At 64.4% G+C, this 46,226-nt stretch carries 47 protein-coding genes (1 of these 47 only partly in view); 27 read left to right on the top strand and 20 right to left on the bottom strand.

The window, feature by feature from the left end:
• Positions 1 to 618: carboxyl transferase domain-containing protein (locus RFA01S_RS25610; protein ID WP_272945624.1), on the bottom strand; the 618-nt coding region annotated here is incomplete at its 3' end.
• Between the two features lie 43 nt (positions 619 to 661).
• Positions 662 to 1,804, bottom strand: a complete 1,143-nt coding sequence (locus tag RFA01S_RS25605) for an acyl-CoA dehydrogenase family protein (RefSeq protein WP_032383940.1) — start codon at positions 1,802 to 1,804, stop codon at positions 662 to 664.
• A gap of 93 nt (positions 1,805 to 1,897) precedes the next feature.
• Between RFA01S_RS25605 and RFA01S_RS25600 the strand changes: the two genes are divergently transcribed.
• From RFA01S_RS25600 to RFA01S_RS25575, 6 genes are all read left to right on the top strand, one after another.
• A complete protein-coding gene (locus RFA01S_RS25600) occupies positions 1,898 to 2,479 on the top strand; it encodes a TetR/AcrR family transcriptional regulator (protein WP_230074079.1) in 582 nt (193 codons plus the stop codon).
• Positions 2,480 to 2,560: 81 nt separating this feature from the next.
• Positions 2,561 to 3,580: an LLM class flavin-dependent oxidoreductase gene (locus RFA01S_RS25595; RefSeq protein ID WP_027496194.1), complete on the top strand. Its 1,020-nt coding sequence runs from the start codon at positions 2,561 to 2,563 to the stop codon at positions 3,578 to 3,580.
• Positions 3,581 to 3,664: 84 nt separating this feature from the next.
• A complete protein-coding gene (locus tag RFA01S_RS25590; RefSeq protein ID WP_027496193.1) occupies positions 3,665 to 4,471 on the top strand; it encodes a transglutaminase-like domain-containing protein in 807 nt (268 codons plus the stop codon).
• A 114-nt stretch (positions 4,472 to 4,585) separates the two neighbouring features.
• A complete protein-coding gene (locus tag RFA01S_RS25585) occupies positions 4,586 to 4,756 on the top strand; it encodes a CsbD family protein (protein WP_008718579.1) in 171 nt (56 codons plus the stop codon).
• A gap of 88 nt (positions 4,757 to 4,844) precedes the next feature.
• Complete coding sequence (locus RFA01S_RS25580) at positions 4,845 to 5,102, top strand: lipopolysaccharide assembly protein LapA domain-containing protein (RefSeq protein ID WP_174557318.1); 258 nt, start codon at positions 4,845 to 4,847, stop codon at positions 5,100 to 5,102.
• A 28-nt stretch (positions 5,103 to 5,130) separates the two neighbouring features.
• Positions 5,131 to 5,346, top strand: coding sequence for a hypothetical protein (locus tag RFA01S_RS25575; protein ID WP_032364706.1), 216 nt, complete (start codon positions 5,131 to 5,133; stop codon positions 5,344 to 5,346).
• 11 nt (positions 5,347 to 5,357) lie between these two features.
• Here RFA01S_RS25575 and RFA01S_RS25570 read toward each other — a convergent pair whose 3' ends face one another.
• The 3 genes from RFA01S_RS25570 to thiD all read right to left on the bottom strand — a co-directional run bounded on the left by RFA01S_RS25570 (position 5,358) and on the right by thiD (position 8,111).
• On the bottom strand, positions 5,358 to 6,863 hold the full coding sequence (locus tag RFA01S_RS25570) for a Mur ligase family protein (protein WP_139278546.1): 1,506 nt from the start codon (positions 6,861 to 6,863) through the stop codon (positions 5,358 to 5,360).
• Positions 6,860 to 7,165, bottom strand: a complete 306-nt coding sequence (locus tag RFA01S_RS25565) for a membrane protein (RefSeq protein ID WP_032364705.1) — start codon at positions 7,163 to 7,165, stop codon at positions 6,860 to 6,862. Before RFA01S_RS25565 ends, RFA01S_RS25570 begins: the two co-directional genes overlap by 4 nt.
• Before the next feature lie 154 nt (positions 7,166 to 7,319).
• Complete coding sequence (thiD, locus tag RFA01S_RS25560; protein WP_032408118.1) at positions 7,320 to 8,111, bottom strand: bifunctional hydroxymethylpyrimidine kinase/phosphomethylpyrimidine kinase; 792 nt, start codon at positions 8,109 to 8,111, stop codon at positions 7,320 to 7,322.
• A 238-nt stretch (positions 8,112 to 8,349) separates the two neighbouring features.
• On the opposite strand from thiD, the gene RFA01S_RS25555 reads away from it, so the two are divergent.
• From RFA01S_RS25555 to RFA01S_RS25525, 7 genes are all read left to right on the top strand, one after another.
• Positions 8,350 to 8,787, top strand: coding sequence for an SRPBCC family protein (locus RFA01S_RS25555; RefSeq protein WP_027496188.1), 438 nt, complete (start codon positions 8,350 to 8,352; stop codon positions 8,785 to 8,787).
• Positions 8,788 to 8,958: 171 nt separating this feature from the next.
• Positions 8,959 to 10,329 carry an APC family permease gene (locus RFA01S_RS25550; protein ID WP_052060861.1) on the top strand — a complete coding sequence of 457 codons (1,371 nt, stop codon included), beginning with the start codon at positions 8,959 to 8,961 and terminating at the stop codon, positions 10,327 to 10,329.
• Positions 10,326 to 11,918: a phytoene desaturase family protein gene (locus RFA01S_RS25545; RefSeq protein ID WP_032408119.1), complete on the top strand. Its 1,593-nt coding sequence runs from the start codon at positions 10,326 to 10,328 to the stop codon at positions 11,916 to 11,918. Before RFA01S_RS25550 ends, RFA01S_RS25545 begins: the two co-directional genes overlap by 4 nt.
• A gap of 157 nt (positions 11,919 to 12,075) precedes the next feature.
• The gene (locus tag RFA01S_RS25540; protein ID WP_139278545.1) at positions 12,076 to 12,426 is read left to right on the top strand and encodes an STAS domain-containing protein; all 351 of its coding nucleotides are present in this window, start codon (positions 12,076 to 12,078) and stop codon (positions 12,424 to 12,426) included.
• A 31-nt stretch (positions 12,427 to 12,457) separates the two neighbouring features.
• Positions 12,458 to 12,847 (top strand): STAS domain-containing protein, encoded by a 390-nt coding sequence (locus RFA01S_RS25535; protein ID WP_027496186.1) that lies wholly within the window; start codon positions 12,458 to 12,460, stop codon positions 12,845 to 12,847.
• Positions 12,844 to 13,278, top strand: coding sequence for an ATP-binding protein (locus tag RFA01S_RS25530; protein ID WP_032368860.1), 435 nt, complete (start codon positions 12,844 to 12,846; stop codon positions 13,276 to 13,278). The genes RFA01S_RS25535 and RFA01S_RS25530 overlap by 4 nt, the downstream gene beginning before the upstream one ends.
• A 17-nt stretch (positions 13,279 to 13,295) precedes the next feature.
• Positions 13,296 to 14,576 (top strand): PP2C family protein-serine/threonine phosphatase, encoded by a 1,281-nt coding sequence (locus RFA01S_RS25525; RefSeq protein WP_072692246.1) that lies wholly within the window; start codon positions 13,296 to 13,298, stop codon positions 14,574 to 14,576.
• Here the strand turns inward: RFA01S_RS25525 and dctA are convergent.
• From dctA to RFA01S_RS25495, 6 genes are all read right to left on the bottom strand, one after another.
• On the bottom strand, positions 14,498 to 15,928 hold the full coding sequence (dctA, locus tag RFA01S_RS25520; RefSeq protein WP_052053771.1) for a C4-dicarboxylate transporter DctA: 1,431 nt from the start codon (positions 15,926 to 15,928) through the stop codon (positions 14,498 to 14,500). The two genes, RFA01S_RS25525 and dctA, sit on opposite strands and share 79 nt — an antisense overlap.
• A gap of 154 nt (positions 15,929 to 16,082) precedes the next feature.
• Entirely contained in the window at positions 16,083 to 16,862 is a 780-nt protein-coding gene (locus RFA01S_RS25515; RefSeq protein ID WP_027496184.1) for an ABC transporter ATP-binding protein, read from the bottom strand.
• On the bottom strand, positions 16,859 to 17,848 hold the full coding sequence (locus RFA01S_RS25510; protein ID WP_080729059.1) for a FecCD family ABC transporter permease: 990 nt from the start codon (positions 17,846 to 17,848) through the stop codon (positions 16,859 to 16,861). The genes RFA01S_RS25515 and RFA01S_RS25510 overlap by 4 nt, the downstream gene beginning before the upstream one ends.
• Before the next feature lie 59 nt (positions 17,849 to 17,907).
• Positions 17,908 to 18,954, bottom strand: coding sequence for an ABC transporter substrate-binding protein (locus RFA01S_RS25505; RefSeq protein WP_027496182.1), 1,047 nt, complete (start codon positions 18,952 to 18,954; stop codon positions 17,908 to 17,910).
• Positions 18,955 to 19,068: 114 nt separating this feature from the next.
• Complete coding sequence (locus RFA01S_RS25500) at positions 19,069 to 19,998, bottom strand: MBL fold metallo-hydrolase (protein ID WP_052060862.1); 930 nt, start codon at positions 19,996 to 19,998, stop codon at positions 19,069 to 19,071.
• Between the two features lie 2 nt (positions 19,999 to 20,000).
• Positions 20,001 to 21,665 (bottom strand): FAD-binding dehydrogenase, encoded by a 1,665-nt coding sequence (locus RFA01S_RS25495; RefSeq protein ID WP_032408200.1) that lies wholly within the window; start codon positions 21,663 to 21,665, stop codon positions 20,001 to 20,003.
• A gap of 128 nt (positions 21,666 to 21,793) precedes the next feature.
• Here RFA01S_RS25495 and RFA01S_RS25490 point away from each other — a divergent pair, with 128 nt between their 5' ends.
• Positions 21,794 to 22,996, top strand: a complete 1,203-nt coding sequence (locus RFA01S_RS25490; protein WP_032408201.1) for an RsbRD N-terminal domain-containing protein — start codon at positions 21,794 to 21,796, stop codon at positions 22,994 to 22,996.
• 112 nt (positions 22,997 to 23,108) lie between these two features.
• Here the strand turns inward: RFA01S_RS25490 and RFA01S_RS25485 are convergent, their stop codons facing one another.
• Positions 23,109 to 24,008, bottom strand: a complete 900-nt coding sequence (locus tag RFA01S_RS25485; RefSeq protein WP_081371417.1) for a 3-hydroxyacyl-CoA dehydrogenase — start codon at positions 24,006 to 24,008, stop codon at positions 23,109 to 23,111.
• A 159-nt stretch (positions 24,009 to 24,167) separates the two neighbouring features.
• On the opposite strand from RFA01S_RS25485, the gene RFA01S_RS25480 reads away from it, so the two are divergent.
• Positions 24,168 to 24,533: a DUF1330 domain-containing protein gene (locus tag RFA01S_RS25480; protein ID WP_032408121.1), complete on the top strand. Its 366-nt coding sequence runs from the start codon at positions 24,168 to 24,170 to the stop codon at positions 24,531 to 24,533.
• A gap of 40 nt (positions 24,534 to 24,573) precedes the next feature.
• On the opposite strand, the gene RFA01S_RS25475 is transcribed toward RFA01S_RS25480, so the two are convergent.
• From RFA01S_RS25475 to RFA01S_RS25460, 4 genes are all read right to left on the bottom strand, one after another.
• Entirely contained in the window at positions 24,574 to 25,398 is an 825-nt protein-coding gene (locus tag RFA01S_RS25475; protein ID WP_032408122.1) for a dienelactone hydrolase family protein, read from the bottom strand.
• 30 nt (positions 25,399 to 25,428) lie between these two features.
• Complete coding sequence (locus tag RFA01S_RS25470; RefSeq protein WP_135046238.1) at positions 25,429 to 25,764, bottom strand: DUF2834 domain-containing protein; 336 nt, start codon at positions 25,762 to 25,764, stop codon at positions 25,429 to 25,431.
• A gap of 61 nt (positions 25,765 to 25,825) precedes the next feature.
• Positions 25,826 to 27,118, bottom strand: a complete 1,293-nt coding sequence (locus tag RFA01S_RS25465; protein WP_027496175.1) for an MFS transporter — start codon at positions 27,116 to 27,118, stop codon at positions 25,826 to 25,828.
• The gene (locus RFA01S_RS25460) at positions 27,115 to 28,752 is read right to left on the bottom strand and encodes a class I adenylate-forming enzyme family protein (RefSeq protein WP_052060879.1); all 1,638 of its coding nucleotides are present in this window, start codon (positions 28,750 to 28,752) and stop codon (positions 27,115 to 27,117) included. Before RFA01S_RS25460 ends, RFA01S_RS25465 begins: the two co-directional genes overlap by 4 nt.
• Before the next feature lie 153 nt (positions 28,753 to 28,905).
• Here RFA01S_RS25460 and RFA01S_RS25455 point away from each other — a divergent pair, with 153 nt between their 5' ends.
• From RFA01S_RS25455 to RFA01S_RS25445, 3 genes are all read left to right on the top strand, one after another.
• Entirely contained in the window at positions 28,906 to 29,535 is a 630-nt protein-coding gene (locus RFA01S_RS25455) for a TetR/AcrR family transcriptional regulator (RefSeq protein ID WP_032408202.1), read from the top strand.
• An 82-nt stretch (positions 29,536 to 29,617) separates the two neighbouring features.
• A complete protein-coding gene (locus RFA01S_RS25450; RefSeq protein ID WP_032364698.1) occupies positions 29,618 to 30,826 on the top strand; it encodes an acyl-CoA dehydrogenase family protein in 1,209 nt (402 codons plus the stop codon).
• The gene (locus RFA01S_RS25445; RefSeq protein WP_032408123.1) at positions 30,823 to 31,842 is read left to right on the top strand and encodes a phosphotransferase family protein; all 1,020 of its coding nucleotides are present in this window, start codon (positions 30,823 to 30,825) and stop codon (positions 31,840 to 31,842) included. Before RFA01S_RS25450 ends, RFA01S_RS25445 begins: the two co-directional genes overlap by 4 nt.
• Positions 31,843 to 31,857: 15 nt before the next feature.
• Here the strand turns inward: RFA01S_RS25445 and RFA01S_RS25440 are convergent, their stop codons facing one another.
• Positions 31,858 to 32,760 carry a glycoside hydrolase family protein gene (locus tag RFA01S_RS25440; RefSeq protein ID WP_032408203.1) on the bottom strand — a complete coding sequence of 301 codons (903 nt, stop codon included), beginning with the start codon at positions 32,758 to 32,760 and terminating at the stop codon, positions 31,858 to 31,860.
• A 112-nt stretch (positions 32,761 to 32,872) separates the two neighbouring features.
• Entirely contained in the window at positions 32,873 to 34,480 is a 1,608-nt protein-coding gene (locus RFA01S_RS25435) for a diguanylate cyclase domain-containing protein (RefSeq protein ID WP_032408124.1), read from the bottom strand.
• A 191-nt stretch (positions 34,481 to 34,671) separates the two neighbouring features.
• Here RFA01S_RS25435 and RFA01S_RS25430 point away from each other — a divergent pair, with 191 nt between their 5' ends.
• Positions 34,672 to 35,829 carry a beta-ketoacyl synthase N-terminal-like domain-containing protein gene (locus tag RFA01S_RS25430; RefSeq protein ID WP_032401216.1) on the top strand — a complete coding sequence of 386 codons (1,158 nt, stop codon included), beginning with the start codon at positions 34,672 to 34,674 and terminating at the stop codon, positions 35,827 to 35,829.
• Positions 35,830 to 35,885: 56 nt separating this feature from the next.
• On the opposite strand, the gene RFA01S_RS25425 is transcribed toward RFA01S_RS25430, so the two are convergent.
• Together RFA01S_RS25425 and fdhA are read right to left on the bottom strand one after the other, a co-directional pair.
• Entirely contained in the window at positions 35,886 to 36,089 is a 204-nt protein-coding gene (locus RFA01S_RS25425) for a zinc-ribbon domain-containing protein (RefSeq protein WP_027496168.1), read from the bottom strand.
• Between the two features lie 108 nt (positions 36,090 to 36,197).
• Positions 36,198 to 37,415, bottom strand: coding sequence for a formaldehyde dehydrogenase, glutathione-independent (gene fdhA / locus RFA01S_RS25420; RefSeq protein ID WP_027496167.1), 1,218 nt, complete (start codon positions 37,413 to 37,415; stop codon positions 36,198 to 36,200).
• Between the two features lie 207 nt (positions 37,416 to 37,622).
• Between fdhA and RFA01S_RS25415 the strand changes: the two genes are divergently transcribed.
• The 8 genes from RFA01S_RS25415 to RFA01S_RS25380 form a co-directional block, all read left to right on the top strand.
• Positions 37,623 to 38,633 (top strand): aldose epimerase family protein, encoded by a 1,011-nt coding sequence (locus RFA01S_RS25415; RefSeq protein WP_051365070.1) that lies wholly within the window; start codon positions 37,623 to 37,625, stop codon positions 38,631 to 38,633.
• A gap of 116 nt (positions 38,634 to 38,749) precedes the next feature.
• On the top strand, positions 38,750 to 39,751 hold the full coding sequence (locus RFA01S_RS25410) for an ABC transporter substrate-binding protein (RefSeq protein ID WP_032368885.1): 1,002 nt from the start codon (positions 38,750 to 38,752) through the stop codon (positions 39,749 to 39,751).
• Positions 39,752 to 39,761: 10 nt separating this feature from the next.
• A complete protein-coding gene (locus tag RFA01S_RS25405; RefSeq protein ID WP_052060864.1) occupies positions 39,762 to 41,393 on the top strand; it encodes a sugar ABC transporter ATP-binding protein in 1,632 nt (543 codons plus the stop codon).
• A complete protein-coding gene (locus RFA01S_RS25400) occupies positions 41,390 to 42,454 on the top strand; it encodes an ABC transporter permease (RefSeq protein ID WP_080729054.1) in 1,065 nt (354 codons plus the stop codon). Before RFA01S_RS25405 ends, RFA01S_RS25400 begins: the two co-directional genes overlap by 4 nt.
• An 8-nt stretch (positions 42,455 to 42,462) precedes the next feature.
• The gene (gene yjfF / locus RFA01S_RS25395; protein ID WP_081371420.1) at positions 42,463 to 43,488 is read left to right on the top strand and encodes a galactofuranose ABC transporter, permease protein YjfF; all 1,026 of its coding nucleotides are present in this window, start codon (positions 42,463 to 42,465) and stop codon (positions 43,486 to 43,488) included.
• Entirely contained in the window at positions 43,485 to 44,546 is a 1,062-nt protein-coding gene (locus RFA01S_RS25390; RefSeq protein ID WP_238325166.1) for a LacI family DNA-binding transcriptional regulator, read from the top strand. Before yjfF ends, RFA01S_RS25390 begins: the two co-directional genes overlap by 4 nt.
• A complete protein-coding gene (araB, locus tag RFA01S_RS25385) occupies positions 44,536 to 46,209 on the top strand; it encodes a ribulokinase (protein WP_032408127.1) in 1,674 nt (557 codons plus the stop codon). The genes RFA01S_RS25390 and araB overlap by 11 nt, the downstream gene beginning before the upstream one ends.
• Positions 46,206 to 46,226 carry the 5' end (the start) of an L-ribulose-5-phosphate 4-epimerase gene (locus RFA01S_RS25380; RefSeq protein WP_032408128.1) on the top strand. It continues 657 nt past the right edge of the window, so the window shows 21 of its 678 coding nt (coding positions 1–21); the start codon lies at positions 46,206 to 46,208; its stop codon lies beyond the right edge, outside the window. The genes araB and RFA01S_RS25380 overlap by 4 nt, the downstream gene beginning before the upstream one ends.

The raw sequence follows: 46,226 nt of genomic DNA, 5'->3' as shown, positions 1-46,226 counted from the left end.
ATCGGGGCCGGTGACGAACATCTGACTGGTGCCATCGACCATGACCACGAAGTCGGTCAGGGCCGGGGAGTAGACGTGTCCGCCGGCGGCGGGGCCCATGATCACCGAGATCTGCGGGATCACCCCGGATGCGCGGACGTTGCGGTGGAAGATCTCCCCGTACAACCCGAGGGAGACCACACCTTCCTGGATGCGTGCCCCGGCGCCTTCGTTGATGCCCACCAACGGTCGTCCGGTCTTGATCGCCAGGTCCATCACCTTGACGATCTTCTCGCCGTAGATCTCCCCCAAACTGCCGCCGAAGACGGTCGCGTCCTGGGAGAACACGCACACATCGCGGCCGTCGACCGTGCCGTAGCCGGTGACGACACCGTCACCGAAGGGGCGATTGTCCCCCAACCCGAAATTCTGTGATCGGTGCCGCGCCAACGCATCGAGTTCGACGAACGAGCCCTCGTCGAGCAGGGCGGTGATCCGCTCGCGCGCGGTCAACTTGCCCTTCGCGTGGACCCGCTCCACCGCCACCTCACCCGACGGCATCTCCGCAGCCCCCAGACGTTTACGAAGATCGGCCAATTTACCCGCAGTGGTATGGATATCGGGTTCGGTTGTCGTCATGCAGATGTCCCCTACGTGTGTGTATAAAGCAAGGTGCGGATGGTCAGTTGGTCGCGAGTGATCGGGCGATGACGAGACGCTGAATCTGGTTGGTGCCCTCGAAGATCTGCGTGATCTTGGCGTCGCGCATATAGCGCTCGACGCGGAAGTCTCTGGTGTAGCCGTACCCGCCGAACACCTGCACGGCGTCGGTCGTCACCTTCATGGCCGCATCGGTAGCGATCAGCTTGGCCACAGAAGCGTTGCGGGAGTATGGAAGTCCGGCGTCCCGACGACGAGCCGCGTCGAGATAGGTCGCGCGTGCGGAGTCGACTGCGGCGGCCATGTCCGCCAGCACGAACCCCAGACCCTGATGGTCGATGATCTTCTTGCCGAACGCAGTGCGTTCCTGCGCGTACTTCACGGCATCGTCGAGCGCAGCTTGCGCGATTCCGACTGCTACAGCGGCGATTCCGAGCCTTCCGGCGTCCAGCGCACTGAAGGCGATCTGCAGTCCTTGACCTTCCGCTCCGATGCGCCATTCGGTGGGAACGTGCACGTTGTCGTAGTGCGCCGACGTGGTCGGGATCGCATGCAACCCCATCTTCTCCTCGGGCTTGCCGAAACTGAGGCCTTCGGTCCCGTCCGGAACGAGGAAACACGAGATCCCTTTGGAGCCTTCGCCGGTGCGGGCGAACAGGTTGTAGAAATCAGCAACACCGCCGTGGGTGATCCATGCTTTGGACCCGTTGACCGTGTACCCACCGTCGGCCGCGCTCGCCTTGCAACTCAGGGCCGCTGCGTCGGAACCGGCCTGCGCCTCGGACAGCGAATAGGCACCGATCTGCGACCCGCCGAGCATGTCGGGAAGCTTGTCGGCCTTCTGCTGATCGGTACCGAACGCCATCACGGGATAGCAGGCCAAACCGTGCACGCTCACCGCGACTGCGACGGCCGCCCATCGTGATGCCAATTCCTCGAGTACTTGGAGGTACACCTCGTACGGTTGGCCTCCGCCGCCCCATTCCTCCGCGTACGGCAGGCTCAACAGTCCGGCTTCGCCGAGAGTGGCGAACACTCCCGTCGGATAGGTCTCGTTGCGCTCGTGTTCGTCGACGATCGGGTCGAGCACCTTGTCTGCCACATCGCGGGTCAGCGCGAGAAGGTCGCGCGCTTCGGCGGTGGGCAACAGACGAGCGACGGGCACTAGAACCTCCGGGATGTTCGGCATCAGTACTGAAGAATGATCCGCAGTACTGATGCACAGTACTGCACAAGACGATGCAGTACCATCCTGGATGTGAACGCACCCGTGACCTCGCATGCCACGGCTCGCCGTTCGGAATTGTTCGACCAACTCGTCAGCCTGTTCCTGGCCGAGGGGTTCGCTCACCTGACGCTCGACACCATCGCGGCTCGCCTCCGCTGCTCAAAATCCACCTTGTACACGTTGGCGTCGAGCAAGGATCAGTTGGTGGGCGGCGCAACCGTGCACTACTTCAAGTCCATGACCACCCAGGTCGAGAATGCGGTCGCCGAGGTCGACGGAACCCGCAACCGCATCACCACGTATCTCACCGCAGTCGGTGCCGCTCTGGAATCTGCGTCCGAGCAATTCATGACCGATCTCGCGTCGCTCGAATCGGCACGATCGGTGTACGAACGCAACACCGCGATCGCGGCACGACGGGTCCAGGAGCTGATCAGCGAGGGTGTGGCGAGTGGCGAGGTACGCGACGTCCACGCGGCATTCGTCGGTGACGTCGCATCCTCGGTCATGGTGCGCATCCAGACGCGCGAGGTGTTCCGCCTGACCGGTCTGAGTGACGGCGACGCCTACCTCGAACTGGCGAAGTTGTTGACGGCGGGCATTGGGGCGTAGTGCTGGCACCGGGGAATGAATCGACCCGGCTGAGCGCTGAGTCGTACGAACATAGTTGATCCTTCAACGAAAGAGCGCACGATGAAGAAGATCGGATTTCTGTCCTTCGGACACTGGTCACCGTCCCCGCAGTCGCAGACCCGATCGGCATCGGATGTGCTGTTGCAGTCGATCGACCTCGCGGTCGCGGCCGAGGAACTCGGAGCCGATGGCGCGTACTACCGCGTCCATCACTTCGCCAATCAGCTCTCGTCACCGTTTCCGCTGCTCGCCGCCGTCGGAGCCAGGACGAGCACCATCGAAATCGGTACCGGCGTCATCGACATGCGGTACGAGAATCCCTTCTACATGGCCGAGGATTCCGGCTCTGCCGACCTCATCTCGGGCGGGCGGTTGCAACTCGGCGTGAGCCGGGGATCGCCCGAACAGGTCATCGAGGGGTACCGCCACTTCGGATACTCCCCCGCGGAGGGCTCCGACCACGCGGACATGGCTCGCGAGCACACCCGCATCTACCTCGATCTACTGGAAGGCAAGGGCTTCGCTCAGCCGAACCCGCGGCCGATGTTCCCCAACCCGCCTGGCCTGCTGCGCCTCGAACCTCACGCACCGGGTCTGCGCCAACGAATCTGGTGGGGCGCAGGCACCCGCGAGACGGCCGAGTGGACGGCGCGCCAGGGCATGAATCTGATGAGCTCCACACTTCTCAGCGAAGACACCGGGGTGCCTTTCCATCAGTTGCAAGCCGAACAGATCGAACGCTTCCACAAGACGTGGAGCGACGCGGGCCACGACTTCGCTCCTCGAACATCCGTGAGCCGCAGCATCTTTCCGATCGTCAACGATCTCGACCGCGCCTACTTCGGCCGAGAGGGCAGCGGCGACGACCAAGTCGGCTACCTCGACGGCGGCAAGGCTCGTTTCGGCAAGACCTACGCGGGTGAGCCCGATCGGCTGATCGAAGAACTGGCAGCGGACGAGGCGATCGCCGCCGCGGATACTCTGCTGCTCACCGTCCCGAACCAGTTGGGTGTGGAGTACTGCGCACACGTTCTGGAGACGCTGCTGCGCGACGTGGCCCCCGCACTGGGGTGGCGTTGATCACTCGGTGACCAGGGGCGATTGGTTTCGGCGGATACGGGTACTGGCAGCAGGTTCACCCGCCCCCACCTGCCAGGAGTCCTCATGCTCAAACGCGACGTATCCGCGCGCCTCGATGTAGACATCACCGCCGCCACCACTCTCGAATTCCAGATCGCCATCGCACCGCACCCCGGTACGACGGTCACCGAATCGCTCTCCTTCGTTCTCGACGGTAATCCCGTCGAGGCGAAGGAGGTCAGCGGACCGCACGGCAACCGCATTCACGTCATGCCCGCCGACGTCGGCAACTTACAGGTCTCGTACGACGCCACCATCCTGGGCAACACCACCCCGGCCCCCGTCACCGACTACGACATGTCGCTCTACCTTCGGCCCAGTCGCTACGCCGAAGCAGACAAGTTCTACGGTTTCGCCGCAACAGAATTCGGCGACTACGCCGATTCCGAGGAACTGCTGGCCAAGATCTCCGCCTGGGTGGGCGCACGCCTGAATTACGTTCCAGGAAGCAGTGATCCGATCGACGGAGCCGTCGACACGCTGCTCGCAGGCCAGGGAGTGTGCCGCGACTACTCGCATCTGGTCGTCGCGATGCTCCGCGCTGTCAATGTTCCTGCCCGCCTCGTGGCCGTGTACGCGCCCGGATGCGATCCGATGGATTTCCATGCCGTCGCCGAGGCGTTCGTCGGCGGCCAGTGGCGTGTCGTCGACGCCACGTGCCTGGCACCGCGGTCCACTCTGGTTCGCATTTCGGTAGGCCGCGATGCCGCCGATACCGCATTCCTGGACAACCACAAGGGTGCAATCACGCTGAACAGCTCCGTCGTCACAGCCGTGGTCGACGGCGAACTCCCGCACGACGACATCACCGAGCTGGTCTCCCTCACCTGACCGCCGCGGTCGTCCGAGTGATACAGATCACTTTCGCGCGACGTTTGCTTTCGGCCTCGAAAACCGACTATCTATCCGTTACCAACAATCACAGCCACCCGAAAGGTGCACACCATGAGCTTCATCGACAAGGCCAAGAACGCAGCAGAAGACGCCATCGGCAAGGCGAAGGAAGTTGTCGGCGACGCAACCGACAACAAGGACCTCGAAGCCGAGGGCAAGAAGGATCAGGGTTCGGCCGGCGTCAAGAAGGTCGGCGAGAACATCAAGGACACCTTCAAGTAACCAGCAGCCCCGCATCGAGTGCCGCCGGTCACCGCGATCGGCGGCACTCGGTTTCTGCTCACCTTCCACTTCACAGAACGGAACCCTCATGATTGCAACATCGGACACCACAACTACCAAGCGCCGCGGCGGATTCGCCTCGAAGTTGGCCCTCCTCGTCACGGTCGTGCTCGTTGCGGCACTGGTCATCTTCGTGCTGCAGAACACCGTTCACAGCACGATCAACTTCCTCGGCTGGAACTTCGATCTCGGGCAGGGCGTCGCAATGCTCGGTGCAGCCGTCGTCGGAGCGATCATCGCGCTGACGGCAACAGCAGCAGTCAAGGTTCGACGGGCCGTCCGCTGACAACCTCCCCCACGACAGGACTTCTCGCATGATCCCGCTGCTGGCTCGCAAGTATCTCTACCGCTACCTCGTCGTCGCGATCGGCTTGCCCGTCATTGCCCGGCTCCTGGCATTTGCCGGCGTGAGCCTCGAAAAGCGAACGGGCAGAGCCAATGTCGTATCCAAGGCCCTGAAGTCCGCCGGCAGGTTCGCGCAGCGTCGAGCAGACAAATCCGCTCGGAAACGTACGTCCGCGGCGCAGTAGCGGTAGCGCGTTCAACTCCGCGCGACGTGGGCGGCGAGGACGTCGCGCAACACCTCACGGTCGTCGAATCGCAGGATGTGGTCGCCGTACACTTGTTCGGCATCGCAGCCCCGGCCCGCCACGACCACGGCATCCCCGGGCTGAGCAATGGCCACAGCATGCTCCACGGCACGCCGCCGGTCGGCTTCCACTACCACCACCGCCGAGCGTGCAGCCCGAGCTCCCTCTTCCACTGCGGCTCGGATGGTGCCGGGGTCCTCCGACAGCGGACTCTCGTCGCTGACGATCACCACATCGGCCAACGTGGCTGCCGTTCGCCCGAGTGGAAACCGCTTACCCGGGTCACGTTCGCCCGTTGCCCCGACGACGACGATCAGTCGACCCGAGACCACGCTGCGGACGAACGGCAGCAGCGCCCGCTGACCTGCCGTGTTGTGCATGTAGTCCACGACGGCCAGGAAAGGCTGTCCGACGTCGACACGTTCGAGGCGGCCGGGAACGGCGTCGAGGCGTTCGAGTCCTGCCGCGACTGCTGCGATGTCGCGGCTGGCCGCCAACGCCATGGTCAGTGCGGCCAGAGCGTTCTCGGCTTGGTGCGGACCCAGCAGAGGTAGGCGGATCTCGACATCGCCCATCGGGGTTCGCGCTGTCAGGGACGTTCCGACGTCGGTGCACTCGATGTTCTCGCCGCGAACATCGGCACCGCGATCGGCCGTGGACCACGTCCAACAGGGAATATCGAGGCGTCCCGCCAGGATTTTGCCGTGCGGATCGCCGACGTTGACCACAGCGCGTGTCGATCGGTGCGCCGAGAACAGTTCGGCCTTCGCGGCGAAGTAACTGTCCATGTCTCCGTGGTAATCCAGGTGATCCGGCGTGAGATTGAGGAACCCCATCACCGCGAAACGGAGGCCGTCGACGCGGTGCTCGGTGACGGCGTGAGAGGACACCTCGAGGGCAACCGCCGTAGCACCCTCGTCCCGGAAACGGCGCAGAGTCCGATGCACGGTGGCGGCCTCGGGTGTGGTTCTGGCCGATTCTTCCGCGCCGCGCGGGCCCGCCAAACCGATTCCGGTCATAGTCGCCACGGAGTCGCCCGCCGCAGCGAGCCCGGCTCCGAGCAGCAGGGTGGTGCTCGTCTTGCCGTTGGTCCCGGTGACCCCGTACAGATCCAGGTCTCGGTGCGCGAACCGATGAATTCGAGCGCACACCTCCCCGACCCGGCGGCGCGGGTTCGGCACGACGAGTGTCGGCAGAACCGTCGAGGCCCGGTCCGACAACGCCGCCACTGCCCCTCGGGCCTTGGCCTCGAGCTCGAAGTCGAGGCCGTGCGCTCGGCGGCCGGGCAAAGCCACGTACAGGTCACCGGGACGAACCGTTCGCGAGTCGTCGCTTGCCCCGGTCACTCGCACGGAACGAATCGGCGGCGCAGCGCCGATCGAGAGTGCCAGCTCGTTCAGTTCCACGCCGACGCCGATCGACGACGTGCCACCCCTGCCGAGATCGGGCTCGATCAATGCCCCGCAGGGTCGGTCAGATTCTTACCTTCCTGTGCCTTGACCCTGCGACGCTCGAGCAACACCAGAACCGTGCCTGCGACGAGCAGAACGGGCGCGAGGACCGCGCCCGTCCACGCCCACCCCTCGAACCCGTAGCCGGCCGCGGTCAAGGTCAGTCCGAGGCTGACCAGCGCGAGACCGATACAGATGTAGCCGGGCCAGTTGCGCGCGTCGACGATCGCTTCCCCGGCGTGCCCGCGCATCGTGCGGTCGTCGTCGTTCGCTTCGGCACCGGAGTCGGCGGGGTCATGTTGGGCCATGGTGTCTCCTCGACTGCTGTTCGCTTCACCGGCGACGCATTCCGGGCCTGCAGGAACACGTCGATTACGTCAGTGTCCCCGCGGCGAACCCGTCCAAACATGAAGCCTCGCAGCACTCGAGGTAGACCCGTGATCGATATCCGGGCCGGCGGGCTCAGTTCTGCCAGGCGACGGCAGCGAACGGAGCGCGACTCGACAACCGGCCGACGATGCCGGCATGCGCGAAGTCCTTTGCCGTGGCCACTGCGTCGAGCACGCCGGATCCCTTGGCCAGCTCGGCGGTGATCGCAGCTGCGAACACGCATCCTGCGCCGGACACCCTCTCGTCGCCGATCTTCGGGGCGCGCAGGACGGTGAGGTCCTGTCCGTCGAACACGACGTCGACGGCTTCGTCTCCGGGTAGGCCGGCACCACCCTTGACCACGACGTACTGGGGGCCGAGGTCGGCGATCCTCTTGGCTGCCTCACCGAGATCCTCGACGGTGTCGATGGAGTCCATTCCGGACAACGTCGTCGCCTCGAACAGGTTGGGTGTGATGACGGTGGCCAGCGGAAGAATGTCGCGACGGAGCGCATTGTCGGTGTCGAGAGCCGCACCGGGTTCCTGGCCCTTGCAGATCAGCACGGGATCGACCACCACATGACGCCACGGCTGCAGGCGCAGTGATTCCGCGACCGTGGCGACGGTGGCGGGGGTGCCCAGCATGCCGATCTTGACGACATCGAGATCGTGAGCGGCGGTGGCCACTTCGATTTGATCTGCGATCACCGAACTGTCGATCGGCACGAAGCGGTGGCCCCATTCGGCCTTCGGATCGAAGGACACGATGCACGTGATGGTGCCGACCCCGTAGACCCCCAACCGCTCGAACGTCTTGAGATCTGCTTGCAGACCGGCCCCGCCGGTGGCTTCCGAACCTGCGATCACGTAAGCGATTGTCGACATCGGCCCATTATGGCAACCGACGCCCCATACCGCGCCGGGGTGGTCGAGAAGCCGCGTGCGCCGGGCCCGCTGCCGCGTTGTGCCCCGGCTCAGCGGCAGGTAGCGTCACCGATATCCGAGTCGAGTCCAGGCCGGTCCCCCACTGCGCAACCGCCGTACGTGTGCCCCGAGAACGGCGGCATACCAACGCTTTTCGTTCGGCGTAGCGGCGTACCGAGATGACGACGGAGGTCCGAGCGTGACGACGAAACGCGACACCACAGCTCGATGCGAGGACGTGTGGAACGTTCTTGCCGATGGCTGGTCCTACGCAATGTGGGTGGTCGGTGCATCCCGAATCAGAGCGGTCGACGCGGCGTGGCCTGCTCCCGGCAGTGTCATCCACCATTCGGTCGGGGCCTGGCCGCTCGTGCTCAGCGACGTCACGCGCTCGGTCGCCGTTCACGAGAACCGCGAATTACAGCTGGAAGCCCGGGCCATGCCGTTCGGACGCGCCTCCATCACCGTCCGGCTGCACCCGACCGCGACCGGCTGCACGATCGAAATGATCGAGCACGCGAGCACACCGCCGTTCGAGCTCGTGCCCAACCGGGTTCAACATGCGCTGTCTCACCCCCGAAATTCCGAGGCACTCAGGCGTCTCGCACTGTTGGCGGAGCGCGCATCGAACCCGTAGAACCTGCCCGGTCGGGCACGGCCCGCTCACCGAAACCTCTGTGCCGCAACGGAACGGCCGAACACGATTGAAGACCGAATGCAGCGGGCATGCGATTCACATGACTCCCCCACTTCGTCGATCGATTCGATCTGTCTCCAGCACCGGCCCCCGAAGCGGGAACCGGCACTGATGGCGTCCGACCACAGTCCGAGCGTCCACCCGGACGGCTCCGAGTCCGACGGGTCGTCGACGCCACTGCGCCGGGCGATCTCGGGCAAGTTGTTGTTCGTCTTCATTCTCGGTGACGTGCTGGGTGCCGGGATCTACGCTCTCGTCGGGGAAATCGCGGGTGAGGTCGGCGGAGCGATCTGGCTGCCGATGCTGCTCGCTCTCCTGATGGCCTTGCTCACTGCGGCGTCATACGCCGAATTGGTGACCAAGTACCCGCGAGCAGGCGGGGCGGCGGTGTTCGCGCAGCGAGCCTTCGGGCGACCGATAGTGTCGTTCCTCGTCGGATTCTCGATGCTCGCGGCTGGCGTGACGAGCGCGGGAGGTCTGGCGCTGGCCTTCTCGGGCGACTATCTCGCAGTGTTCCTCGATGTGCCCGCCGTGCCTGCGGCGGTCGTCTTCCTACTTCTCGTCGGACTTCTCAATGCCCGCGGGATCACCGAATCTCTTCGGGCCAACCTCGGTATGACGGTGATCGAGGTGTCCGGTCTCGTCGTGATCATCGCCCTGGCCGGGCTCGTTCTGAGCCGCGGCGACGGCGCGCCGTCACGGGTGCTCGAATTCACCGACGACACCACGCCGACGCTGGCAGTGCTGGGGGCGGCTCTGCTCGCCTTCTACTCGTTCGTGGGGTTCGAGACTTCGGCCAATATCGCCGAGGAGGTCGAGGATGTGCGGCGGGTGTATCCCCGGGCTCTGCTCGGAGCCGTCACGACGGCCGGAGCGGTCTATGTGCTGGTCGGTCTGGCAGTCTCGACGGTCGTTCCGGCGGATACGCTGGCCCAGTCCACCGGTCCGCTGCTCGAGGTCGTCGACGCCGCCGACGCCGGAATCCCACCATGGGTCTTCAGTCTGGTCGCCCTTGTGGCCGTCGCCAACGGCGCCTTGCTGACGATGATCATGGCGTCGAGACTGACCTTCGGCATGGCCCGCGACGGATTGCTTCCGGTCGCCCTGGCCAAGGTGCTGCCCGGCCGCAAGACTCCGTGGGCGGCCAGAGTCGCGACCACTGCGGTCGCAATGGTGTTGTGCACCACCGGCTCCGTGGCCGCACTCGCCGAAACGGTGGTGCTGCTTCTGTTGTTCGTCTTCATCAGTACCAACATTGCCGTGCTCGTGCTGCGTCGGGACCGATCCGACACCGACCACTTTCGAACGCCGACGGCGCTTCCCGTCCTGGCGTTGATCACGTGCGCCGTGCTGCTCACTCAGCAGTCCGCAGCCACGTGGCTCCGCGCCGGGCTGCTGCTCGCAGTCGGAATCGCGCTGTACTACGTCGGTAGGGTTGTGAGCAACAAGACCGCGACCGAACCCAGGAGCATCACCCGATGACCACCACAGAGGTCGACGCAGTCGTCATAGGCAGCGGTCACAACGGATTGGTCGCCGCTGCGGCGATGGCCGACGCGGGGTGGGACGTCGTGATTCTCGAGGCGGCCGAACTACCCGGCGGTGCCGTCCGCAGTGCCGAACTGGTTCCTGGATTCACCAGCGACCTGTTCAGCGCGTTCTATCCGCTGGCTGTGTCCTCGCCCGCCATGACGGCACTCGAGCTCGAGCGTCACGGACTGACGTGGTCTCACTCGCCGACGGTCTACGGCCACGCGCGATCCCCGGAGGACACCGACGCTCCGGTCGTCCATCACGACGTCGAGGCGACCGCTGCTCTGTTGCGTGAGCACGACGTACGCGACGGTGACACGTGGCTGCGCCTGTTCGAGCAGTGGGAACGTATTCGCACTCCCCTGCTCGGTTCGCTCTTCGGGCCGTTTCCACCGGTACTGCCGGCAGCACGATTGGCGCGCACTCTCGGCGTCTCCGAGACACTGCGCTTCGTCCGGTTCGCTGCGTTGCCTGCACGGGTGATGGCCCACGAGCTGTTCCACAGCGAGGCCGCGCGGTGCCTGCTCCTGGGCAATGCGATGCACGGCGACGTTCCCACCGACGCGCCGGTGAGCGGAATGATGGGATATCTGCTGACGATGCTCGCGCAGGACGTCGGGTATCCGGCACCCGTAGGTGGATCGTCGGCATTGACCGACGCGTTGATTCGCCGGGCTCAGGCTTCGGGTGCTGTGCTGACGTGCAGTCGACCCGTCGAGTCCATCGACGTGCGGGGCGGTCGTGCACGCGCCGTGCACACGACAGGTGGCGAGACGTTCCGCGCTCGTCGAGCGATCGTTGCCGACGTGTCGGCCCCCGCGCTGTACGGGTCGTTGCTGCCCTTCGATGCGGTCCCGCGTCGCGTGCACGACGACTTACGTACGTTCGAGTGGGACACCCCGGTGGTCAAGCTCAACTACGCTCTCGACCGTCGAATACCTTGGCGCTCAGCATCTTTGGCCGACGCAGGCACCGTCCACCTCGGTGCGGACGACAACGGCCTGGTCCATTGGGCGGCCGATCTCACGACCGGGGTTCTCCCGCAGAGCCCGTTCATGCTGTTCGGCCAGATGACCACAGCGGACCGGTCCAGATCGCCCGAGGGCACCGAAAGCGCTTGGGCCTACACACATCTGCCACGCGGCGTCGTCGACGACTCGGCCGCCGAGACCGTCGCCGACCGCGTCGATCAGGTGTTGGAACAGCACGCCCCGGGATTCGCCGATTCGGTGGTGGGACGGGTGGTGCAGAGACCGAGTGATCTGCACGGCGCCGATGCCAACCTGCACGGCGGTGCGGTCAACGGTGGTACCGCACAACTGCAGCAGCAGTTGATCTTTCGTCCCACGCCAGGATTGGGGCGCGCGGAGACCCCGGTGGAAGGATTGTTCCTCGGGTCCGCGTCCGCCCACCCCGGGGGCGGAGTCCACGGTGCGGCCGGGGCCAACGCCGCTCGGGCCGCACTCGGCCAGCGAGGGGCGCGCGGATGGGCGCGAAAGAAAGTCACCAGTGCACTGATCGAATTCCTGACCCGATGACGGCGTTATCGAAACGAGATCTTTCGTTACCGACTCGAGATCGTCGACATCACCGTCCGACATCTCGCACTGGCATCGTTGACTACACAACAAACCAGCGAGCAGGCGGAGACACCAGCCGGCCGCGCACTTCTCCGGAAGAGGTCTCGACATGTCGATGAGCATTGCCACCATGGACAACGCCGTTCGCGACGACGAAGCCGAGTTCCGACTCGACACCATCGTCCGTTCCGACGGGAACAACATCCTGCGCGCCTTCGGTGAACTCGACATGTCGACCCGGGCCGAATTCGTCCACGGCCTCGATCGCCTGGCCGCCGTTTCCTCCGTGGTCACGATCGACTTGTCCGAGGTGTCGTTCGTCTACTCGGGAGTCGCGAATGCCATCGTCGACGCGACATACACCCACCCGGGCAAGATCGTCATCCACGCGCCGGCCCGTTCGGTGCGCATGGTCCTCGACGTACTGGGTGCAGGCGAGCTGTTCGTCGACGCGCCTGGATCGTGAATCGGACACGATGACAGGTAACCTCGGCCGTATGTCTGACGACCCGACCGGAGGACAGTTCGAGATCGTTTCGGATGTGCACGACGCGACAACCGTCATCACAGTCAGAGGCGAACTCGACCTGGATACGATTCCCCACTTGTCCGCCGCTGCGTTCCCTGCGGCCGACGCCGCGGAACGCGGACTGGTGGTCGACATGACCGATGTGAGCTTTCTGTCGTCGAGCGCCATCACCGTGTTGGTCCGAGTGTCCGACCGGCTGCCCGAATCGTCGCGAATGGCACTGGTCGCCGTCGACGGGGTGGTCGTTCGCCCGGTTCAGCTCAGCGGAATCGACCGGGTGATGGCCACGTTCACCACCGTTCCCGAGGCTGTGGCGCATGTGCAGTCGAGCGCGGTCGACAGTGAGGGTGGCCGATGACGTCCCACTCGCAGCCCGCCAGTCGATGGAGTCACACTGCGACCGCTGAGGCTGCCGCTGCCAGCGCCGCTCGGCGCCGACTCCAGGGTTGGGCGCTCGACCTGGGCGTGCATCGGACCCTCGTGGACGACATCGCTCTCGGGGCCTACGAAGCCCTGGCCAACGTCGTCGAACACGCCTACAGCTCCGCGCCCGAACCGGGGACGATGACGATCACCGCAGCGTACGAACGCGAGACGCTGACCGTCACCGTCTCGGACACCGGCACGTGGCGTCCGCCGGCACCGACGACCACACGAAGCCACGGGCTTCAGCTCGCCGAGGCAGTGTCCGACGACCTCACCGTCGACCACCGTCCAGGTCTGGGCACCGTGGTCACCGCAGTGTGGCGGAACCCAGTCACGGCCGAATCAACCGGCCGCCCCTCGTAATCTTGGTAGGAGAAGCCATGACCGCCTCGGCTGCCGAACTACTCGACTCCGCACCGTGCGGGGTTTTTTCGATCGACGTTGCGTCCGGCGACATCCTTTACGCCAACGCGGCGGCCGCTCGCATCACGGCACTGAGTCGGGACGATCTGGTCGGCACCGCAGTCACGGATCTTTTCAGCCCCGAGTTCGCACCGGTTTTGCGCGAACTGCTCGCGGCAGCCACGTCGTCCGACTCCGACTCGCCCATCGGAGTGACGGCGCAACTCACCGGCGCACCCGCATCGGGCTCGCAGACGGCGGTGTCGATGCTCGCCAACAGTTTGCGAGCGGTGTCCGGTGCGACGACGGTGACCATGACGCTGCACAACGAGACCGAGCGCCGAGTCCGCGAGCAGCACCTGATGGATGCGCGGATATATGCCGAGGCAGCTCAGGACGACGCCGAAGCAGCTCTCGACCGATCTCAGGATGCATTGGGCGCGTCGGAGGAAGCCCGCAAGTTGGCGGAAGCAGAGAAGACTCAGGTACAGATTCTGGCGTCGACTCTGCAACGCACACTGTTGCCGCCGATCCTGTCCGCGCCGACGGGCATGCAGGTGGCGGCCCATTACCACCCCGCGTCCATCGACGAAGTGGGCGGCGACTTCTACGACGTGTTTCCCCTCGACAACGCGACGTGGGGTTTCTTCCTCGGCGACGTGAGCGGAAAAGGAGCGGGCGCGGCTGCCGTCACGTCCCTGACTCGATACACGCTGCGGGCCGCAGCGGTCTTCGATCGGGATCCGATCGCCGTACTCGAGAACCTCAACACGGTGCTCCACCACGAGTTTCACGGCGACGATCCGCGTTTCTGCACCGTGGTCTTCGGTACCGTCGCGCCGGGACCCGACGGTGCCGTGGTGCACCTCGCCAGCGGAGGCCACCCGCCGGCTCTTCGTATCGCGCACGACGGCGTCGTCGAATTCGTGGACACCACCGGGGGGCAGTTGGTCGGAGCCCTCACCGAACCGCACTTCGCCTCGGCGACGGTGACGATGCAGCCCGGTGACGTGTTGGCGTTCTACACCGACGGGCTGACCGAGGCGATCGTCGGCCCGGGCCGAACTCGTTTCGACGACGACGGCAGTCTGCACGCATTCGCCGCCGAACGAGGCCGGACCTCCGCGGCAAAGATCGTCGACGATCTGACCGAATTGTTGGCCTCGTTCGGTGACGGACTTCAGGACGACGTGGCGTTGCTCGCCTTCGAGGTTCCCCCGATCGATACCGATTCCGGCTCCGATCCGACCGGTTCGTAGTCCTTCGACTCCTCGATCGCCTCCAACGGCGGTACCTCCTCACCGTCGAGCACTCTGCGCATTCGGTCTTTGTCGAGTTGGCCCTCCCAGTTCGCCACGACGAATGTCGCGACGCAGTTGCCGAGAAGGTTCACCGATACTCGCATGGAGTCCATGATCCGGTCGGCACCGAGCAGCAACGCCACGGCCGCAACCGGGATGGACCCGTGCCCGATGGCCGCAACGGTCGCCGACAATGCGAGGAACGACGACCCCGGTACTCCGGCCATGCCTTTGGAGGTCAGCATCAGGATCAACACCGCAGCGATCTGCTCTCCGAGTGTCAGGTCGACGCCGAGAGCCTGCGCGAGAAAGAGAATGCAGATCGACAGATAGAGGGTTGCTCCGTCGAGGTTGAACGAATATCCCGTCGGAACCACCAGACCGGTGGTCGTGCGGGAGCACCCTGCCTCGGTCAGCTTGACCATGATGCGCGGCAGTACCACCTCCGTCGACGCCGTTCCGAGGGCGAGGAACAACTCGTCCTTGATGTACCGCAAGAACTTCCAGAGGTTGACTCCGGCGAAGTACCGCGCGACGGCCGCGAGAACGAGAATGAACAACACGGCAGCCAGGTAGCAGCACGCGATCAGTTTCCCGTAGCTACCGAGCGACGAAATGCCGTACTGGCCGACGATGTATGCCATCGCCCCGAAGGCACCGATGGGTGCCAGGCGCATGATCCAACCGATGATCGTGAAGAAGATGTGGCTGATGTGATCGACGAGTTCGAGCACGATCGGCGGGCCCTTCTCACCGAACTTCGCCAAGGCCAAGCCGAACAGCACGGCGAAGAACAGCACCTGCAGTAGCGCGTTCTCCGCGAATGCCGACACCACGGAGGTCGGAATGATGTTCAGCAAGAAGTCCACGGTGTGCGGCAACTCGCCGCTGCCGGTCTTCTGGTCGACGGCCTCGGCACCGGTGGCCAAGGTCTGCGGGTCGATGGAGAACCCGGAGCCCGGCTTGACGATGTTGCCGACCACCAGGCCGAACACGAGCGCGAACGTCGTGATCAGCTCGAAGTAGACCAGGGCCTTGACGCCGATGCGGCCGACGGACTTGAGGTCGCCCACATGGGCGATGCCGATGACGACGGTGCAGAAGATGATCGGGGCAATCAGCATCTTGATGAGCTTGATGAAGCCGTCGGCCAGTGGTTTGAGGTCTGCACCCAGGCCCGGCCAGAGCCACCCGATCGCAATGCCTCCGACTATGCCGATCAGTAACTGCACAAAAAGCGATGCATACCAAGGCTTTCGGCGTACACCGGGTTCGGCTTCCCGGTCCGTTGCGGTCGGTCGTTCTGTCATGCGCTCACCGTTCGATCGAGTTTCCGTCGTGCTCGGCGACATCTTCGTCGCATCGCACCATGTTTCGGCGCGACCATCGTGCGCGAGAAATGTTTCGGCGGTGTTGACGGTGATGGTCGATGGTGAAACCAGTCGACTCGATCGGCAGGTCGAGTTACACGTGCGCCCCGAGGCCGGGCTCGAATCGGATCGACGGACTGTTGTTCGGTCCATCGAGGGTCACATGGGCACGCACGCGGTACACCCGCGCGATCAACTCCTCGGTGAGTACGTCGGCGGGTGCGCCTGCTGCCACCACCCGGCCCTCGGACAACACCACGAGTTGCGTGCAGAACATCGCCGCCAGGTTCAGATCGTGCAGTGCGATGACGCTCGTGATGGGTAACCGTGCGACCAGCGCCAGCAGTTCGAGCTGATGATGGATGTCGAGATGGTTGGTCGGCTCGTCGAGCAGCAGTTCCCGCGGCTCCTGAGCCAGGGCGCGCGCGATCTGCGCGCGCTGCCGTTCTCCGCCGGACAGCTGATGCCACAGACAATGAGCCTTTCCTGCCAGACCCGTATGCCGCAGTGCAGAATCCACGGCCGCCGCATCTGCAGCTGCGTCTCCGCCGAACGCTCCTCGATGGGGAATGCGGCCGAGCCGTACGACGTCGGCGACGGTGATGTCGAAGTCGGTGTCGGCGTGCTGACTCACCACGGCCACGATCTTCGCGACGTCCTTGCGCCGCATCGCGGACAGCTCGGTTCCGTCGAGGGTCACCACACCCGACGTCGGCCTGACGGCACCGTTCATCAGATGCAGCAGCGAGGACTTGCCGGATCCGTTGGGCCCGAGCAGCCCGACGGTATCGCCCGGGCCGGGCTCGAGGGACACCCCGTCGACGACCAGCGCACCGCCGCGACGCCACGTGACATCGGTTGCCGAGAGTGTCATGACGCCTTCTTCCGTCTGGACAGGATGGCGATGAATGCCGGGACGCCCACCAGTGCGGTACCCACGCCGACCGGCAGCGGCGTCGGCGCGAACGCGACGCGCGACACCGCGTCCACCCAGACCATGAAGACCGCCCCGATCAATGCCGTGACCGGAACGAGCCGACCGTGCCTCGAGCCGACGAGGAACCGCGCTGCATGCGGCAACACGAGCCCGAGGAATCCGATCGCCCCTGCCACACTCACCAAGGTGGCCGTGATGAGGGCGGTCACGACCAGAAGTGCGATGCGAGCCTTGCGTACCGGGATGCCCAGTGAGGACGCCACCTCGTTGCCGAACGAGAACGCGTCGAGCACGAATGCGTAGTAGAAGCAGACGGCTGTCCCGACCGCGACGACTGCGGCGCACAGAATCACGTCGTCCCAGCGAACACCCTCGAGCGAGCCCAGCAGCCAGAACATGACGCCGCGGGTCTCGTCGGAATCGGCGAACGCGAAGATCACCAACGACGTCAATGCCGAGAACAACTGGGTCGACGCCACTCCGGCCAGAATCACGCGGTCGTTGTTGCCGCCGGAGAGTTGAGCGAGCAGCAGCACCAGTCCGAATGCCACCAGTGCCCCGATGAACGCGCCACCGGACAGTCCGAGCGCGGCCCCACCGACTCCGAGGATGCCGACCAGCACCGCTCCCGTGGACGCGCCGGAACTGATGCCGAGCACGAACGGGTCGGCGAGCGGATTGCGGAGCAGCGACTGCATGATGACCCCGCAGATCCCGAGGCCGCTGCCGCATGCAGCTGCCACGAGGCTGCGTGGGAGCCGTTCTTCCCACACGATCGCGTTCTTGGACACCCGGACGGGGATGTCCGCCAGTCCCAGGTGGTTGAGCACGACGTCACGCACGTTGACCAGCGAGATCTGCGCCGGCCCGAGCGTCATCGCGATCGCCACGGAGACGACCAGAAGGAGAACCCCGCCGATCATGACGGCGGGCAGGCCGATCTGTCGTTTCGCCGAGACGCTCGGCTCGGCCGTGGTGGCGCTCAGGACCGAGGCCCGATCTGGTTGAGGCCTGCGGTCAGCTTCTCGACGGCGTCGACCAGCCGAATCGAGGGGTTCATCTCGGCGCCGTGCAGCGAGATGTACCGCTTGTTCTTCACCGCGTCCATGGTGCTGGTGACCGGGTCCGATTCGAGGAACGCAATCTTGTCCTCCAGCTTGTCCCCGGGGAAGCGATTGCGGAGTAGGTCTCCGAGCACCAGCACGGACGGATCGCGGTCCACCACTGTTTCCCACCCGACCGCTTCCCAGTCGTCCTGCAGATCGGAGTAGACGTTGGTGGCACCGACCTGATCGGCGAGGAGGGCAGGCGCTCCGGAGCGGCCGGCGAAGTACGGGCTCTTGGTGTCTGCGAACCAGAACGCGATGCTCTCACCGGTCTTGTCGTTGCCCGATGTGGCTGCGTCCAGACGACCTTGCAGTTCGCTGATCAAGCTCTCACCGCGTTCCTGGACGTCGAACACCTCGGCCGTTTCGCGAATGGTCTGATACAGCGCGTCCATGGTCAACGGGGTCGTCCGGGGATTGCCACCGTTGACGCTCAGGCCGTTGTCACAGTCGGTGGGTGCGAGATACGTCTCGATGTTCGATTCGGCGAAGCGGCTACGGTCTGCGACACCGCCCTGCTTGTAATGGCGGCCGAACGACGCGGTCACGAAATCCGGGTCGGTGTCGAGCACCACCTCGTAGGTCGGCGCGTTGTCTGCCAACCGCGGAACGGATGCGTTCGCCTCGGCGAGATTCTCGCGGATCGGATCCGTCCACGACGCTGTCCCGACCATGCGATCCTGCAGACCGAGCGACAGCAGTATCTCGGTGGAATCCTGATCGAGAGACACCACTCGCTGCGGCGGAGCGTCGACGGTCACCGACTGGCCACAATTGTCGAGTACGAGCGGGTAGACGGTCTTGCCGTCGCCGCCCGTGGCCGCGGTCTGCGACACCTCCTCGGACTCACCACATGCGGTGATCAGACCTGCAGCAAGAACCAGCGACGAGAGGGCAGCGACGCGCCTCGTACCTTTTTTCACGGGGTGACCGAACTTTCTCGACGTACTGAGCGGGAGGACGAACAAGAGGAGAGGATACCCTGCCCTATCTTGCTCGACGACCGCCGCGCATTTCGGTCGCTCCCGTTCGGTGCCTCAGACCATGTCTGCCCAGGGGTCCGCACGCCGCCACAGCGTCGGCAACTGCAGTTCGACCCCATCTCTGCGTGCACAGGCGGTCAATACGTCGAGCGAGGTGCACATGTCGTCGAAGGCGTAGGGCAGCGGCCGCAACGGCCTGTCGAGGGGCCGGAAGAAGTCGTCCCAATGCGTCAGCACGACGCGCCGAGCCCCCACCGACAACACCGTCTCCCGCCAATACTCGTCGATGTACTCGCGTGTTCGGCGCCCCAGCTGACCGATGGACAGGTACACCACCTCGGCGGAAAGGCCGTCGAGCATGCCCGCTCGGAACCCGGCGCTGCTGTGGACGAGAGCTCGCCTGCCGCTCGGACGGTGTTCGACTGCCATCGACCACGCCTCACCGCACCGGAACGCTCGCACCCGAGCAGGCTGCCGCAGTGGCCGGTCGATCGTCCCGTGAGCTCGGTCCGGATACGAGTGAACCGACTCGACGAACGTGACAGTGAAATGACCCAGTTCGACCGCGGAACCGTCGGCGACGACGGTGATGCGACCCTCGGGCATCTGCGCGCCCTGCCCGATCTGTGCAGTCGAGGAACCACCGACCAGGGCCGCGCCGGTGCGCAGCGCCACCGCTGCGGAGTCGAGGGCATGATCGAAATGAGAATGCGCGCACACCACCGCGTCGAGCGTCCCGATGCCCGCCCTACGCAACGCACTGTCGATTCTCGGGCCGTCCGAACGTAGCGGCAGCAGAAGGGTTTTCGGCAGGGACGGACGCGAGAAGAAGCCGTCGGTCAGGATCGCCGACTCGCCGTCGTCAAACAGCAGCGTGCTCACCCCGAGAAACGAGACCGACACCGGGGATCGGGGATTCGCCGATGCTGTGGTGGCGATCTCGGCCGCATCGGGCAGTGGGGGTCTACCGAGCGAACGCGGCACTCTCACGCCTGCGCCGCCAGGGCTCGCCCTGCCTGTCGTCCTCCGAAGATGCATCCACCGAGGAAGGTTCCTTCCAAAGACCGGTAGCCGTGCACACCGCCGCCGCCGAATCCGGCGATCTCACCGGCAGCCCACAGCCCCTCGACGGCATTGCCCACCGAGTCGAGAACGCGACCGTCGAGATCGGTTTGAATGCCGCCCAACGTCTTTCGAGTGATGATGTTCAACCGCACCGCGATCAGCGGACCCGACTTGGGATCGAGAATCTTGTGAGGTGCAGCGGTCCGCGCGATGCGTTCACCGCGCGAGCGCCGGGAATTGTGGATGGCAGAGATCTGCAGATCCTTGGTGAAAGGATTGTCCACCTCACGGTCTCGCGACTCGATCTGACGCCTGAGGTCGACACCGTCGATCAAGTCCTCGCCGGTGATTCGGTTCATGCCCCGGACCAATTCTTCGAGAGAATCGGCGACGACGAAGTCCTCGCCGTTCTTCTTGAATGCCTCCACCGGTTCGCTGGCACCGGGCAATACCCGCCCGAGAACGAGCTTGAGGTTCTTGCCGGTGATGTCCGGGTTCTGTTCCGACCCGGACAACGCGAATTCCTTCTCGATGATCTTCTGGGTCAGTACGAACCACGAGTACTCGAAACCGCTGTCCTGGATCGCTTTCAGCGTTCCCAGAGTATCGAATCCGGGGAAGTTCGGAACCGGAAACCGTTGCCCACGGGCATCGAACCACATCGACGACGGGCCCGGAATGATTCTGATGCCGTGGTTCTTCCAGATCGGATTCCAGTTTTTGATGCCTTCGGTGTAGTGCCACATGCGGTCCTTGTTGACCAGCCGGCCTCCGGCCTTCTCGGTGATGCCGAGCATTCGGCCGTCGACGTGTTCCGGCACTCCGGAGATCAACGACTTCGGCGGCGTCCCGAGCCGCGCCGGCCAATTCTCGCGCACCAGATCGTGATTGGCCCCGATTCCTCCTGCCGTCACCAGCACGGCTCCGGCGCGGAGCTCGAACTCACCCACTTCGACGCGGGTACTTCCTGCCCCTCGCTCCGCGGCACTGGCTTCGAGCATCGCACCGCGAACTCCGACCACCGCTCCCCCGTCGACGACGAATCCGTCGACCCGATGCCGAAAACCGAAGCGCACCAACCCTTTGTCGGCAGCCTCACGTACGCGACGCTCGAACGGCGCGACGACACCCGGCCCGGTGCCCCACGTCAGGTGGAATCGCGGAACCGAATTTCCGTGCCCCTCGGCCAGGTAACCGCCGCGCTCGGCCCATCCGACGATGGGGACCCATCGCATTCCCTGAGCGTGGAGCCACGACCGCTTCTCACCTGCCGCGAAATCGAGGTATGCCCTGGCCCACCGATGACCCCAGTAGTCTTCCCCTGCAGGGTCGTCGATGCCGCGATCGAACGTCGCTGTGCCGAGCCAGTCCTGCCACGCCAGATCCGCCGAATCCTTGATGCCCATTCGACGCTGTTCGGGCGTGTCGACCATGAACAGTCCGCCGAGGGACCAGAAGGCCTGACCACCCAGGTTCTGCTCGGGTTCCTGGTCGAGGAGCAGCACGCGCTTTCCCGCGTCGGCCAGTTCGGCGGTTGCCACCAGTCCGGCCAAGCCGGCCCCCACCACGATCACGTCTGCGTCCATTGCCCCACTCTTCTGCTCGACCCGGGTGTCTCCCTCGACTGTGCTGTCGTCGGCGTCGGAACTCAAGGAAATCGAGTCGAATGAGTATAGGATTTATCAGGTGCTGATAAAGAGTGCGAGGTAGATCGATGTACCCGGCGCGGGTCGCCGTGGTCGCGAAGATCGAATCGGATCTGGGCCCCGTCGTCGCATCCGCAGTACACGCGATTCGCGACGCGATCCCGGTCTACCAGTCACTGCAGGGTCCACAATTGGCCGATGTCGAGGCCATCGCGTATTGGTCACTGAGGCGGCTGATGGCCCTGTGGGCGCACGGCGATCGGACGATCGACGACCGCGACCACAAGAGATTCCGAGCCATAGGTTCCGCACGCGCGGCAGACGGGCGGCCGCTGGCCGATGTGCTGCGCGCGTATCGAGTCGCGTCGAGCGTGTTCGTTCGGCACGTGACGACGGAGTATCTGGAAGTACTCGACCCGCCGGACATCGCCGAACTCGGCCTGGGCGTGCTCGACGCGATCGACGCCATATCCGAGGAGATCATCGGTGCGTATGTCATTGCGCGCGAACAGCTCACGTCCAACCGTGCGCAGGCGCACGCCGCGTTGCTCGACGACTTGCTGGCTGCCAGACACAACTCACCAGGGACGGTGTCGGACCGTACTCGCGAACTAGACCTGAAGCTGCCCACGCACCCGAACCTGCTCGTGGTGCAGTCCACCGATCCGGGCCGGCCCATGTCCGACGACACCGTCGAGTCTCTGGTGCTTGCGATGGGCCTCGTCCCTCCGGACCGCACCACAACGGCGGATCAACGGACGCACTTGTGCACTCGGCGCGAACAACGCGCGATCGCGCTGCTGCCGCCGTCGATCCATCGCGCCGAGGTCGACCTCGCGTGTCGGGATCTGCGGCTGCGCGGATGCCTCGTGGAGAGATCGACCGTTACCGGTATCAACAGTTCGTGGCGACTCGCCTCGGAAGCGCTCGAGACCGCACCGGATCACGCGTTCGACGGCCGGGCACTGCTCGATCAGGGCGACGGTCAGCTGTTGGCACTGCTGACAGCGCGCCCGACCGCCGACACGAGCGAGGTGGTGCGGAGCGTGCTCGGCCCGCTGACCGAGGCAGCGAACGCGCATATCCTGCAGGGTCTTTCGGCCTTCATCTCCACCGGCACAGCAACGGCTGCAGCTACCCGACTGCAGGTGCACCCGCAGACTTTGCGCTATCGACTGCGCCGGGCTCAGGAACTGACCGGCCGGGATCCGCGTTCGGCGTGGCATCGGTTGGCGCTGGACACCGCGATACAACTACGCCAACTCGGTTGACCCGGCTCGGCTGAATTCGGCGTCGTCGGTGGTCGTGCGCACACGCGCCATGACTGATTACTCGAGCCCAAGTCGTCGATCCCCGGATCACCGACAGGCGGGATCGAGTGATTCAGTTGATGTTCCACGACTCGACAGCATCGAGTCGCCGGCCGTCGGAGTCGTACGTGTAGAAGCCTTCACCGTCCCCGAGACCGGTCTTTCCCGCGTCGATACCCTTTTGCAGTATGTCGGCAAATTTGACCTGATCCTCGCCACCGTGTGCGCGCGCGATATGTGCTGCAACGTTGAAGCCGACAGTGTCGTAAATCTGGAACGGACCGGCGGGTGCCCCGGTGGCTATGCGCCACACGTTGTCGATGTCCGCCGGATTGGCAACCCCGCCGACGTAGAGGTTGGCTCCCGCTTGCAGCAGCGGGATCAGCAGACTGTTGAGCACGTATCCCGGAATTTCCTTTCGGACCGGAACGGGAACGAGACCGATCTCCGAAGCAAAGCTCAATACGACATCGAAGTAGACAGGATCTGTTGCAGCAGTTGCCATCACCTCACCGGTGTTGTATCGCCACACGAGATTGGCGAAATGCAATGCGAGAAACTTTTCCGGCCGCCCGGTGGCCTCGGCGAAACTGCTGGGCAGTAGTGATGACGAGTTGGTCACGAAGATAGTTTTCGGCGGGGCGGACGCGCCGATATCAGACCAGACCTTCTTCTTCAGGTCGAGATCCTCCGGAACTGCTTCGATCACCAGGTCGGCGTCCGAAACAGCCTCCGCGACGCTGGTGGTGGTCGTGATGGATTCGATGGCCTTGTCGAAGCGCGTCTCGTCGAAAGTCTTCAGGTCACGCTTGTAGTATCCGCGCATCCATTCCCAGCGGTCCGGCAGCTTGGCTAGAAGTTCGTCGGAAATGTCGTATCCCACAACGGTTTTTCCGTGGTAGGCAGCCTGCATCATGATCTGTGAACCGAGCACTCCGGTTCCGAATACGGTCACGTTCTCAACATCGGTCATGGACGACACACTTCCCTTGATGGAGTCATTGGTTTCGCGCTCTCCAAGTTCTACCGCTGAGCGCGGAGCGACCGCCTCGTGGGGTCCAACAGTGGATCGACTCGACCGACGACAACGCTTTACACTCCACAGGATCCACGGTTCACGCATACTCGAACGATGGCTGTCGATCCCCGTGAAAGAGACCTGAAGCGCTACCTCGAAGAAGACCCCGGTGGTCCGGTGGTGATGCTCAACCTGCTTCGTTTCGCCGAGGGCGGTCGCGACTCCTACACAGAATATGCGAAAGCACTGGACGAGACTTTCCTCCCGCGCTACGGCGCGACGGTGCTGTACGCAGGCGACGGTTCGACCGCACTTGCCGCCGAGGACGGGCAGGCCTGGGATGCAGTCCTCCTGGTCCAGTACCCGTCACGTAAGGCGTTCAGCGAGATGGTGGCCGATCCCGAATATCAGACGGTGACGGCGTTACGGACCGCCGCGTTGAAGGAGGCGGTTCTGCAGGCCACGATTCCGTGGTCGTGAATTCGACTTCGGCTTCGCATCGTGTTCGCGCCGTGGGGCTTCACGGCGTTGCGAGCAACTTACTGCGGAACAGATCGAGTACCTGGTCCAGAGCCTGCCGCGTCGGCTGACCCGGCTCGTCGATGAGTCCTTCCGTCACGACGGAGTGCGGCGGTCCGAAGGCTTCCGGATTGAACGAGGAGTCGGGCAATTCCACGGAGACGAATGCGTCGCCGAGTTGTTCCCTCAAAAACTCGAACCGTGCGGGAGGACACATCGTGTCGCCCTGAAACCGCATACCGAGAACAGTGAGATCTCCCGCAGCACAACGGCTTTTCACCTTCGAAAGGTCGCCGGCACTGATGTCGATGGAGCGACTGCGCGACTTCGATGCCGCGAACGGAAGTGACGGTTGCGACAGCACCGGTGCGATCAATCGGTCGTCGGCGGCCATGGCCAGAGCGAATCCGCCCGTGAAGCACATTCCGATGGCACCGACGCCCGGTCCGCCGCACCGCTCGTGTTCCTCGGCGGCGAGAGCACGCAGCCACACCACGATCCGCGACGACTTGCCGGTGGCCAGGATGGTGAATTCGCGACTGATGCACGCAGGCACCATGGCACGCGAGAGGGTGGCAACGGTTCCGAGCACTCCAAGAGGCGCGGCCAGAGGATCTTTGCCATCGACGCCGAACAGGTGCGGAACGATTGCGGTACATCCGATCCCGGCCACGGTGCGTGCGAAGTCCGCGACCTTCGGAGTAATACCCGGCATTTCGGACATGACGATGACCGCCGGTCCGGTACCGATGCGATAGACGGGGGCTGTGCGCCCGTCTGCGGTGAACTCGGTTCGTTCGAAGTCGGCAAGGGCGTCATCTGTCATCGAAGCGGTCCTCTTTCTCGATCGGCGACATCACTGCGAATACTCACGCAGCAACAGGTACAGCGGAAGCGCGAAGCAGATTCCCACCGAGCCGGTACCGACCGGAACCAGCCACCAATGTTTGACTCCGTGATCTTTGGCATCCCCTCTGGACCAGATCCCGAAAGCGATACTGGTGATACCGAGATCGGCGGTCAAGGCTCGCGTCGGCGTCGACGCCACCCATTCGGAGAAGAACTTCGCTGCGCTGCCCGCGCTCACCCCGTGCTCGCGAAAGTAGCCGACGACGTAGGCATTGGGGACGACGAAGCCGATGACGGTCAGCAGCAGCAGGAGGCGTCGACGAGTGGCGTCTGCGGTTCTCATGACCTCAACGTAGAGCACCGCGCAACACCACCGGCGTGTCGTTCGAGTCGGCCGGTCCGAGTCAGACGTCCTCGAGCCGGATGCCTTTGGTCTCCTTCATGTAGAAGCAGGCGACTCCGGTCAGGGCAGCGAGGAACATGATGTACACGCCGAAGACCCAGCCCAGATCCAACCCGAGGAACAGCTGGTTGAGATACGGTGCCGTTCCGCCGAACACCGCCACCGAGAACGAGTAGGCGAATCCGATTGCCTGCGTGCGGAGTCGGGTGGGAAAGCTCTCCGACAACGTCGACGACAGAATCGAGGCCGGGACGGCGATGACGAGCAGGGCCACCGTCGACGGCAGTAGCAATGACCACCACTGCGTCGAGATCAGCATCGTCAGCGGGATCTGCAGCACGAACATCAGCACGGCGAATGCCGCCAGCATCGGCCGCCGACCGATCGAATCCGAAAGGCGACCGAAGAACGGTAGCGACACCAGCGCTATCAACTGCGCGACGACGAGCATCCAGTAGGCGGTGTCCGGGTTCATCCCGCGCTGCGTGATGGCGAACGTCGACACGTAGGAGGTCCAGGTGTAGTGCGCCGCCGTGATTCCCGACGTCATTCCGATCATCAACACGATCGCTTTGACGACGGTCTTACGCGCGATCGGTTCTTGTTCGACCTTGTTCTGCTCCGAGTCGAACACCTCGCTCTCGTCCATGTTCTTGCGCAGGTAGAGAGCGAACAGAGCGAGGAGCGCGCCGAGGAGGAAGGGGATGCGCCAACCCCATTGCCCGACAGCAGAATCCGACAGGGTGGAGGTGATGACGCCACCCACTGTGTATGCGAGAGCCGATCCACCGAAGATGGCGACGAACGCGACGCTGCCCCACATGCCACGTCGGTTCGGTGGTGCGATCTCGCCGACGTAGGAATACGCCGTCGCCGACTCGCCGCCGTGCGCGAAACCCTGCATGACGCGTGCGAGCAACAGCAGTACCGAGGCCCAGGCCCCGATCGCACCGTAGGTGGGCATGATGCCGATCAGCAAGCTGCCGGTTGCCATCATCAGCATCGTGGTGACAAGGACGAACTTACGGCCCTTCTTGTCCGCGATTCGTCCGAACACGATGCCGCCGAGGGGCCGCATCAGGAATCCGACGGCGAACACCGCAAGCGTGGACAGCAATGCCGAGACAGGATCGGCCTGGCTGAACATGGCCGCCGCGATGAACGGGGCGAACACTGCGTAGGCACTCCACTCGTACCATTCGAGTACGTTGCCTATCGTGCTGGCGAACAGCGATTTCTTCCGTGAGGAAATATCCGGTGCCGAGCGGGTGTCGTGCGATGATCCGACAGTCATGGAGTGCCACTTTCGATCGAATTATTTTTCACAGGAACAGGTTTGAGTGCTGCACGTCGAATCTTCCCGGTCTGGGTTTTGGGAAGTTCGTCGATGATGTGGATGGATTTCGGACGCTTGTACGCGGCCAGTCGTTCACGCGCGAAGGCCATCAGTTCATCCGGCGTCGTGGTGGCGTCGCGCCGGAGTGACACGTACGCCACCACCGATTCCCCTTGATAGTCATCCGGCCTGCCCACCACAGCGGCCTCGAACACCGCAGAATGTTCGTAGAGCGTGTCCTCGACTTCCCTGGGCCAGACCTTGTATCCCGACACGTTGATCTGATCCTTGAGTCGGTCGACGAGATACACCCAGCCGTGGTCGTCGATGATTGCCACATCTCCCGTGCGAAGACGGCCGTCTGGCATCGTCGACTCGGACGCGTCCGGATTGCGCCAGTAGCCCGAAACCACCTGCGGACCCGAGATCTCCAGTTCCCCTGGAAGTCCCGGGGGTGTCGGCCGGCCCGAAGGATCGAGCGTTCGTAACGTCACGCGCGGAAGAGGCAACCCGACGGAGAGTGAACCGCTGGCCGCGTCCACCGGCGCGCGCACGCCGGGTGGCACGGCAATGACTCCCGCCGTGGTTTCGGTCATCCCGTATGCGTTGTGGATGTAGCAACCGAATTGGGACTCGAACGCGGCGACGGTGGCGGGCGGAATAGGTGCGCCTCCGGAATACAACGCCTTCACCGACTCGAAGTGGGCCCTCGTCGCACCCTCGGTTGCGGAGATCGCGTTGAACACCGTGATCGAACCGATGGTGTAGGTGACACGATGCTCGACGACAGCGTCGAGAGTGACTGCCGCGTCGAAACGATGCGCGAACACGAGCATGCAGTCGCGGATCAGGGCCACCGCCGCGTCGAGCATCGCGCCGGTGATGTGAAACAGCGGTGCGACGGCAAACACGACGTCGCCGTCGTCGAGACCGGCCCGTTCCCCGAAATCGAGGGCAGTCGCGAAGGCGTTCGCGTGCGAGATCTGCGCGCCTTTCGGCGGACCCGTGGTTCCTGACGTGTAGGCCAGTAGCGCGAGATCGTCCGGCTCGGGATCGATTTTGGGGAAAGATCGACCACGGTAGCGGTCGATCAGACCCATCAGATCGTCGTCGGGCCGGGGTGTCACGCGTGACGTCGACGCAAAAACTCGTGGGTCGTCGCGTGTCTGCAGGTCCAGTCCGCTGGTGCTCACGAGCAGTCGAATCGAACTGCCGCGCAACGTCGCCCCCACAGAATCGAGATCGTGTTCGTCGCAGACGAGCGCGACAGGTTCTGCATCGTCGATCAAGGTGCGAAGTTCACGGTTGCGGTACATCGGGTTGAGGATCAACGCGACCGCCCCGATCTTCCACAGCGCGAGGAACGTCAAGGCGTACTGCGGAATGTTCTGCAGATAGATGCCGACGCGATCGCCCTGTGACACTCCCCGATCGAACAGTGCGGCGGCAAGTGCATCGGACGCCTCGTCCACCTCGCGCACCGTGAGCACGGCGTCGAAGTACGCCAGCGCCGGCCGGTCCGGGGTGTCGGCGACTCGGCTACGCCAGGCGTCGAGAACAGTTGCAGGCCCGGTCGCGCTGTCGAGGGTCATGAACGGCCCTTCCGCTCGAGCAGACTTTCGGCCCATACGGACCGACCGAACACTCGTTCGGTCTGCTGTCTCGATAGTGTTGCGGATCACAACTTTGGTGTCAACCCGGTGCGAACGCCCGGCCCAGTTCGCTGCGCCCTCTACGGTGATCGCATGACCTCGATCGGCGACTGGCGAACATACGAGGGCGCGGCACTGTCCCCAGCGCTGGCGTCGGCCTTGCGCATCTTCGTCGAGCAGGGCTACCACGGCACGTCGGTGCGGCAGATCGCCGCGGGTGCCGGCTTGTCGGTTCCCGGTCTGTATCACCACTTTCCGTCGAAGCAGGCCCTCCTGGTCGGCATCATGAATGCGTCGATGGACGAACTGTTGCACCGGACTCGATCGGCCATGGACGGGGCGGGTTCGTCGCCGAAGTACCGATTCGACGCGGTCGTGGAGTCCTTGCTGCTGTTCCATATCCATCGCCGCGATGCCGCGTTCGTGTGCTCCACCGAGATTCGCAGTCTCGAGCCGGCCAACCGCGCCGCCTACATCGCCAAGCGCGACGAAGAGCAACGACTGCTCGACGCCATCGTCACCGACGGAGTCGAGTCCGGGGTCTTCGACACCCCGCACCCCGCGGATGCCGGCCGGGCCGTCACCACGATGTGCATCGGAGTGGCCACCTGGTACCGACCCGATGGCCCGCTGACGCCGGCCGAACTGGTCGAGGTGTACCTCGATATCGCACGCCGAACGGTCGGTGCCGCGACCGGCAGAGGCACTGCACAGAGGACATGAGTTCCTTGACCGGAACCTGCGTGTATGCCAGTCTTCAAGGGACCGAGCGAGTGTTCGGTCGGTATCGACCAGGGAGTGCAGAATGGCCATCGACCTCACCTTCGACGCAGACGTCGAGAAGCTGATCGACCGAACGCGGACGTTCACTCGCGAATACGTGCTCCCGATCGAGGATCGGTTTCTGGGCAATATCGCCGACGCAGGCGGCGACGGCCTCCGGGTCGAGATGCAGTCCGCAGCCAAGGAAGCGGGCGTGTTCGCACCGCACGCACCCGTCGAATACGGCGGGCACGGTCTGTCGATGAGCGACCGCGCACCGGTGTTCGAGGAAGCGGGCTACTCCCTGTTCGGCCCCATCGCACTCAATCTCGGTGCACCCGACGAGGGCAACGTCCACATGCTGGCGCACATCGCATCGCCGGCACAGAAGGATCAATTCCTCGCCCCTCTCGCCCGCGGCGATCAACGATCTGCATTCGCGATGACCGAGCCGGCACCGGGTGCCGGCTCCGATCCCTCGGCCCTCACCACTGCGGCCGAACGGACCGACGGCGGATGGAAGATCAACGGACACAAGTGGTTCATCACCGGAGCCGACGGCGCAGGGTTCTTCATCATCATGGCCCGTACATCCGGAAAGCCGGGTGACCGAGGCGGAGCCACGATGTTCCTCGCCCCGGCCGACACACCGGGCATCACGGTCGGCCGTCATATCGGCACCCTGGACAAAGCCATGATCGGCGGGCACTGCGAGGTGTTCTTCGAGAACGTCTTCGTGCCCGACGAGAACGTTCTCGGGGCCGTCGACGAGGGCTTCGCCTACGCCCAGGTGCGATTGGGGCCCGCCCGTATGACCCACGTGATGCGGTGGCTCGGAGCCTCCAGACGGGCGCACGACATCGCCGTCGCCCAGGTGGCTAAGCGCGAAGGGTTCGGCGGCAAGCTCGGCGATCTCGGCATGATCCAGAAGATGGTCGCCGACAACGAGATCGACATCGCCGCATCCCGTGCCCTGTTGATCAAGGCCTGCTTCGAGCTGGATCGCGGCGGCCACGCGAGCAACGAAACCTCCATCGCCAAGACGTTCGCAGCCGAGGCCATCTTTCGCATCGTGGACCGCAGCATCCAGATGTGCGGCGGGCTCGGGGTATCGGACGACCTGCCACTGGCACGGCTTTCGCGCGAAGTACGTCCGTTCCGGGTCTACGACGGCCCGTCGGAAGTGCATCGCTGGGCCATCGCAAAACGAGCGGTCGGGGCAGCGAAGCGCGCCGCACAGGAGCAGTCATGAGTGACCTACCGGGCATGAACCGCGTTGCTCTGGAACGATTCCTGCGTGCCGAGGGCATCGATGTCGACGGTGAGCTGACGGTCGAGATGATCAGCGGCGGTCGCTCCAATCTGACGTACAAGGTGTACGACGACACCTCGACGTGGGTGGTTCGTCGGCCCCCGACCAGTGGCCTGACCCCGTCGGCGCACGACATGGCCAGGGAGTGGGCTGTGACCGACGCGCTCGCGTCCACCGCGGTGCCGGTGGCCGAGACCGTGGCCTTCGACCGAGAAGGTGCCGTACTCGGTGCTCCGATGACGGTGGTCCGTTTCGTTCCCGGGCGCGTCGTGCGCACACGCGAGGATCTGCGCGATCTGACCGACGAGCAGGTCGCCGACAACGCCGCCGAATTGGTGCGAGTGCTCGCCGAGCTGCATGCCGTCGATCCTGCGGCCGTGGGTCTCGAAAAGTTCGGTCGCCCCGACGGTTTCGTTGCTCGACAGGTAGCCACGTGGGCGCGTCAGTGGCAGACGGTGAAGACACGGGAACTACCCGACGTCGACCGACTTCACCGCGCCCTCGAAGCCGCGGTGCCCACCCGATCGGCGGCGTCCATCGTGCACGGCGATTTCCGGGTCGACAACACGATTCTCGATGCCCAGGACGTAAGTTCTGTTGCAGCCGTGGTGGACTGGGAGATGTCCACACTCGGCGATCCGTTGACCGATGTGGCGCTGATGTGCGTGTACCGGCAACCCGTGTTCGATGCCGTTCTCGGTGCCGACGCAGCCTGGACGAGCGACCGCTACCCATCGGCGGCGGATCTGGTGCAGCAGTACGCCGTTCGATCGGGCCGTGAGATGGACAACTGGGGCTTCTACGTGGCGTTGGCCAACTTCAAGCTCGGTGTGATCGGTGAGGGCATCACCCACCGCGCACTGTCGGGCTCCGATACCGGTGCCGGAGCACGCAACGCCGCCGAAGCAACTGGAGAATTCATCGCGGCCGGCCTCCGAGCATTGTCGGCGGGCTGACCGCAGAAGCTGTTGCTAAGCAGCTTCTCTCATGATGCCGATGTGGCGAACGATTCCGGACAGCGCCGGAAGCTCCTGAGGTGCGGACCAGCCGTTCAGGTCGGCGCTGTCGGAGTAGAAGTACTTCTGGTTCGTGTAGTCGTCGTAGTACAACCGCCAGGTACCGTCGGGCAACTCGACGACGGCGGGCCCTTCCTTCAACGGGCCGAAATCGCGGAAGGTGAGGTCCCGAACGTAGGGACCACCCAGAGCGGGCGCGATCCAGTGTTCGATGACCTTGTTGCTCTCACCTTTGGTGAAGGCGTGGTAGGTCGACCCGGCCTTCACCACCGTGGTGTCGATGTGGTCGTTGATGATTCCCACCAACGGAACCGGCGAGCTCCACGTCGTCAGGCCGGGATCGGTCGCCGTCATGAGATACGGCACGAACCCTCCGCCGGCAGACAACGACACGATGATGCTGACGCGGTCGCCCTCGACGAACCACTCCGGTGCCCACGCCTTGGTGGTGAACGGGGACAGAGACGGGAGTTCCGAGGACCCCGCCGAGCCGGTACCCGCCCCGGTCCCGGGCAGCAGCAGGCAGCAGAACGGGATCGGAAGGTTCTGCAAGAATTCCCAATCCACCCGATTTGCGCTGCGCGCAAAGCCGATTTCCGCGCCGCCGCCCGTCGTATATGTCACGTAGTACATACCGTCGGCGGCTCGAAAGATGCTGGAGTCACGAACCACACCGGAGGGCGGCGTGTACGCGGCGGTCTCGACCGTGGTGAAGTCCGTTCCGTTGCTGGACTGGTACACGTCCATGTTGCGATCGCTGTCGTTACTGAAGGCCACCATGGTGTACGTGACCGCAGGCGCAGCGCTACCCGACCCCGCTGCGCCGAACAACAGCCCGACGGCGGCGGCGAGCGTCATGGGAATGGCGAGGGTGTGCTTGCGCAGGGGCCTGATCACCGCTGAAGTATGTACGACGCACGAGCCCCACGAGTAACAACAGTGCACAGTCGTGCCTGTTCGTTACCGAACCCTACGACTGTGCCGAGTACTGAGACACCGGCTTGGCCTGATACATCTCGTGGTCGGCATCGTCGAGAATGTCCAAGGCAGTGCGAGAATCACCACTGCCGACGGTCACGCAGCCGATACTGGCGGTCACCGTCAGTTCTCGGTCTGCCGTCGTGATCGGGGTTGCGAGTTCCGCCCGGACGTCGTCCGCCTCCGACCCCACACAGCACGGCACCACAGCCACGAATTCGTCACCGCCGATGCGTCCGACGAATGCGTCGTCGGGCAGAGCCCGCGTCAACCGCGCGGCCACGATACCGAGTACGGCATCACCGACCGTATGTCCGTGCAGGTCGTTGATGGTCTTGAAGTTGTCGAGGTCGATGAACAACACCGCCATGGCATCCTCCCGACTCGACCGGGACAGCTCCTGGTCGAGCCGCGCCAGAATCAGCGGGCGATTGGGAAGCCCGGTGAGGTCGTCGTGTGTTGCCGCGTGTTCGAGCTTCATGCTCGTCCGATAGGCATCGGTGACGTCGACGAACGTTGCCACGATCGAGGGTGACGGGCCGCCGAAGTTGAGCATGGTCGCGGTCAGAGACAGCCAGAAATGTCGTCCGTCCCGACGGCGTTCGACTCCGATCACCGATTGGCTCGGCTTCCCGGTTCTGCCCGTGACGGCCACGGGGTGTTCGAGTCGCCGAATGGGTTGCTGATCGGTGCCGTACACCCGGAACGGCAGCACAGCGGACTGTCCCGTCGTCGCCGATCCCACCTGGATGTCGAGGATCGTCTTCGCCGCGAGGTTCGCCGACGTGATGCGACCGGCGTGGTCGAGTACGACGACACCTGCCTCCAGCGATTCCACCACGGCGGTGTAATGCTCCTCGGCCCGGCGGACGGCACTCTGGTCGGCGCAGACCAACACCCACCCGTCGGGCATCTGGGCCGCGGAGACCACCATCGCCAACGCCGTCCCGTCCGCGCGCAGATGCGAGTCCCACAGCCGGCCGCCGGCCGCGAGAATGGCCACCGGGTCGCAGGGCACCCCCACCGCATTCGATACGGAGAGGCCGAGCACATCTGCTGCGCGCCGTCCGTAGACCGACTCCGCGGCAGGATTCCAACTGGACACGACCCCGTCGGAGGACACCCCCACGATGGCGTCGCTGACGTGCTCGACCAACGCGGCTTGATAGTGCAGCGCCTTCTGTGCGGCCTTGTGTTCGGTGAGGTCGCGAAGGATGACCTGAAATGCAGGTTCTCCGTTCCACACCGTGCGGACCGAGACCGCCTCCATGGTCAGAGTCGATCCATCGAGGGCGAGTACCTCCGCCTCGGAGGCCGAACTGGCGGTTCCGTGCACGTCCAGGGCGGCGATGCGCTCGAGCATCGGCCCGATCGACGCGGCCGCGATGAAGTCGGTGATCGGACGGCCCACCACCGCGCCGAGACTGTCGGCGCGCAGATACCGGAGCCCCGCAGGGTTGACGTAGACAAGGTTGCCTCGCCGGTGGACGACGATCGCGTCGGGCGAGTGTTCGATCAGAACCCGATAACGATCTGCGAGACCGGGCGACCCGGGATCGGCTTCGGGGTCGCCGACGACGTCGCGCTCCCCTGGGGCCATCTGCGGTCCTCGCGTTCGTAGGCGGTCTGTCGACACTCGATTCAACCACTTCTGTGTGCCGAGCCGGAATCTTCTGCACGGTTCGATGCTTATGTCCGTTTTCCGACTGGACCCAGTGCTTGTTTGCGGGGCTAAATCGAGGAACCAGCCGAAAACGGCTCATACAACTCGAGAAGGAACGGGAATCGATCATGACATCTCACGGCATCGACATCAGTGGGATCGGCGCAGTGTCCGGCTACGGCTGGGGTACGGCCGCATTGTGGACCGGTCTGGCCAGCGGTAAGGCTGCCGCCACCTTGCACCACAACCGGTCACACCCGGGCCGCAACCCGGTGTGGCTTGCCAAAGTGCCCGACGGCGGACAGACCGACGACGGCACCAGCCGCTTCGGCCGCGCACTGCGCGGCGCCGCACGCGAGGCCATCGACGACGCACTCGCTCGGGGCTGGCGGCCCGGTCGGCGGGTCGGTCTGGTGCATGCGGTCGTCCTGGGTGAAGTGGACGAGTGGCGCAACTTCTATCTGGAGGACGGCGGTGTGCGGCGGGTGCGCGACTACCTGACGCTGATGCCGTCGACCCCGGTATCACTGCTCATGCAGGAGCACGGATTTCACGGCCCGGCGATGAACGTCTCGGCCATGTGCGCGTCGGGCAACGCCGGCCTTCTCACCGCCAAGATGTGGCTCGACACCGGCTTCGTCGACGACGTCGTCTTCGTCGCCACCGACCTGTCTCTGACGCCGGAGAACATCGACCATTTCGTCGCGCTCGGCGTCGGGGTGGTCGACGTGGAACCTCAGGAGGGCTGCCGACCGTTCCAGGAAGGTAGTCGTGGGTTCGGAATGGGCGAAGCAGCAACAGCTTTCGTACTCACCAACCGTAGCGATGCTGCGTACGCGCGGGTACTGGGCGGTTCGATGACTCACGACGCGTTCCACGCGACGTCCATCGACCCGGCCCTGACACAGGTACGGGACTGCTTCGAAGCCGCCTTGACGGACGCCGGTGCCACGGCGTGCCAGGTGCGCTACCTCAATGCGCACGGGCCAGGCACCGCTCAGTGCGATGCCGCGGAAACGGAGATGCTGGAGACGGTGCTCGGCTCACACGCGCAGGTGTATTCGGTGAAGCCGCTCACCGGGCATTGCCAAGGCGCGGCGTCGGCCGTCGAAACCATCTCTGCCGTCATGGGATTCGATCGCGGACTGGTTCCTGCGGCCCCACAGGTCTCCGACGGACACCCGCTGTTGCTCGACGGATTCACCGCGGCCGAGCCAGGTCTGACGATGAAATCCTCACTGGGAATGGGAGGACACAATTCGGTGGTGGTGCTGGCTCCTGCGTGAGCGACGGTCTGCCGGATGGTTCGCGCGCCCGCACCGTCACGGGCGCGCGAGCCCGTTCAGATCGACACCCCGGCCCCACAGATTCCGCATTCCTCGAACTCGACGCGTTTCCACCGCGCAACCGGGACGAAGAACAGCGTGAATTGCTGGTATTGCTTCATTCTCGCCCACTGGGTCGTGTTGTGGCACCGCGGGCAGTTTCGCGTTGCGCCAGGGCCGACGTGTTTGCGCTTGCTGCCGAAGCCGAAGAGTAGGAACATCATCCAAGCATAGGTGGCTCGAACGGCTGCCGGACTCGGCGCAGCAGTCGTTCGAGCCACCCTCGCGTTCCGAGGCGGTGGCTCGAACGAGTGCTGGGCCGAAAACTGTCAGCTCGCGATCATGCCGTGCGGGTCGATGACGAATTTCTGTGCGACTCCGCTGTCGAATTCACGGTAGCCGCGCGGTGCGTCGTCGAGAGTGATGACCGTTGCGTTCACCGCCTTCGCAATCGACACTCGTTCTTTGAGAATGGCATTCATCAGTTCCCGGTGATAGCTCATCACCGGGCACTGCCCGGTGGCGAACGAGAGCGACTTCGCCCAACCGGTGCCGAGGCTGAGCGAGAGAGCGCCACGCTGTGCGGCCTCGTCCACGCCGCCCGGATCGCCGGTGACGTAGAGCCCGGGAATTCCGATGCCACCGCCCGCCGTGGTGATGTCCATGAGCGAATTGAGCACCGTGGCAGGTGCCTCGTGGGACGAGTCTCCGCCGTGCCCGCGGGCCTCGAATCCCACCGCGTCCACCGCAGCGTCGACCTCCGGGACACCGAGGATCTGTTCGATCTGATCCTGCGGCGCGCCCTTGCCCACGTCGACGGTCTCGCAACCGAACGTTCGCGCCTGTGCCAGCCTGTCGGCGTTCATGTCGCCGACGATCACCACCGATGCGCCCAGCAATTGTGCGCCGACTGCGGCCGCCAGACCGACCGGGCCCGCACCCGCGATGTACACCGTCGCACCGGGTTTCACGCCCGCGGTGACCGCGCCGTGATATCCGGTCGGGAAGATGTCGGAGAGCATGGTCAGGTCCAGGATCTTCTCCATCGCCTGATCCCGGTCCGGGAACTTCAGCAGATTGAAGTCCGCATACGGTGCCATGACGTATTCGGCCTGCCCACCCACCCAACCGCCCATGTCCACGTAACCGAACGCAGAGCCAGGTCGATCCGGGTTGACGTTGAGGCAGATACCGGTCTTGCGCTCCTTACAGTTTCGGCACCGTCCGCAGGCGATGTTGAACGGAACGGAGCAGATGTCGCCGACCTTCAGAAATTCGACGTCTCGCCCGACCTCGACGATCTCGCCGGTGATCTCGTGCCCCAACACCAGACCCTCGGGTGCCGTCGTGCGTCCACGGACCATGTGCTGGTCGCTGCCGCAGATGTTGGTCGAGACGACCTTCAGGATCACGCCGTGTTCGCATTTACGGCCGACATTGGCCGGATTCACGCCGGGGCCATCGGTCAATTCCAGGCCCGGAAATGCGATGTCCTGAACCTCGACTTTGCCTGGTCCGGCGTACGTCACTGCTCTGTTGTCTGCCACGATTTCTCCTGTTCGACGGTGTCCGGCTGCGATCGACAGACCGAGCTCCCCTGCGCACCAACTGTTTTCATCTCATCGAGCCAGTCGATACGCAGTGAAGTGGCCTGCATCACACCATAGTATGCGCACCTGCGAATACACGGTGTGTCGCCCGCCGCACGAAGCAATCCGGGGGCCGATCTCACTCCACGGAGCTATCGTCGACCGGTGCCCACCGACGACGCTCACAACGAGACCATCACCATCGGACGTTCGCCCGGGGTGGAGGTGGAGGTACTCCCCTACGGCGCGACCATGCAACGAATGTCGGTGACCGGAGGAGACGGCGAGCGCCGCGACGTTCTCGTCGGCGTGGCGGGCGAGCGCGAGCTTCGTTCGTCCACCGCCTATTTCGGCTCCACCGTCGGCCGGTACGCCAACCGGATCAAGGACGGCCGGTTCGAGATCGACGGACAAGCGGTGCAACTGACGATCAACGACGGCACCAACCACCTGCACGGCGGAACCGACGGCTTCGACTCACGACCCTGGACGGTGATCGGGCGATCACCGGATTCGGTCGAGTTCGAGTTGATCAGCCCCGACGGTGATCAGGGCTACCCGGGTGAAGTCCGTGCGCGGGCCCATTTCTCCGTCACGACCGATCGCGTGCGGTTGGAGTCGACGGCGACGACCACCGCGCCGACGGTGGTGAACTTGACCTCGCACGCTTATTTCGATCTCTACGGACACGGCATCGACGATCACACCCTGCAGGTGTTCGCCTCGACGTACACCCCGGTCGACACCGAGGGAATCCCGACCGGTGCCGTCGATTCCGTCGACGGCACCGCGCTGGATCTGCGCAGGCCCGGACGGGTCGGAGACCTGGCCCGAGCCACTCATCCGCAGCTGCGGACCGCCCGCGGTGTCGACCACAACTTCGTCGTCGACGGTACGGGGCTTCGGCGTGCGGCAATCCTGAGCTCCGAGCGCAGTCGAACGACACTGGAATTGTGGACCGATCAGCCCGGCGTGCAGGTGTACACAGGCAACTTCCTGAACGGCAGCGATGTGTCCCGACGCGGCTCGATGCTGCGCCAAGGCGACGGCATCGCACTCGAACCCCAGCTGTTCCCCGATTCACCGAATCACCCGAACTTTCCCTCTGCGGTGCTGCGACCGGGCCAGACGTACCGGTCCGTGATCGAGTGGAGATTTTCTGCAGTTCACGCTTGAGTGAACGCTCACAAATTTTTGGAATTCAAACGTTTCAAGTCTTGACGCGGCCCGATGTTAACGCTCACACTGTGTTGCACACGTCACAGTGGAGTGGCGACATTGAGGAGATCACCATGGCGTCGAAGACAATTTTTGCGGCGAGCGCGCTCATTCTGAGTGGTGCGATCGTCCTGAGTGCGTGCAGTAGCGGAGGCGGCGGCGACGCGTCCGGCGGCGGTGACGGCGCAACGGTGCTGGGCTTTTCCCAGGTCGGTGCCGAGAGCGGATGGCGCACGGCCAACACCACCTCCATCCAGGACGCGGCCAGCGCTGCCGGCATGGAGTTGAAGTTCTCCGACGCGCAGCAGAAGCAGGAAAACCAGATCAAGGCGATTCGCACCTACATCCAGCAGAAGGTCGACGTCATCGCTTTCAGCCCCGTCGTCGAGACGGGATGGGAGCCGGTCCTCCAGGAAGCCAAGCGCGCGAACATCCCGGTGATCCTCACCGACCGCTCCGTCGACACCACCGACGATTCGCTGTATGCCACGTTCCTCGGCTCCGATTTCGTCGAGGAGGGCAAGAAGGCAGGCGATTGGCTGGTGCAGAACAGCGCCACTGCGGACACCACCGGCGACGGCAAGATCAACGTGGTCGAGCTGCAGGGAACCACCGGAGCCGCTCCCGCCATCGACCGGGCCGAGGGATTCCGCGACGCCATCGGCGGCCAGTCGAACATCGCGATCACCGCGTCGCAGACCGGCGATTTCACTCGTGACGGCGGCAAGCAGGTGATGGAGTCGTTCCTCAACTCCAATCGAGGCCAGATCGACGTCGTCTTCGCCCAGAACGACGACATGGGCCTGGGCGCAATCCAAGCCATCGAAGCAGCCGGGCTGGTACCCGGAAAAGACATCAAGATCATCACCGTCGACGCCGTCAAGGACGGAATGCAAGCACTGGCGGACAAGAAGATCGACTTCATCGTCGAGTGCAACCCACTTCTCGGACCGCAGCTGATGGAGCTCACGGACAAGGTCGTCAAGGGCGAGGACGTTCCCAAGAGGGTCGTCACCGAGGAGACCACCTTCACGCCCGACCAGGCGGCAGCAGTACTCGCCGACCGCCAGTACTGAAAGTCGACGCATGCATACCGACACCGTTCCCACCGCGGAGCCGATCCCCAGCACAGAGCCGACTCCACTCGTGGAGATGAAAGACATCTCGATCACCTTCGGTGCCGTCCGAGCCCTCGACGGGGTGTCGTTGCGGCTCTTCCCCGGCGAGGTGCATTCGTTGATGGGTGAGAACGGTGCCGGTAAGTCGACGTTGATCAAGGCACTGACCGGGGTCTACTCGATCGACAGCGGAACCGTCACGATCGACGGAACCGTCCACGAGTTCGCCACTCCCAGCGCGGCCCAGGCTGCAGGTATCAGCACCGTCTATCAGGAAGTGAACCTACTTCCGAATCTGACTGTCGCAGAGAACATGCTCCTGGGCCGCGAGCCCCGACGCCTACCCGGAAAGCTGTTGGGGGTCATCGGCGGTATCGACACGCGAGCGATGAACCGCCGTGCCAGAACGACTCTCGACCGGCTGGGGCTCGACATCGAGCCGTCGTCGGTCCTCGGGGACCATCCGATCGCCGTGCAACAGCTCGTCGCCATCGCCCGTGCAGTCGATGTCGACGCCCGCGTCCTCATCCTGGACGAGCCGACCTCGAGTCTGGACAAGGACGAGGTCGAAACCCTGTACTCCGTCATCGAGCGGCTGCGGGAAGACGGAACCTCGATCGTCTTCGTGTCACACTTCCTCGACCAGATCTACCGGATCTCCGACCGAATGACGATCCTGCGCAACGGAAAGCTCGTCTCCGAGCGCCTGGTCGCCGACACTCCGCAGTTCGAGTTGGTCGAGTTGATGATCGGGCGAGAACTGGACACCTTGCGCGAACTCGACAGCCGCGAGCCGGTGATGGTTTCCGACGAACAGACGCCCGTCGTGGAGGTGTTGGGCATTGGACGCAAGGGCGCACTGGAAGCAACCGATCTGCGTCTGCATGCGGGACAGGTCGTCGGCATCGCAGGTCTGCTCGGGTCCGGCCGTACCGAGCTTGCTCGCCTGCTCGGTGGAGCCGATCGATCGGACTCGGGATCGATCGAAGTGCATGCGACCAAGCACCGCATTCGCAGTCCACGCCAGGCCGCCGATCAGCGCATCGCCCTCACCAGCGAGGATCGCAAGGCCGACGGTGTGGTGGCCGATCTGACGGTGGCCGACAACATGCTGCTCGCGCTGCAGGCCAAGCGTGGATGGCTTCGTCCCATCCCTCGTGCCACCCGCACCAAGCTCGTCAAGGAGTACATCTCTGCACTCGACATCAGGCCCGCCGATCCGAACGCGTTGATGCGCAACCTGTCCGGCGGCAACCAACAGAAGGTTCTCCTCGCCCGCTGGCTCATCACCGAACCCGAACTTCTGATTCTGGACGAACCGACACGCGGAATCGACATCGGTGCCAAAGCGCAGATCCAAACCCTGGTGGCCGATCTGGCCGCGCGCGGAATGTCGGTGGTGTTCATCTCCGCCGAGCTCGAAGAGATCCTGCGCCTCAGTGACCGCATCGTGGTCATGCGAGATCACCGCAAGATCGACGAACGAATCAACGACGGTGTGTCGGTCGGCGACGTGCTCGCCACCATCGCAGCCGGGGTGCGCACCGACGAACCCGTCGCGGCCGCCACTTCGACCACCGACAGGAATGTCGCATCATGACCGAAACCCTCGAACCATCGGCCGGCGCGCCCGCTCGCGCACGTGCCGCCCTCGCCCAGCCGGTCGTCTGGCCGCTGCTGGCTCTGATAGCTCTGATCGTCGTCAATGTCGTTGTGACACCGGACTTCCTCGACATTCGAATCGAGAACGGTGGCCTGTTCGGAAATATCGTCGATATCGCACGCAACTCCGCACCGCTCATTCTGGTGGCCGTCGGCATGACGCTGGTGGTGGCGACCCGCGGCATCGACCTCTCCGTCGGCGCGGTGGCAGTCATCGCTGCCGCCGTGGCGTGTACTCGCATCGTCGCGGCCCCGGACGAGGGTGCCACCACGACGATGATCATGGCTGTTGTCTGGGCACTGGGAGCATGTCTGTTGCTGGGTCTGTGGAACGGCCTTCTGGTGTCGGTCTTCGGGATTCAACCCATCATCGCGACGCTCATTCTGATGGTCGCCGGTCGTGGCCTGGCCATGTTGATCACCGACGGAAACATCACGACCGTCAACAACCCGGCTTTCAGCACGCTCGCGTCGGGGACGCTTCTCGGACTTCCACTGGCCCTGATCATCGCTCTCGTGGTCGTGGCAGCAACCGCACTGTTGACCCGGCGGACCGCACTGGGGATGCTCGTCGAAGCCGTCGGAATCAACCCGGAGGCAAGCAGATTGGCCGGTGTCCAGTCGCGGACGATTGTTTGGACGGTCTACGTGTTCGCCGCGGTGTGCTCGGGAATGGCCGGTCTGATCATCGCTGCGAACACCAACTCGGTGAACGCGAACAGTCTGGGCCAGTGGATCGAGCTCGACGCCATCCTCGCTGTCGTCATCGGCGGTACTGCTCTGACCGGTGGTCGATTCTCCATCGCCGGCACCGTCGTCGGTGCCCTGCTCATCGGCACACTCACGCGCACCATCACCAATGTCGGTATCCCCTCCGAGGCCAACTACCTGTTCAAAGCGGTCGTCATCATCGTGGTCTGCCTGTTGCAATCACCACGAGCCCGCGCATCACTGCGGACGTGGTTCCGCACCGACTCCACCAAGGCGGTACGACCGTGAGCGACCTCATGACTGCTCCCCCCACGACTACCGCGGCAGCACCGGGCCCCGCGCCCTCGACCTGGGACCGCGTGAAGCGGTACTCCCCACCGTCTCGGTTTCTGCCGGTCATCGCCACGTTCGCGCTGTTCGTCGGTCTGTTCGGACTCGGCGAATTCCGCTACAGCGGCTTCGCCGATCCACAGGTGTTCCTGTCACTGCTGATCGACAACTCGTTCCTCATGGTCCTCGCGGTAGGGATGACCTTCGTCATCCTCACCGGCGGAATCGATCTCTCCGTCGGGTCCGTCGTCGCACTCTCGACGATGATCGCCGCGCGCACACTGCAATTGGGCTGGCCACCGCTGCTGGTCATGGCCGTGGTGTTGCTGTGCGGTGCCGTGCTCGGCACCGTCATGGGTGCCCTCATCCACTATCTGCAGATTCAGCCGTTCGTCGCCACACTCGCGGGGATGTTCCTCGCCCGGGGCCTGTGCTACATGATCGGTGTCGAGTCGATCCCGATCACCGACGACACGTTCTCCTCGATCGCATTCGCCGTCATCGAACTTCCCGGCGGCTACACCATCACCTGGAGCGTGGTGATCGCGCTGGCCACGGTGGCGATTGCTGCATACGTGTTGGCCTGCACTCGTTTCGGACGTTCGGTCTACGGCATCGGTGGCAACGAGGCGTCCGCGCTGCTGATGGGGCTCAAGGTGGCGGCCGTGAAAGTCGGCGTCTACACGATCAGCGGATTCTGCGCGGCGCTCGCCGGCCTACTGTTCTCCTTCTACGCACTGTCGGGCTACAGCCTCAACGCCGTCGGCATGGAGCTCGACGCCATCGCCGCGGTGGTGATCGGCGGAACGCTGCTCACCGGCGGGCGCGGGTACGTCCTCGGCTCGCTGGTGGGAGTCCTGATCCTCGGTGCCATACAGACTTTCATCGCCTTCGACGGAACCCTGAGCTCGTGGTGGACGCGAATCACGATCGGAGTGCTGCTCCTGGTGTTCGTTCTCGCCCAACGTCTGCTGACGGCGAGAAAGAGGTGACCAACACAGGGATCGACGGTAAGGCACCGGTCATGACCGACGTCGCCCGATTGGCCGGGGTATCCCATCAGACGGTCTCGCGGGTCATCAACGGTCAGAACAACTTACGCCCCGAAACCCGCGACCGGGTACAGAATGCCATCGACCAACTGGGCTATCGTCCCAATCGTGCCGCCAGGGCACTGGTCACCAAACGCTCCGCGTCGATCGGAATCATCGGCTCCAAAGGCGGGTTCTGGGGGCCGAGCACCACGCATCGCACCGTGCAGAGCGCGGCACGTGATGCCGGATTCTCCGTCAGCGCAGTCAGTCTCGCAACGCTGACACACGACGAACTCGTCGGCGCACTGCATCACCTGCACGACCAGGGCGTCGAGGGCATCGTGTTGATCGCCGCCACCGACGACGCTGTGGCAGCGGCTCGATCCGAGGAGTCCGTCGTTCCCGTCGTGGTAGTCGAAGGTGACCCCTCCACCTCGACCTGGACCGTGGGCATCGATCAGATCGGCGGCGCTCGGTTGGCCACCCGACACCTGATCGAGGCAGGTCACCAACGCATCGTGCATCTGTCCGGCCCGCAGGGATGGACCGAATCTCGCGGCCGTGAACAAGGGTGGCAGGATGCGCTCGACGAGGCCGGGCTGGCGTGGACACCGGTCCTCCGCGGCGACTGGTCCGCACGCAGCGGCTACGAGAACGGGCTCCGCCTCGCCGAGGACCACACCGTCACGGCCGCGTTCTGCGCCAACGACCAGATGGCCCTCGGCTTGCTGCGCGCCTTCCACGAGAGCGGCCGCCGTGTGCCCGAGGACTTCGCCGTCGTCGGATTCGACGACATCCCCGAGGCTGCTTTCCTGATCCCACCACTGACGACGGTCCGCCAGGACTTCACCGAAGTCGGCAGACGCGCAATCGACGTCCTGCGCGCGGCACTGGACAACACTGCCGCACCCGAGGCGTCCATCGATCCTGAACTCGTCGTTCGATCGTCCAGCACCACTGCACCGAAACCGTCCACAACCGTTGCACCGCAACAAGGAGAATCGCATGTCCAATGACCGCTACACGGTAGGAGTGGACTACGGCACTCTCTCCGGCCGTGCCGTAGTCGTCCGTGTGTCCGATGGTGCCGAAATTGCATCTGCCGTACACGAATACAGCCACGCCGTACTCGAGGAGACCCTGCCCGGCAGTACCGTGCGACTTCCCGACGCGTGGGCTCTGCAGGTGCCGGACGACTATCGCGACGTCCTACGCCGCGCCGTCCCCGCTGCGATGGCCGCCGCGGGCATCGCGCCGGAGCAGGTGGTGGGCATCGGGACCGACTTCACCGCATGCACCATGGTGCCGACCTACGCGGACGGCACGCCGCTCAGCGAAGACCCGCGGTTCGTCGATCGCCCACACGCATACGTCAAGCTGTGGAAACACCATGCGGCGCAGGGACAGGCCGACCGGATCAACGAACTGGCCGCCCGTCGCGGTGAGAGCTGGCTCCCCCGCTACGGCGGCTTGATCTCCTCGGAATGGGAATTCGCCAAGGCGCTGCAGATTCACGAGGAGGACGCCGAGATCTACGAGGCCATGGACCGGTGGGTCGAGGCGGCCGACTGGATCGTCTGGCAACTGTGCGGAAACTACGTGCGTAATGCCTGCACCGCGGGATACAAGGGCATCTATCAGGACGGCAAGTACCCTTCCGTCGATTTCCTCACCGAGCTCGCGCCCGGGTTCGGTGGGTTCGTAGCCGAGAAGCTCGACCAACCACTGGGCGAATTGGGCTCGCGTGCAGGCACGTTGACCGCCGAGGCCGCGGCATGGACGGGATTGCCCGAGGGCATAGCCGTCGCGGTCGGAAACGTGGATGCGCACGTCACGGCCCCGGCTGCGGGTGCCGTCGAATCGGGCCGCATGGTCGCCATCATGGGAACATCCACCTGCCACGTCATGAGTTCGACCGTGTTGAACGACGTTCCGGGTATGTGCGGCGTCGTCGACGGCGGCATCGTCGCGGGGTCGTACGGGTACGAGGCGGGCCAGAGCGGGGTCGGCGACATCTTCGGGTGGTTCACCCGCACCGGAGTTCCCGCGTCCTACAGTGAAGCGGCAACTGCCGCAGGCGAGTCCGTGCACGAATACCTGACGCGGCTCGCGTCGGCCCAAGAGGTGGGCGAGCACGGTCTGGTCGCGCTCGACTGGCACAGCGGCAATCGGTCGATCCTGGTCGATCACGAACTGTCCGGCCTGGTCATCGGATCGACGCTTGCGACGCGGCCCGAGGACACCTACCGCGCACTGCTCGAGGCAACGGCATTCGGCACCCGCGTCATCGTCGAGACGTTCCGCGACAGCGGCGTTCCCGTCGAAGAATTCGTCGTGGCGGGAGGTCTGGCCCGCAACCCACTGCTGATGCAGATCTACGCCGACGTGCTACGAATGCCGTTGTCCGTCATCGCGTCCGCACAGGGCCCCGCATTGGGCTCCGCCATCCACGCGGCAGTGGCCGCAGGCTGCTACCCGGACGTGCCGGTGGCGTCGAAATCGATGGGCAAGGTTCGCCGCGGTGCGTTCGTTCCGGACGAGTCCCGCTCGGAGGCATACGACTCGCTGTACGAGATCTACCTGGAACTGCACGATCGCTTCGGTCGGGACGTACCGACCATGCGCCGGCTGCGATCACTGCGTCGCGCAGCCCTGACGAGGAAGCTGGAAGCGAAATGACAGTTGTCGACGATGTT

The organism is Rhodococcoides fascians NBRC 12155 = LMG 3623 (assembly GCF_001894785.1).
Lineage (GTDB): Bacteria > Actinomycetota > Actinomycetes > Mycobacteriales > Mycobacteriaceae > Rhodococcoides > Rhodococcoides fascians.
This window is presented reverse-complemented; position numbering and strand designations above follow the sequence as displayed.

Bases quoted from the DNA above. Each gene is read 5' to 3' on its own strand.
- RFA01S_RS25595 (WP_027496194.1), top strand. From the start codon at position 2,561: ATGAAGAAGATCGGATTTCTGTCCTTCGGACACTGGTCACCGTCCCCG.
- RFA01S_RS25590 (WP_027496193.1), top strand. From the start codon at position 3,665: ATGCTCAAACGCGACGTATCCGCGCGCCTCGATGTAGACATCACCGCC.
- RFA01S_RS25585 (WP_008718579.1), top strand. From the start codon at position 4,586: ATGAGCTTCATCGACAAGGCCAAGAACGCAGCAGAAGACGCCATCGGC.
- RFA01S_RS25580 (WP_174557318.1), top strand. From the start codon at position 4,845: ATGATTGCAACATCGGACACCACAACTACCAAGCGCCGCGGCGGATTC.
- RFA01S_RS25575 (WP_032364706.1), top strand. From the start codon at position 5,131: ATGATCCCGCTGCTGGCTCGCAAGTATCTCTACCGCTACCTCGTCGTC.
- RFA01S_RS25565 (WP_032364705.1), bottom strand. From the start codon at position 7,165: ATGGCCCAACATGACCCCGCCGACTCCGGTGCCGAAGCGAACGACGAC.
- thiD (WP_032408118.1), bottom strand. From the start codon at position 8,111: ATGTCGACAATCGCTTACGTGATCGCAGGTTCGGAAGCCACCGGCGGG.
- RFA01S_RS25550 (WP_052060861.1), top strand. From the start codon at position 8,959: ATGGCGTCCGACCACAGTCCGAGCGTCCACCCGGACGGCTCCGAGTCC.
- RFA01S_RS25545 (WP_032408119.1), top strand. From the start codon at position 10,326: ATGACCACCACAGAGGTCGACGCAGTCGTCATAGGCAGCGGTCACAAC.
- RFA01S_RS25540 (WP_139278545.1), top strand. From the start codon at position 12,076: ATGAGCATTGCCACCATGGACAACGCCGTTCGCGACGACGAAGCCGAG.
- RFA01S_RS25535 (WP_027496186.1), top strand. From the start codon at position 12,458: ATGTCTGACGACCCGACCGGAGGACAGTTCGAGATCGTTTCGGATGTG.
- RFA01S_RS25530 (WP_032368860.1), top strand. From the start codon at position 12,844: ATGACGTCCCACTCGCAGCCCGCCAGTCGATGGAGTCACACTGCGACC.
- RFA01S_RS25525 (WP_072692246.1), top strand. From the start codon at position 13,296: ATGACCGCCTCGGCTGCCGAACTACTCGACTCCGCACCGTGCGGGGTT.
- dctA (WP_052053771.1), bottom strand. From the start codon at position 15,928: ATGACAGAACGACCGACCGCAACGGACCGGGAAGCCGAACCCGGTGTA.
- RFA01S_RS25515 (WP_027496184.1), bottom strand. From the start codon at position 16,862: ATGACACTCTCGGCAACCGATGTCACGTGGCGTCGCGGCGGTGCGCTG.
- RFA01S_RS25510 (WP_080729059.1), bottom strand. From the start codon at position 17,848: ATGATCGGCGGGGTTCTCCTTCTGGTCGTCTCCGTGGCGATCGCGATG.
- RFA01S_RS25495 (WP_032408200.1), bottom strand. From the start codon at position 21,665: ATGGACGCAGACGTGATCGTGGTGGGGGCCGGCTTGGCCGGACTGGTG.
- RFA01S_RS25490 (WP_032408201.1), top strand. From the start codon at position 21,794: ATGTACCCGGCGCGGGTCGCCGTGGTCGCGAAGATCGAATCGGATCTG.
- RFA01S_RS25485 (WP_081371417.1), bottom strand. From the start codon at position 24,008: ATGACCGATGTTGAGAACGTGACCGTATTCGGAACCGGAGTGCTCGGT.
- RFA01S_RS25480 (WP_032408121.1), top strand. From the start codon at position 24,168: ATGGCTGTCGATCCCCGTGAAAGAGACCTGAAGCGCTACCTCGAAGAA.
- RFA01S_RS25475 (WP_032408122.1), bottom strand. From the start codon at position 25,398: ATGACAGATGACGCCCTTGCCGACTTCGAACGAACCGAGTTCACCGCA.
- RFA01S_RS25470 (WP_135046238.1), bottom strand. From the start codon at position 25,764: ATGAGAACCGCAGACGCCACTCGTCGACGCCTCCTGCTGCTGCTGACC.
- RFA01S_RS25465 (WP_027496175.1), bottom strand. From the start codon at position 27,118: ATGACTGTCGGATCATCGCACGACACCCGCTCGGCACCGGATATTTCC.
- RFA01S_RS25460 (WP_052060879.1), bottom strand. From the start codon at position 28,752: ATGACCCTCGACAGCGCGACCGGGCCTGCAACTGTTCTCGACGCCTGG.
- RFA01S_RS25455 (WP_032408202.1), top strand. From the start codon at position 28,906: ATGACCTCGATCGGCGACTGGCGAACATACGAGGGCGCGGCACTGTCC.
- RFA01S_RS25450 (WP_032364698.1), top strand. From the start codon at position 29,618: ATGGCCATCGACCTCACCTTCGACGCAGACGTCGAGAAGCTGATCGAC.
- RFA01S_RS25445 (WP_032408123.1), top strand. From the start codon at position 30,823: ATGAGTGACCTACCGGGCATGAACCGCGTTGCTCTGGAACGATTCCTG.
- RFA01S_RS25440 (WP_032408203.1), bottom strand. From the start codon at position 32,760: ATGACGCTCGCCGCCGCCGTCGGGCTGTTGTTCGGCGCAGCGGGGTCG.
- RFA01S_RS25435 (WP_032408124.1), bottom strand. From the start codon at position 34,480: ATGGCCCCAGGGGAGCGCGACGTCGTCGGCGACCCCGAAGCCGATCCC.
- RFA01S_RS25430 (WP_032401216.1), top strand. From the start codon at position 34,672: ATGACATCTCACGGCATCGACATCAGTGGGATCGGCGCAGTGTCCGGC.
- RFA01S_RS25425 (WP_027496168.1), bottom strand. From the start codon at position 36,089: ATGTTCCTACTCTTCGGCTTCGGCAGCAAGCGCAAACACGTCGGCCCT.
- RFA01S_RS25410 (WP_032368885.1), top strand. From the start codon at position 38,750: ATGGCGTCGAAGACAATTTTTGCGGCGAGCGCGCTCATTCTGAGTGGT.
- RFA01S_RS25405 (WP_052060864.1), top strand. From the start codon at position 39,762: ATGCATACCGACACCGTTCCCACCGCGGAGCCGATCCCCAGCACAGAG.
- RFA01S_RS25400 (WP_080729054.1), top strand. From the start codon at position 41,390: ATGACCGAAACCCTCGAACCATCGGCCGGCGCGCCCGCTCGCGCACGT.
- yjfF (WP_081371420.1), top strand. From the start codon at position 42,463: ATGACTGCTCCCCCCACGACTACCGCGGCAGCACCGGGCCCCGCGCCC.
- araB (WP_032408127.1), top strand. From the start codon at position 44,536: ATGTCCAATGACCGCTACACGGTAGGAGTGGACTACGGCACTCTCTCC.